This window comes from Streptacidiphilus monticola (assembly GCF_042658505.1).
GTDB classification, from domain to species: domain Bacteria; phylum Actinomycetota; class Actinomycetes; order Streptomycetales; family Streptomycetaceae; genus Streptacidiphilus; species Streptacidiphilus monticola.
This window is the reverse complement of record NZ_JBHSQJ010000046.1, coordinates 1-57,671: the sequence shown is the minus strand read 5'-3', so window position 1 is coordinate 57,671 and position 57,671 is coordinate 1. Positions and strand designations below refer to the sequence as shown.

The window sequence follows — 57,671 nt, the reverse complement described above, 5'->3', positions numbered from 1 at the left end:
CGGCAGTGCCAGCGGGAAGACCCCGCTCATGTAGCCCGCCCGGAGCGCGGCGTCGAGCGGGTTGAACGAGGTCGCCGCGACCTCGACCAGCACCTCGCCCGCCGCCGGCTCGGGGCGCGCGGTCTCCTCATAGCGCAGCACGTCTGAGTCGCCGTACGTGTGGAAACGGATCGCCTTCATGGTGGACATGGGGGAGCCTCCAGCTCGTTCGCCCTTTGCGCTTCGAATTCGAAGCACAGGCCGACGCTACACCTGCTTCGAATTCGTAGCAAGTAGAATGGTCGGCATGCCCGAGGACTCCGTGCACCCGCGCCCCGACCAGCTCGCCGCCTACTTCGCCGTGATGGAGGTGGGCAATCTGCTCCAGCACGCCGTCGAGCAGCAATTGCGCGAGGAGGGCGGGCTGAGCTACATCCAGTTCCAGATCCTGGCCGCGCTGGGGGAGAGCGCCGAGGGCCGGCAGCGGATGACGGACATCGCGGACCGGCTCGTGCACAGCCGAAGCGGGCTGACCTACCAGGTCTCGCGGCTCGCCGAATCAGGCCTCGTGGCCAAGGAGTCCTCGCCGGAGGACGAGCGCAGCGTCGTCGTGGCGCTCACGCCGAAGGGCCGCGAGCTGCTGGGGTGGGTGATGACCGGTCACGTCGAGGTGGTGCGGCGGATCTTCTTCACGCCGCTGAGCGACGAGGACGTCACCGTGCTCGGCGAGGTCCTCGGCCGGGTCCGCGATCACATGCGCGCCGTTCCGCCGAGGTCGGCGGCACCGCGGCGCAAGCGCGGACAGTAAATACAGGACAGCACCGCACGACGGCGCAGCTCAGCGGGATACGTGGACGGACGTGCCATGACTTGATCCTCTCACGGAACCAAGCCTCCAAAGACCCCGGAACGGTTCACTGCGCCGCATCCGCTTCCACGATCTCAGGCACTCGACCGCGACCCTGCTCCTCGACCAGGGCGTCGAACCCGTCGTGATCAAGGAACCCCTCGGCCACGCCCACATCGGGGTCACCGCCACCGTCTACGCCCGCGTCCGACTCCGGATCCAACGCGACGCCATCAACCGCCTCAGCACCGCCCTCGGCGGCACGACCGCCGAACCCGCGACGAACCAGCACGAACGCGACGACCCACATCGAAATGGGATCATCAACCCCTGAAACTGCTGTCACCAACAGCTGTCAAACGAACAAAGTGGCACCGCCGGGTGCAAATCCGGCGGGGCCACACTGATTTTCTACAGCAGGGCCGAAAGAATCCAAACCTCATATTCCTCAGTGGTCACACCGCAGACTACGTGACCCGACGTGGACATCGCCACAAATTCCGGCTCCCCTTGCACGACGCCGAGCTTTTGAGCCATGACCATTTCCGGCATACGTCGGACCAATGCCCATGGAGCGTTTGCCGTCCCCTCGCCAGCAACGCTGACAAGGAATTCCCCTTCGGCATCAAAGAGGCCGGATTCGCTTGCGATTTGCTCCCATCGAGCCTGAACTTCAGAAAGATGCCCAGGAGGGCCTTGGATTGGAATCCGGGCAGCTGGCGTGGCATCCCCGCTAATAATTGGACGCCACGCCGCCATAGGCTCAGGAACAGACCCGGACCAAGCTTCATCGACGACGTCGAGGCCGGACGATTCTAGCAGCGTCCTGCGGGCCTGAAGATCCATCATCCTCACTCGTCCGATTGATAGTAGAAGTGGTGGGAGCCGCCAACGGGGGAATATCTCTCGAATGGCGAAGTCATATCCCAGCCGAAGTTTACCCCATCGCGCGTCGGGTCGGTCTTCGGCTGCCCGGCATGGAAGTGGGAGAACGGCGCATTGGGGTCATTGGTGTGTTCGGCGATGACGCGCGACCCACTTTCGGTTTCGAACTGCTCATAGATTCCATGAGCGCCAGGATTCGAGTCGAACCTATACCCAGGCATTCCGCGCTGAGTCACGTCGTCGCCCACGGTCCAAACCGAGTCCGGCGTCGCGCCCGGTTCAATTCCGGCTCGCGCATAGGCGGCAGCCTTCGCCTCGGCCCTCGTGGCGAATGTCAGATTCTCCGGCCCACAATTCGTGTTGTGGACCAAGATCGGGACGCCGCCTGCCACGACATGGGCGTGGCATGTTGGTAGGGGCTGCGGCAGGTCTGCCGCTGCTCCCCCGCTGAGGACCTGGGGGTGGGTAGCAGTGAGAGGCGTTTGCGCTGGTGAGCTGCTCCGGCGTCGGAAGCTGCCGCAATTCCCCAGCGGATGTGGTGGTAGCCCAGCGCGGCCTGGTCGTCGTGGGTCTGGGCGAGGCCGAGTGAGAGGTAGCCGGGTACCTGTTTCCTGACGAACAGGTCGGGCACCAGGTGGCGAAGGGTCTGGGCGACGTGGGGCTACAGGTAGCGCCTGTCATCTTTCCCCTTTCGTTTGCGGGCGACGCTGAACGGCTGGCACGGCGTGCCGCAGGAGATCACGTGGACTCGCGGGACTGTCCTCAAGACGGTCGCCGTGATGTCGACGAGGGTTGGGGACGGGGAAGCGGTGGGCGAGGACTTTCGCGGCGGCGGGGTCGTTGTCGGACACCCACGCCAGGTGGGCGCCGAGGACGGTGGTGAGGGCGAGGTCGAGTCCGCCGATTCCGCTGCAGAGCGATCCCAGCAGCAGGCGGCGCCGGCGCCTCACCGCGGAGTCCAGCGGGCGGCATCGGCCCAAGGGTCGGGGGGCGTCCCGTCCGGCACCACAGTGCGCGAACTCCGGCCGTCCGGGCGCAGGTTGGCTGTGCGGGAGAGGGTGAAGACGAGGACGTCCTCATGGACGATCAGGTGCATGGGGACGCCGCGGGCGCGGGCCTCGCGGATGTTTCGCAGCTGGTAGAAGGAGCCGCGGGCGACCAGGTGCCCGTCGCGCACGCCCGCGAGGAGGGCGACGCAGCGCTCCACGGGGACGAGGCCCGCGGCTTGTCCGGCGGCGAGGACGGCGGTGGGCAGGTCGACGAGTTCGCCGCGTTCGCGCCAGGGGCGGGCGGTGACTGCCACCGTGGCGCCGTCGGCGAGCAGGGGGCGGCAGCTAGCCAGGATGGTGGTGAACGAGGCCAGGAGGGTGTCCGTGGGGGCGTGGGCGAGGTTGGCGGGTGAGGTGCCGTAGGTGTGGTGGAACTTGCGGATGCCGGGTTCGCCGGTGTCGCGGGTGGAGCGGATGTGCCCGTGCAGGGACGAACCGTACGGCGGCGAGGTGAGCAGCAGCTGGGCCAGGCCGTGCTGTTCGGGGTCGATGAGGCTGGCGGTGTGGCGGGCGTCGCCCTGGTAGACGGTACCGGCTCCGGTGGCGCCCTGATCGTGGGCGAGGCGGAGGTTGCCGCGGGCAATCGGCGGCCAGCGGTGTTCGAGTTCGATGCCGATGGCGTGGCGGCCGAGGTGTACCGCCTCGACCAGGGTGGTGCCGATTCCGCACATCGGGTCCAGGACGGTATCGCCGGGACGGGTGTAGGCGCGGATGGCGTGGCGGCCGATCGCCGGGAGCATCTTGCCGGGATGTTCGACGGACTCGGGCAAGTAGCGGTCCTTGCGCTGGGTGCGGGCGTCCTGCTGGGCGGTGACCCACACGCTGGTGGGCAGCTGGGCCAGCGTCAGCGGCGCACGCTCGCGAGTGCTGGGTTCCGGGTGTGACAAGCCGGTGCTCCTCTTCTCCTCGGGGGCAGTGGTGGGCGACGGGGGTCAGGGGCGGTGGAGGACCAGGACGTCGAAGTGCACGACCCGGCGCGCAGCGCTGGTGGGACGACGGTCCTCGCAGGCACATTCGGGGCCGTGGTAGTCCCGCCGTTCGTGAGGGACAAGTTCGGTACCCTCGGCGTGGGCTTCGACGGCGGCGATGTGCTGGAGGTAGATGAAGCCGGCGGCTTGGGCGTAGGCGACGTGCATGCCGAGGGTGTCCTGCGCGGGGGTCTGCCGGGAGCAGATGACCGCGGTCCCGCCTGGCAGCAGCGCCCGGTGGGCCGAGGCCAGCAGGCCAGCAAGCTCGGTCGTCGTCGCGGGGGTGTGCGGGGCGAGCAGCGCGAGAGCGGCGCGTTCGCCGATCCGGTCGGCCTGGGCCAGGAGCTGCTCGGGGCCGGAGGCGGTGCGCAGGATGGCCAGGGCCTCGGCACCCGGGGCCTGTTCAGCGAGCTGCTGCTGAACACGGCGGCCGTGGGCGGGATGGCCGGAGACGGCCAGGGTCTTGCGTCCCGCGTGGCAGGCTGCGATGACCGCGAGGGCGTTGCCGATGTCTGGGATGAAGACGATGTCGCCGGGCTTGGAGAATGCCTCCACCAGCTGCCGCGCGAGGTCGGCGGGAAGGCGCCGCGCGCAGGCGGTCTCCGTGGGACGGTCGCATCGCGGGCAGCAGCCGGTGAGGGGGTCGGTCAGCCATACGGACAGCGGAACCGGTCCCAGCAGCGCGGTGGTGTCGGAGCGGCGATGCCGACCGCGTCGCTGCCGGGGCACAAGCGGCGAGCTGGAGTCGGAGGTCGGGGTGGGGTCTGGCTGGTGCACGAACGGTGGGCCCTACGGCCGCTGCAGAGACGCTGACGCCACCTAAAGCCTTTTGTGGTCGGCTTTTTGACGTGCCGCCAGATAAGTCATATTGCCTGCTGGCGACTACGGGAGGGAGTCGGCCTGGGGGTCGACGACCGTCAGGCGGACACGTTCCACGCTCACGGCTTCTGTCATCGAGACCGCCCACCACCCATCACAGGCTTCCTCCGAGCAGCCACGTTCCCGCATGACATGACTCCCGAGCATCGGACCAAGACGCTGCGCCGTGCGGGTCGTCCGTTCGACTGTGCTGGCGGACTCCGCTCCTGGCAACGGCGACTGAACTTCTGCGTCCGGGAGCACCGGATCCTGTGCGGGCCAGGATCAAGCCCCTAGAGTCACAGCATGGTTCTCGAGGACGAGCGTTCAGACTGGTCCGACCTTGCCGCGATGCTGAAGGAGCAAACGAGTGCGTGCAAGGCGGCGCGCGACGCCATCGCCGCGGGCGCGGAGGTCGAGATCTTTGACCGGGGGGGTGCCCCAGTGGATGGTCGCCGGTATCGCTGCGGCGAGGCTGAGGTGGTCGTTGAAGCGCGGCCTGACGACGCTCGGCCTCGACGAGAGCCTGGAGATCCTCCGTCGCCATCGCGATGAGCAGTTGCGCACCGGCATCGTCACCCCCGCCGACCGGTCCTGGTTTTTCACCCTGTACTTCGACGCCACCGGCGCTGAGCTCTTGGCGTGCAGCGCCGTCAAAAACCAACGACCCTCGCGGGCCGACGGTCAGAAGCTCCAGCTGTAGAGAGCTCCACCCGAGTTCACCGCGGATGCCGCGAGCCGGGCAATCCCACGCAAGACCGCGAGCAGGTCGTCGTCGGTCATGTCGTGACCGTCCTCAGACCTGAGCCTCGCGGTCCAGCGACCCGCAAGTTCCTCCAGCTCTTGCGGACCGGCGCTGGCGAGCGCCCGGATCAGCCGCTGCGGCAGAGCGAACACCTCGACGCCATCGTTCAGCGGTGCAGTGACCGACCGTGGCCACGCCCAGTCCCGGAGCTTCTCGACCGGCGGGACGTCGGCCGAGGGTTCCTGGAAGTACATGTCCCAGTCGGCGATGGCACTGTCCGGCTCAATGAAGCGGCAGGCTATGGACTCAAATGCCTCACCGGGTCCTCGTGGGCGCGTTGCTGCGGCAGCGTCGTCGTCGGGGGCGAGGAAGAACACGATGTCGTGGGCCACGTGAGCATGATGGCAGCGGCGGACTCGCCGGCGGGTGCAGCTGTGACCGGCCCGTCACCCCGTCTGGCCACAGGCGGACTCCCACGAAGTGCCCCAGCAAGAACGAACGGTGCGATCAGCGACCGGGGCTGCAGGGGGCCGCCATTCATGACAGAATCGAATTTATGTTCGGTGAAGTGTTCGTAGCCCCGCCCGACTGGCCGGACCAGGTCGAACCACCTGGCGCCCCGGGATGGGAGGAGAGCGCCACGGCTTTCCCTGTCAAGTCTTTCTGTTCAAAGTGCGTGGCGGGATTGGTGGGTCCTCGGGGTGCCTCGCGATCCCCTCGACGTCTCCCGGCATGGAGCCGTCGAGTCGGCAAGCGGAAGGAATTTCGGTGCGTGGTGCCGGGCGCCCACGCCACACTGAGGCGATGGACCCCGTAGAGGTAGCAAGGGAACTGGTGCAGGAGCGCTTTCCCCAGGCCCGGGCCGCGTTCTTGGCCGGCAGCGTACTGAGCGACCGCCGCACGCCCACCTCTGACCTGGACATCGTGGTCCTGCTGGCTGGGCCGCCGGCCCCATGCCGTGAAAGCCTCACGTACCGGGGCTGGCCGGTGGAGCTGTTCGCGCAGACCGAGCCCGACTGGCGGGGCTTCGTCGAGCGGGAGACGGCTGCCCGCCGCTCCCCGCTGCTGGCCATGTGCGCCGAGGGGATGCTGCTGGCCGATGTGGACGGACTCGGAGCGGTGCTGCAACGCGAGGCACGGGCGCGGCTGACCGCCGGCCCGCCCCCGGCCTCCCCGGCCGAACTGGACGACCGGCGCTACGCGCTCACCGACACCCTGGAGGACCTGCGGGGCTGCCCTGACCCGGAAGAGCGCGTGTACCTGGTGGCCGACCTGCTGCAACGGGCCTCGGAACTGGCCCTTCTGGCCGGCGGGCACTGGCTGGGCGGCGGCAAGTGGCTGTCGCGGCGACTCGCGGCTGCCGACCCGGGTTTGCACGGCAGATTGACCGCAGGCGCGGTCGCGACGGTCTCCGGCGAGGTGGATGGGCAGGGGCGTCTTGCCGCCGCAGTCGAAGAGGTCCTGGGCCGGGCCGGCGGGCCGCTGTGGGCCGGCTACACCCGCGGATGACTGCAGGTCCTGACTGGCTGATGGCGGAGAAAATCCGGTTGCTGAACCTCGTCTGCTCGGTCATGATCCCCGCTGTGATCACGACACTCTGCAGCCGCCGACCGCACATCCCCACGCCTGCAGAGGAAAACGATCTTGAAGTACACCATGCGCGAGTACACGCCATCTGACGAGACCTCCTGGCTGCGCTGCCGGGTCCTCGCCTTCCTGGACACCTCCTTCTACGACGCCGTGGTCGCGGCCAAGCCCGCGATCGCGGCGCCCGGCCTGGAGCTCGTAGTGGTCGACGAGACCGGCTCGGTGGTCGCCCTCATGGACACCGGCATCGAGGGCGGGCTGGCGACGATCGACACCATCGCGGTCCACCCCGACCACCGGCGCCGGGGCCTGGGGCGGCAGCTCCTGGACCGCACCCGCGCCTGGGCCCGCGCTGCCGGGGCGACCACACTGGACGCCTGGACCCGCGACGACGCGGACACGCTGGCCTGGTACCGCTCGATGGGCTTCGCCGAGAGCGACCACTACCTGCACGTCTACGCCTTCCACTACAGCGACCCGGCCGAGCCGGGCCGCGCGATCGCCGAGCCCCGTCCGGGCCTGCGCCCGGTCCTGGTCTTCGGACACGCCCCGCTCGCCGACGAGGCACGCATGCGGGCCGAGTTCGCCCGGGTCCACGTCGACCGGCGCTTTGCCATGCCAATCTGACAGTTCGGCTGACCGCGGTTCCGCGGCCAGCCCACGCTGGCTACGAAACCCGCCAGTCAGTCATGAAGGCGGGTCTTGCGACCGGCGGTGAGCAGGTGGCCGCTCACGCCGATCAACGATGGGTCCGACTCGGTCAACCGCAAAGCCCGGAGAAGCAGTTCGCATTGAGCGGGCTCCTCCAGCCACGCGCTCATGTCCGTCATCAGCCACGCTGCCCCTTCCAGTCCGTACTGCCCGAGCAGAGCGAAACCTGCAGCGCTCGCTTCACGCGCGATCTCCGGTGGCTGGTGGAAGTACGCGGTGGTGAAGAGCGAGTTCCCGCCCTCCGTGCGCAGGCGGCCGTCCTGGGTCGCAGCCTCGATCTGCGGCCTCCGCAGGGGGTCGAAGTAGCGTCCTTGGTTGAGCGTGTCATGGAGTCCCGCGAAGCGATTGATGGTGGCGGCGACCAGCAGGCCGTCTGGGCGGAGGACGCGGTATGCCTCCGACAGGGCCAGCGCACGGCCGTCGGCGTCGGCAAGGTGGTAGAGCGGCCCGAGCAGCAGCGCGACGTCGAAGGACTCGTTCTCGAACTCCAACGCGCGGGCATCGCCCAGTCGTACGTTCACGTCAGCCAGTCGCCCCGCTTGCTTGACGTGCAGCGGCACCGGGTCAACAAGATCAACCAGATACCCCTCCGCGGCCAGCCACTCGGCGTGGATGCCGCTACCTCCACCAACATCCACGATGCTCGCAGGGGCCGGCGGGAGCAGCCTGCGCAACACGTCCTGGGTGCGCAGCAACTCCAGCCGTCCGGTACCCACCCTCAAGCGCCGGTCTTCCTGGCCTTGCTCGTAGAAGCTGAGGATCTCCTCGGTCAGGGCAGGGGCACCTCGAATTCCTGGACCCGGGTTCGTCATGCCTGCACCCTGGCGGAGGCATCTGCGGCCAAGCAACTGATTTGCCAGGCAGAACCTGGCCAACGGAGCGAGAGGCGCGTCGTGCGATTACGAGCACGACGATTCAAACGGACAGGTCAAGGGGCAAGCGGCGGTGTCGATTTCACTGTGACAGGTCGGTCGAGCCCGGACGCGGCGAAGGCCGCGTCGAGGAACGGGTTCTGTCGGGGGATCCCGCGGGTGACGCGGTCCCAGCTGTTCTGGTAGATGATCACCGTGCGTCCGTGGTCGGAGCGGAACGCGTAGCAGTCGACGCCGAAGTGAGTGCCGCCGTGCCCGTAGACGACGGTGCCGTTGCGAAGCGTGTACCGGGCCAGGCCCATCCCGTAGCCAAGGTCTGCGTCGGCGCTCTGCGTGCGGCGCATGGCGGCGAGCAAGTGGGCGGGCAGGAGGCGCCCGCTCAGCAGCGCGTCGAGGAAGCGGGCGACCTCCGGCGGCGTGGAGATGATGGCGCCTGCGGCCCAGCATTCCGAGGGGGTGAACTCGGTCGCGTCGACGTAGCCGGACGTCAGGTCCTGCCGCAGGTAGCCCCGGCTGTGACGACCTTCGATGTGCAGTTCCCGGCCCGGGAGATAGGTGGAGGACAGCCCCAGGGATCTGAAGATCCGCTCGTGGAAGATCTCACCCAGCGGCTGCTGCGTGACTCGCTCCACGATCAGGCCGAGAAGGACGTAGTCGGTGTTCGAGTACCGCCAGCCCTTCCCCGGCGCCCATCGGTCGGGTTGCGACAGCGCTCTGCTGATGAGCTCCTGCGGGGCGAAGTAGCGCTGCAGACGGGCGACTTCGGGAGGATCGCCGAGGACGTCCCGAACGTAGTCCGGCAGTCCGGAGCGCATCCGCAGCAGGAGCTCCACAGTGATCGCGCCGCTTTCGGGAACGAGGCCGGGGAGCAAGGCGGCGAGGCCGTCATAAAGGTGGAGCTGCTGCTCGGCGACCAACTGGAGTACCACGGTGGCCAGGTAGGTCTTGGTCACGCTGGCGATGCGGAACCGGTCCTCAGCCGTGATCACCCTTGGGCGTTCGAGGTCGGCGGTCCCGACACTGCCGGTGAACACGACGTCGCCCGCGTCTGCGACGAGGGCGAAGACCCCGGGGCCGCGGTCATGCGCCAACTCGTCCAGCGCTGTTTGCAGCAGGTCGCTGCCGTGCAAGAGGGCCTCCGAGAAGAAGTGGGTGGGGGTGTCGGCCCGATCGGGCAGGACAAGGCGAGCGCTGTCCGGCTCAGCCGAAGAGGGTGCGGGGAACCGCGGAATCTGTCGCTCATCCCGGGCCTGGGAGCATGGCAAGCTCAGCGCGGGGGCGAGTCGGTGTGATCATAGCGGCGTGACGGCTCGGTGCCCACGAAAGGCGGGGACCCCGCGCGGGGCGATGCCGGGTGTGTGGGGTGCGAGGCTATCGACTTGGTCGGCTGAGAGGGATGACGTTGTCTGGGCCAGGGCCCCGGCCTTGTGCCGTTCGAAGTTCTTCGGCGAGAACGGCGTTGGCCAGGGTGAGCTGGGTGGTGATGCGGCGGAGTTCTTCGAGCTCCCTGCGCTGGTTGCTGATCGTCTTCTTGAGCCTGATCACGGTTTCGCGGAGCCGTTTCTCGCTCTCGGGTGTTTGGTGCTTCTCCTGGCGGACGCGCTCGTAGAACTCGTTCTTCAGGTCGGGGTGTCGCCTGAGGATGGCCATGCGGTGGACCTCTGCCTCGGCGGCGAGGGCGACCACGGTGAGGGCGCCGTCGGAGCGTGCGGGTGTGCCGGCAAGGAGGCGGTCGATGGCCTCACGGATCCGGGTGCGTTCGTCGTGCTGCTGGGGGTTCACGCAGGGACCTCGGCGGTGAAGGCGGTGGCATCGTGGGCGTCGGCCGTCGCGCGGAGCCGGTTGGCAGTGCGGTGGAGCCGCGCGCGAGTGCCCTCGGGGGCTTGCCCGGCAAGCTGGTCGATCTCGTCAGCGCGCTCGCGCAGCCGGTGAGCGTGGATGTCGGCCCGGACGGCGTTTCCGCAGCCTGGTCGGCAGTCGTCGAGGGTGGGGACGCGATCGTCGGGGGTGCGGACGCACAGGGCGGTGTCGCGTTTGAACGCGCAGATCAGGTAGGCGTCGGGGTTGTCGTGCAGGACGATGCCGTCGCGGGCGAGGAAGTGGGTGGCTTGCTTGGCGAAGTTGGTCGTGACCTGCCGCCCCTGGAAGCGTGCTGCGTGGGTGATGGCGGTCAGTGCGCGCCGTGCGGCGGCGCCCGAGATCCTTTCGCCGGCCTGGATCCGGTCCCGCAGGTCGGCCGCAGTGTCAGCGGCCGCGAGTGCGGTTTCGACGTCCAGGATGCTGTGAATGCCGCGGTGGCTACGGGCGCCGTAGCCGTTGGAGGTGCGGGTGTCGAGCATCGTGCGGACGTGCCCGTACTGGATGGCGAGGGCGACCAGGCCGCCAGGGCGGCGGGCGATGTGCCAGGCGAGGGTACGGCGGAACCGTGCCGTGCCTATGGCGCCGTGGGGATCTTCCGGGACGACCTGCTCGTGCAGGCCGTGTCTGATGGCCTCGCATGTGGCCCAGAACGCGAAGGCGTCGATCCGGTTGCGCAGTGCATCCAACTTCAGCGAGCCTGCGCCGGTGCGACCGGTGTAGTTCTGGTGCCTGGCGCTGAACAGCAGTTCCCCGTCGGGGACCATGCGCTCCAGGACGCGGATGGCATGGACTACGGGAGTGATGGCGACCCAGGGGATCTCGCGTTCGGTCCCGGCGGAGAGGTGGTTGCCGTCCTCGTCGGTCACAGGTTTGTAGTGTCGGCTGCGGATCAAGTGCCGTCCCACGACGCTGTTCTCGTCAGGTTCAGGGTCGGGGCAGCAGCCGGACCGCATGCCCAGCACTTCCTGCGGACGCATGCCCGTCAGATACAGGCAGATGATCGCAGCGGCGGTGCCCAGATGCCGCATCAGTGAGGCGGCCTCGTTGAAGTCCACATGCTCGCGCCAGGGCTTCCCGTTCACCCGCCCCTTGAGGGGGACGTTCATCGGGCAGGGCCCCGGATGCCGCACTGCAAGCCGTGTAAGCCCCAACTCCCGGGTGAGGTCATCCACTTGGCCCAGGCTGGCGCCCGTGGTACCGGCGACAAAGGCCCGACCCAGGAACCACCTGCCGCGGATGAACGTGGCTGGCAACGGTGCCTGGTCGTCGAGAAGGGGAAGCACGTAGGCCTCCAACGCGGCGCGTCCCGCTGGGGTCACCCGGTTGGTCTGCGCGGCGGTCAGCAGGCGTCCGTGCTCCTGCCAGGCCGCGATGATGTCGTCGGCGAAGTCCTCCACGACTCGGATTGCCCAGATCAGCAGCGGTCCCATCACCTCGGGAGACAACGGTTCCGTCCAGTTCTCGCCGCCTTGCCGTTCGCGCAGAACGGGGAGGAAGTCGTCCGCGCCCTCGGTGTCCCACGGCGGCCGGGCAATCCCGCAAGGCCGCGCACTAAGCTGGTCGAACGCCCACAACCGGGTCAAATGGCCGAGGACTTTCTGAGCGTGCAGGCGGGTCACGCCGCTCTCCCTCCAGCGACCGCGAACGTACTCGCGCCAGGCCTGCCTGGTGCACTGTGCGAGGTCGCCGACGCCCTGCCGCCCCAGCCACCGGGCCAACCTCTGCCATTCGCGCACCGCGGCTGCAAGCTCACCCGCGGAGAGGCGACCACGTGCAGCCACGCCGCGCTGTTGCAGATGGGTGGGCCGCAGTTCTCCGTTGATCATCGTCCAGGCGATCAGCCGGAGCTGGTCGCCATACGGCTTCGGGCACTTCGACCAGTTGATCGAGCTGTGCGTGCTGCTCGGATTGTCGATCAGGGGAGCCAAACTCCAGGTGAGGTCTCGGTAGGCGGAGTTGGCCTGGCGGTTGTGCGGGTGGATCCAGCGCGCGGTGACGACGGGGTCGTCCGGGCGGGGCATCGGCAGCACGTAGGGGTCGTCGGCAGGGGCGGTGGCTGTGGTCACGGGTTCAGATCACCTTTCAGCAGCAGGCGCACCAGGGTGTGATCGGTGTCGGTCGTCCGGTCCAGGGCCGCCGCCCAGGCTCCCCCGCCGACCTTGCCGCGCAGGTCGTCGAGCCGCAGGTGGTGCTCCAGCCAGCGGGCCTGCCAGACCGGTTCGGGGAGCACTGACCGCAGGGCTTCCAACTGTTGGTGCAGCAAGGCGAGACGGGGGTGGTGGCCGGGATGGACGCGGGCGTTCGCGCAGGCGAGGCAGAGCAGGAAACTCGCCCCGCAGCCACCGTCGGGCGTCGGTCGGGGACTCGCGGACTCGCCTGCGCAGTCGGCGGTCACGGTCTCCGCGTGGCCGGGTTCGTATCGCTCGGCGAGCCGCCCGCCGAAGGCGGTGTCGAGCGCCAGCGCGAGAGCCTCCTGTGCCCCTTCAGCGATGACCTCTTGCGACTCGTGCTGCACCCGCTGGTCGGGCAGCACGTAGACCCGCTCATGGGTGCTGCGGGAGTGCTGCAGCGGCTGCCGCTGCTCGACGACCGTGGTCCGCCGGACCCGCTGGAACGGCGAGCCCGGCAGGCTGTGCGCCAGCACCCACGCCGTGACGTCGTTGTAGCCAATGCCCAAGGAGAGCGGGCCGACTGGCCGGGGCTGGTCCAGATTGCTGTGCCTCCGCCGCACCGCGCCCAGGCGGGAGACCATCAACAGGTTTGTTCCAGGGGCGAGTTGACCGGCCAGCACACGGGCGTGCCGTGTGGCCTCCAGCGCTTGGGTGATCAACCGGCCCGGAGAATCCGCGCCGGAGTCAGTGATGTACTCGGTGGAGAACCAGCGATTGGCACCACGGCGGCGCTTCTCCACCTCCACCTGGTAGGTCAGCGTCCCCGTCTCGCCGATGGACGGCGTCGCGCGGGGGGCTGGCAGGCGGTTGAACACCGACAGGTTCCAACCGAACTCTGCAGTCAGCAGCACCGCCAGGCTCACCAGCTCGATCCGGGACAAGAACAGCCGCCCCCAGGTGGAGGGCCAGCTGTTCCCGCCGAGCAGCTTGCGGTTGACCGCATGGCTGCCCCTGCGGGGGACATCGCCGGTGCGGGCGAGGTGGTCCAGCACCGCTCCCAGTCGCCCCTCCCGGCAGTTCACGTCGAGCTCGCCGGTCCGCCACCGCTCCAGCAGCTGAGTGTTCTCGTCGATCCGCAGCAGCGCCGCCCGGAACTGCCGTCGCGCGACGCTCCGCACCGCCTCGAACTCGGCCGGCTCGTAGGACTGGACGTTGCTCTGCGTCGCGGGGATGCGCCGCGCGAGTTCCTCGGCCGCCGCCCCGGTCTGCATGCGCGGGTCCAGTCGCAGCAGCATCCGGACGACGGTCAGCGTATTGCGTCCCGGGGAGGTGCCGATGTTCTTCTGCCTCCAGCGCTTGAGCACGGCCGGGGTCAGATCCTCCAGGTCATGCGGCGGCTGTTCCAGGGCTGCCAGGAATCGGGCGAAGGCCAGGAGCTGGTTCCATGTGCGCTGGGCGGAGGCGTGACTGGTCCACACCTGCGAGCGTTGGGCGAAAAGCGCGGCGAGAGAGCGCTGGAACGGTTCGGCAATGGGGAGTTGGGCGAAGTCGAACGGCCTGTGGTGTCCGGCCCGGTTGGAAACGGCGACGACCAAGCCGCCCGAGCCCAGGGGTTCCGGGCCGTGGAAATCGGCCGGCGGCAGCGACGCCTTGCGCCCGCGCCCGCTCACCTGGCCGTCTCCAGGCGGGCGTCCATGTCCACGATGCCCGAGGTCTCCCTCGCGATCCGTGCGAAGACCGCGTCCAGGTCCGCGGTCGGCCCTGGCGGCTGCTCGTCCGCGGCCGCCAGGATCGACGACAGCCGCAGGTGCGTCACCGGAGCCAGATAGATCCGCTTCGTCAGCTCCACGTCCGCGTGCCCGAGCAGAGTCTGCACCAAGAACCACGGATCCCCGAACAACAGCGCGAAGTCCCGGCGCTCCCGCGGCGTCAGTCCGTACCGCTTCTCCATCAACTCGTTCAGCACGACCAGCATGTAGAGCGCGAACGAGTGCCGCGCGGCATGCGGCGTCGCATACGGCGCGTAGGCCAGTGCCGGCTCCTGCCTGTCGGCCTCGCGCGGCCGCAGCAGCCGCTCGCATCGCACGTTGGCGCCCCGGAACACACCCTCCCAGGAATGCGGGGCCAGCGGCAGCCCTCGCTCGCTCAACCACAGCCACGCCGGCTCCGGTCCCTCCGGGCCCTCGGTGAACAACCACTGACGCTCCTGCCAGGTGAGGGCCGAGAGAGCCTGGCCGCCCTCCACGCCATTGCGGTCCACCCACCGCACCCTCGACCGCAGACCGCCCGTCACCTGCGTGATCACACGCATCTGTGGCAGTGCGTCGTACCGACCGGCCTGCTGCGCGCGCCGTACCGCCCAGGCACGCTCCGACTGCACGTAGGTCTCCACGTCCCCCAGCGCCGCGACCGAGGCATAGAAGGTGCGGTCCCTTTTCGCCCTGGTCAGCGCACCCGGTACCTGCCCATGGCAGTACATCCCTTGCCGCAACCGCTGCTGCGGCACCTCGAACGTCAACAAGGAGCCAGCCTCCTGCCGGCGCAGCCCGGAGCTCAACAGCAGCCCCACGAACGCGGTGTTGCGTGTCTCCGTCCGGGCCGACCACTCCGCCGCGGCAACCCGCGAGCGAGTCTGGCCGCGCAGACCGATGTCCATCCACAACCGCCAGGTCCGAGGCGTCAGCCAGCAGACCCGGTCCCTTCCCCCGTCCGGTGCCCGGTCGCCGGCCCGCCCCACGTCGACTGGCAGGGGGCTGACCTTCGCCCATCGGTACAGTCGCGTGAACGCTGCCGCTTCTCGATTCCACTTCGACCCGCCGACCCGGCCCGGATTCTGCGGCGCGAGACAGCGCCAGACCCGGTAGTCTCGCAGATCCCGGCGGCTCGCCTCGCGCCACCGGACGCCCCGCGACCACAGGAAGTCGAGCAGCAGGCGGATGTCGGTCGCGTAGTTCCGCTTCGTCTCCCGCTCCAAGCCGGAAAACTCCGGCGAGCGCACGAAGTCCAGCAGATCCTCATCCACCCGAAAGTCGGGCGACAGGAACACCGGGTCTCCCGGCAGCAAGCCCATCTGCGCCACCCGGCTCGGCAGGTCCTGCACGTCCGGCTCCCCGTCCTCCGGCAGCTCGCGCCAGCCCCACGGATCCGGAACCCACTCCACCCGCCAGCCGCCCACAGCAGTCCCCTTCGGCCCCTTGAACACGCCCAATCATCAGGGAAGCGAAGTGGATCTACGAGCAGGTGCCCCTGAGCTGGCGCGCGTACCAGCTGTTCCAGCGGCACCCGGTTCTGCTCGCCCGCACGGCCCGCTACCTCTTCTCCTCCAGGACCGGCGAAGCTCGAGACGGGCTGGGTGCGGCGCTCGACGCCGCGCGCGTGCGGCAGCTCGTGGGCGAGCTTCGGCTCGTGGAGGATGCCCTGGCCGGGGTTCGGTGGACCGCGCCTGTGGCTTCCCCATAGTCGGCCCGCTTCCGCACGGGCGCTACGGTCGCCACCTTGGCCCACCGCCGCGGAGCCGACTCCCAGCCACGCAAGAAACTTTTTCAAGATCTTTTGAGGCTTCTTCCTCGGCTGTCCCCTGCGCCGTCGTAACGCAGGAAAGCGCAGGTCAGCTTGCTATTGGGGAAGCGGCGACCGGTGCCGGGGCGCCGGTTTCCCCATGGCTTCCCCACGTCTTCCCGTGCCCGTCCCCACGGCTTCCCCGGCAGCCCCCCAGGGCTTCCCCACGGGCCTTGAGGCGATGGCGGCGGGCGGTGATCTCCACCGTCCGTCGATCGCAGGGAGACAGCCATGTCTGTGCACAGGTGGGAATACGTCGCGCCGGCTGCGGGCCGCGGGTTGGGGTCGGAGCCGTTGGAGACGGTGGAGCGGGAGTTCCGCCGGATCGGGCGCGAGCGGGTCGTGGAGGTGGAGGTCGGTGACCTGGGCCGGCACCTGCCGCAGCACCTGCTGGACGTGATCGAGCTGCGGGCCCTGGTGCTGCACCCGTCGACCAGCCCGCGGGACCGCGGCCTGATCTGGGAGCGGCTGACCGGGCTGGCGCTCGAGGACGGCGCGGTTGCGGAGACGTGGCGGCTGGTGGTGTGCGGGATGGTGATGCCGGGGCTGCGGCGGGCTGCCGGGCGGCTGTGCCCGCTACTGCGGGAGCACAACCTGGACCTGCAGCAGGCGATGCTCACCGGCCTGTGGGAGGCCTTGACCGGGCTGCGGCACAAGCCGGTTGCTCGGCCGGTGGCGATCCCGTCCCGGCTGGTGTGGGCGGCGGACCGAGCTGCCCGCGCGTACCGCGATGAGGTCCTGGCGCACGAGGCTCGGCGCGGCGCTGCGCTGGAGCGGGCGGCGTCGGTGCGGCAGCCGATCCACCCGGATGCGCTGCTGGCGCTGGCGGTGCGCCGCGGCGTGCTGGATGCGGCGCAGGCGGAGCTGATCGGGCGGACCCGGCTGGAGGGGGTGCCGACTCGAACGGTGGCCGAACAGTGGGGGGTGTCGCAGCAGGCGGTGGACCAGCGCCGTAAGCGTGCGGAGCGGCGTCTGACCAGGGCGATCGCCTCCGGTGAGCTGGTCTTCACCGAGGTCGAGCATCTGATCGAGCGTTGAGCGCGAGGGGGCTGACGGCGCTTTAGGCAGCGTGCAGGAGGCCCCGGGGACATCCCCCCGGGGCTGGTGAGGGCCGGGTTCGGGGTCCGCCGGGAGGCGCTGACAACTCCTTTGATCCGGCAGGACCGTCCGCTCCTTCGAAGGGAGGTGCGGGCCCACGGTCCCGATCCCCGGTTCCCTCACCGGCCCTGGGCAGGGTTTCCCGGAGTCTCCTGCCGCACTGCATCCGATGCCTCGTCACCTGGGAGTACGTCATGAAGCCTGCTGGGCAGGGCCGGTCACGCCGGCCCCCGCGAGCCGCCGTGCGGGCCGGCGCCGGCGCCGCTGTGTGCTGGTGGGGGTCCTGCGCCACGGCGTGGGGAGCTCCGGTGGTGCTGGCGGTCAACAGTGTCGACCAGACGATCGCGAACATCACCCACTGGGTGGTCGGCATGCTGGCCGGGCTGGCCACCCTGTTCCTGACGCTCGGCGGTTTGCGGTACCTGATGGCCGGCGGGGAACCGGGCGAGGTGGAGAAAGCCAAGGGCGCGCTGCGCAGCGCCGCGATCGGCTACATGCTCGCCGTGCTCGCGCCGATCATCGTCGGTGTCCTCAAGGGACTGGTCGGCGCGTGACACACCGTCAACGCCCGCTGGTCCGGCTCTGCCTGGTGGCGGCCGGGTTGCTCACGGTGCTGTTGGGTGCCGTGCACGCGGCTGCGGCGGCTCCGGTGCCGCATCCCTCCCCAGGCCCGTCTCCGGTGGGCGGCGCGGTCCGGCCGCAGCCCTCCCCCGGGCCCGCGCCCACCCCGCCCCCCGTGCACCCGGCGCCGGTCCCCGTGCCGAAGCCGAAGCCGGCTCCGCCGCCGAACGGCGGGCTGGTGCCTCCGGCGGACCCGTCCCCGACCGGCGGGCCGAGCATCTTCGACATCCCCGGCCAGGTCCGCGCGGCCATCGCGGGCTTCCTCGCCGACCTGATCCGCCCCCTGGTGACGCCGGTCATCAACGGCCTGGTCCGGCTGCTGCTGTCCACCCCGGACGTCACCCGGCTGCCGAGGATCGTCCAGTTGTGGGACGGGCTTCGGATCCTGGCCTGCTCGCTGTACACGCTGTTCGTGCTGGCCGCCGGGATCCTGGCGATGGGCCACGGCACCGTCCAGCAGCGTTGGCCGGCCCGGGAGTTGATCCCCCGGCTCGCGCTCGGTTTCCTCGCATCGAACCTGTCGCTGATGGTGTGCCATCAGACGCTGGTGCTGGCCAACGCGGTCAGCCGGGCGGTGTTCGGCGACGGCGTCAGCGCGGACGACATGGCGGCCACGCTGGTCGGCATCGTGCTCTCGGGCAACCCCGACACCGCCCCGCTGTACGCGACTGTGTTCGCTCTCGCCCTGGTGGTCATGGGCATCGCGCTGCTGGCGACGCTGATGGTGCGGATCGCGGCGGTGATGGTCTTGGTGGTCTGCGCGCCGCTGCTGCTGGCCTGCCACGGGCACCCGGCAACGGAGAACCCGGCAAGGCTGTGGTGGCGGGCCTTTACCGGCGTGATGGCCCTTCAGGTCCTGCAGTCGGTGGTGTTCCTCACCTGCGTGAAAGTGCTGCTGGACGCGGGCAACTACGGCTTCCTCGGCCTGCCGTCCAGCACCGCGCTGGTCAACCTGATCGTCCTCGGGGGCTGCCTGTTCCTGCTGATCCGCCTCCCGGGCTGGATCCGGCACCTGGTCACCAACCCCGTGCAACGGGCCACCGGCGGCAGCCGCCGGCTCGCCCAGACGATGTTGCTCGGCGCATTCGGCCTGCGACTTGGCCCCTACGCGGCCGGCGCGCACCTGGCCCGGCGGCTGCGCCGCCTCCGCCCCGCCGCCGCCCACCTGATGGCCCCTGTCGGAAACCGGGGTCCGGGCGGTGCGCCCCCGCCCGCTCCGGCACCCGCGCCCCCTCCGGGCGGCCCGGCGCCGAACCGGCCCGGCGGCGGCCGACCGCAACTGGCCCCGGCGCAGGCGGCCGGCAAAGCCGGAGGCCCGGCGGCCGCCCAAACTCCACCGTCGGCACCAGGAGCACCTCCGGGCGCCCCTGGACCGCAGCCTCGCCCCGGGCCGGGCCACGGGCCCGGCCCGGGAGTTCCCCGATACGAGTGGGGCCGGCCCCGGGTCCGCGGGTCGGCCGCCCACCTCCCCCCAGCGGCACCGGGGGCTCCCGCGCCGGCCGGGGCACCGCCCCAGCGGGCCATGGCACTTCACGGCACGCCGCCCGCACCGCCCTCGGGCCGCCCGGGACCGACCCCGGGCGCACTGCCGCCCACCCCACCCGGCACCGAGCCAGTACGCCCGCCGGCTCCGCCCCAGCCCGGCACCCCACCGGGGCGCCCGGCGCGCCCCGCGCTGCCGCCGGCGCCGCGCCGCCCGGCCCTGCTGCGGCCACCCCTCGACCCACCTGCACCCCCGCCCAAGTCCTCATCTCGCAAGCGCCGAGGAGATACGCCATGAGCAGCACGGAACGGGAGCACGCTTCATGGGATGCGTTGGTGAAGATCCCCGCCGACGTGGAGAAGCCTGACACCCTGCTCGGGCAGCTGACCGCCCGTCAGACTGCCTGGTTGGCCGGGACGGTGGGTGTGCTCTGGCTGGGCTGGCATGCCTTGCGATCCCTGGTGCCGGCGTTGGTCTACCTGGTCGGTTCGGCGCTGGTGCTGGCCGTGGTGGCGGCGGTCGTGCTCACGCGCCGCGACGGCGTCCCGCTGGAACGGTGGCTGGCCGACGCCGTCCGGCACCGCCACGCGCCGAAACGGCTCCTGGCCACCCCGCCCGGCGGGCGCCCTGCCGTTCTGCCTTCGGGGGTAGGCGGGCTGGAACTGCCAGCCGACGGCATCGCAGAGGACGGGACGCTACTGCTGGACGACGGCGGCTGCGCGGCGGTGTGCGAGGCGACCACGGTCAACCTCTCCTTGCGCACCCCGGTCGAGCAGCAGGCGCTGGTGGCCGGGTTCGGCAGTTGGCTCAACGCCCTGACCGGCCCGGTGCAGATCCTGGTGCGCAGCCACCGACTCGACCTGACTCCGCTGATCGGCCAGTTGGAACAGCAGGCGGCAGAGCTGCCTCATCCGCTGCTGGAGGACGCGGCCTGGGCGCACGCCGAGTACCTGGCCCGGCTCGCCGGGCAGTGGGAGCTGCGCTCACGCCAGATCCTGGTGATCCACCGCGAACCCGCCAGCGACCAAGCCGACGTGCTGCGGGTGCAGCGACGTGCCCAGGAGAGCACGAGGCTGCTCGCGGCGGCGGACGTCCGCACGCGCCTCCTGGACCGGCCCGGGCTGTGGCGGGTCCTCGCCCAGGCCTGCGACCCGAACCAGCCCCCCTCAGCCAGCCTGGCCGTCCCCGGTCAGCCGGTCACCGCGCTCCAGGCTGCGGGTGAGCCCCGATGATCCGCGACCTCCGCGACGTTCTCGTCCGTCCGTCGATGCAACACCGCGCTGGCGGATTGGGGTTGGGGCCGGACAGCGTGCAGATCGAACCGCGCTGCCTGGCCGTGGGCGACCTGGTCGCCGCCACCCTCCTCGTGACCGGGTATCCGGCCGAGGTCGGCCCCGGGTGGCTCGACCCGCTGCTGACCTACCCCGGCCGCCTCGACGTCTCGATCCACGTGGAGCCGGTACCGCCCGCGGTCGCAGCGGACAGACTGCGCAAGCAGCGGGCCCGCCTCGAGTCCGCCCGCCGCACCGCGTTCCAGCACGGGAAACTGGACGACCCCGAGACCGAAGCCGCCGCCCTCGACGCCGCGGAACTGGCCTGGCGAGTCGCCCGCGGCGAGGGAAAGCTGTTCCGCGTCGGCCTCTACCTCACCGTCTACGCCCACTCGCGCGAGGAACTGGCCGACGAGGTCTCCTCGGTGCGGGCCGTGGCCGAGTCGCTACTGCTGCGCGTCCAGCCCGCGACCTGGCGGGCCCTGGCCGGATGGACCAGCTGCCTGCCGCTCGGCGTCGACCAGCTGGCGCACCGCCGCACCTTCGACACCAGCGCCCTTGCCGCCGCGTTCCCCTTCTCCTCCCCCGACCTCCCGATCCCGCCCGGCCGACCGGCCGAACCGGGCGGAGTTCTCTACGGGCATACGCCGGGCGGTTCCGGGCTGCTGTTCTGGGACCGCTGGGCCCTGGACAACCACAACTCAGTCACCCTCGCCCGCTCCGGTGCGGGCAAGTCCTACCTGACCAAACTCGACGTCCTGCGCTCCCTGTTCACCGGAGTCGAGGTCCACGTCCTGGATCCGGAGAACGAGTACACCGCGCTCGCCGAAGCCGTCGGAGGCACCGTCATCCCCCTCGGCCAACCCGGCGTGCGCCTCAACCCCCTCGACCACCGGGACGACAGCCCCGACCCCGCCACCGCCACCGCCCTGTTCGCCCACACCTTCCTCGCCGTCCTCCTCGGCGGACCCCTCACCGCGGACGAGACCGCCACCGCCGACCGCGCCCTCACCACCCTCCTGCAGCCGCGGGCGGGGGCGGCACCGCTGCTGGGGGACCTGTGCGACGCCCTGGCCACGCAAGGCGGCACCGGGCAGCAGATGGCCGAACGCCTCGCCCCCTACACCACCGGCAGCCACCGCCAGCTGTTCGACGGCCCCACCACCGCCCCCACCGGCAGCCACCTGACCGTCTACGCCCTGCGAGACCTCCCCGACGAACTCGCCCCAGCCGCCATGCTCCTGGCCCTGGACCGGGTCTGGCGTACCATCAGCAACCCAGGCAACCGGCGACGCCGACTCGTGGTCGTCGACGAGGCGTGGCTGCTGATGCGGCAGGACGCCGGCGCCCGCTTCCTGCACCGCATGGCCAAGGCCGCCCGCAAGCACCACGCCGGACTTGCCGTCATCACCCAGGACACCGCCGACCTCCTCGCCACCGACCTCGGGAAAGCCGTCGTCGCCAACGCCGCCACCCACCTCCTCCTGCGCCAGTCCCCCCAGGCCATCGACACCGTCACCGACACCTTCCACCTCTCCGCCGGCGAGGCCGCCTACCTCCTCGCCGCCCAGCCCGGACAGGCCCTGCTCTGCGCCGGCCCCGGCCGCCGCGCAGCCTTCACCACCACGGCCAGCCCGGAAGAGGACCAGCTGTGCCGCACCGGCATCAACCAGCGAGCCCCGGAGACCAGTTGAACAGCATCGCGACCGGCACGGGCAGCAACACCGGCACTGGCGGCCTCCTCGGCCGCTACCTCACCCGGCCCGGTAACCCCCTCACCCAACTCGCCGGCCTTCTTCACGGATTGATGGGCGGTGGCGGATGGTGGGCAGCGGCCATCGCCGTCGCCCTGGCGACCGCGACGGTCCTCGCACGCCAGGCCTTCCACCGGCGGGCCCAGGCGAAGCTGACCGCCGGCGGCCACACCCTCGTCGTGTGGTCCCCGCCCACCGTCGACGCTGCCTCGGCCGCCGCGCTGTGGGCTCATCTGGTCGGCCTTTTGCGCCCACGGTGGCGGTGGGGCCTCTGCAAGCAGCCGCACCTCGCCTTCGAGTACGCCTTCACCACTGCTGGACTCCAGGTGCGGATGTGGGCACCGGCGTCGATTCCGGCCGCGGTGCTGCGCCGGGCCGTCGAAGCCGCCTGGCCCGGCGCCCATACCACCCCCGCCCCCGCAACCCGCGTGGACTTGGGCAAGCGGCCGGGCACGGCGACGGGCGGTGAACTGCGCCTGGCCCGCCCGGAGATCCTTCCGCTACGCACCGCGCACGAGACCGACCCGCTACGGCCGCTTCTCGCCGCCGGCCTCGCACTCGGCCCCGGTGAGAATATCCTCGTGCAGGTCCTGGCCCGCCCGGCCACCGGCCGCCGCATCCAACGGGCCCGCCGACAACTCCAGGCCCTGCGCATCGGCAGTGGAGGCAGCTCGCGCCGGCTCTCGGCGTTGCTGGACCTGTTCACCCATCAGCCCCTGCGCAGCACCCCAGGTACCAGGGATCCCGAACGCGGCGACCAGCTGCGCGCCGCCCTCACCAAGGCCTCTGGCCCCCAGTTCGAGACCCGGATCCGCTACCTCGTCACCAGCCCCGACCCCCACGCTGCCGAGCGGCTGCACGGGCGCGCGCACGCCGTCTCCTCCGCGTTCGCCGTCCACTCCGGCCGCAACTGGTACGGCCGCCACCGCCTCCGACGACCCGACCGAGCTCTGACCGAGCGTCACTTCCCGCTGCGCGGGGACCTGCTTTCGATCCCCGAACTGGCCGCCCTGGCGCATCTGCCACTCGACGAGCACGCCCCCGGCGTCCAACGCGCAGGTGCCCGCTCCGTTGCGCCCCCGAACACCATTCCCCTCCCCGGGCCGTGGACCAGACCGCTCGGGCGCGCCGACGCCGGCCTCAACCGCCCGGTCGCCCTCGCCGTCCCGGACGGACGCCATCACCTGCACGTCATGGGCGCGACCGGCTCCGGGAAGTCCACCCTGCTGGCGCAGATGGTCCTGGCTGACGCCGCTGCCGGTCGCGGTGCCCTCGTCTTGGACCCCAAGGGTGACCTCGTTCTCGACATCCTCTCCCGGCTCCCCGAGACGGCGATCGGCCGCACCGTCGTCCTCGACCCCGGCGACCACGCCCCGCCGCCGCGCCTGAACGTCCTGGAAGGCGACCGCGCCCAGGCCGACGTCGTCGTGGACAACCTCGTCGGCATCTTCCGCCGCATCTTTTCCGCCTTCTGGGGACCGCGCACCGACGACGTCATGCGCGCCGCCTGCCTGACCCTGATGACCAGCCGCTCCACCGCCGGACAGGTCACCCTCGCCGACATCCCCCGCTTGCTCACCGAACCCGCCTACCGCGCCCGCACCGTCAACGGCCTCGCCGGCACCGACCGCACCCTACGGGGCTTTTGGAACTGGTACGAGCAGCTCTCCGAGCCCTCCCGGGCCGCCGCCACAGGCCCGCTGATGAACAAGCTCCGCGCGTTCCTGCTGCGCACCTTCGTCACCGACGCCATCGCCTCCGGCCCCTCCACCTTCGACCTCGCCTCGGTGCTCGACGGCGGCATCGCCCTGGTCCGCCTCCCCAAGGGCGTGCTCGGCGAGGAAACCTCCCGCCTCCTGGGCTCGTTCGTCGTCGCGAAGACCTGGCAGGCCGCCGCCGCCCGCGCCGCCGCTGGCGAGCACGCCCGCAAGGATGCCGCCCTCTACCTCGACGAGGCCCACAACTACCTGACCCTCCCCTACCCGCTGGAGGACATGCTCGCCGAGGCCCGCGGCTACCGCCTCTCCCTGGTCCTGGCCCACCAGAACCTCGCCCAACTCCCAGGCGACCTGCGCGAGGGCATCTCCGCCAACGCCCGCAACAAGATCTACTTCAACGCCTCACCCGAAGACGCCCGCCAACTCGAACGCCACACCCAGCCCAAGCTCGGCGCGCACGACCTCTCCCACCTCGGCGCCTACCAAGCCGCCGCCCGCCTCGTCGTCCGCTCCGCCGACACCCCCGCGTTCACCCTCGCCACCACCCCGCTGCCGCCCCGCATCCCCGGCCGCGCTACCGCCGTCCGCACCGCCTCCCGCGACGTCTACGGCCCCACCAACCGTCGCCAGAAGCACAGTTGAGATCGGAGAGACCCCGTATGGCCCACCGCTACCGTGCAGTGCCAGCTGTCACCATCCGCCACGCACCCCAACCTGCTGCCACAACCGGGAGGCGCCGGCGCACCCCGCTCACCGCCCTCGCCGCCCGGCTCACCCCGCGCGACCTGTGGCTGCTCGACATGCTCGCCGAGCACACCGTCCTGACCACCCACCACATCACCGCCCTCGCGTTCACCGGCCGCCGCTCCGCCAACCGCCGCCTACACGCCCTCCACCAGCTCGGACTCCTCGACTCCTTCCGGATCCGCCAGCCCATCGGCTCCGGCCCCGAGCACTACGTCCTGGGCCACCTCGGCGCCCAGGTCCTCGCCGCCCGCCACGCCACCACCCCACAGGCCCTCGGCTGGCACACCGACCAGGCCGGACGCGTCGCCTACCACCCCGAACTCGCCCACGACACCGGCGCCACCGGCTTCCTCGCCGACTACGCCGCCGACGGACAGCTGGACGCCTGGTGGGGCCCTGCCCGCTGTGCCCGCGCCTGGGGCGACCTCGCCCGCCCCGACGCCTACGCCCGCCACGTCCCGACCAGCGACAAGGGTGAGGCGGTGGGGTTCTTCCTCGAGTACGACACCGGCACCGAACCGCTCACCCGGCTCGCCGCCAAGCTCGACGACTACGCCGAACTCGCACGCGCCACCGCCACCCGCCCCCTGGTCCTGTTCACCCTCCACAGCCACCGCCGCGAAGCCCACCTCCACCAACGCCTGGCCGGCCACCCCGCCCTCACCGATATCACGGTCGCCACCAGCAGCCGCGACACCCACGACTCGGCCCCGGACGCCGCCTGGCTCCCCGTCGCCCTCCCCTCCCACCGCGCCCCGCTTACTGAACTGGCCAGGCTATGGCCCGACAGCCCCGTCACCGACCCCGGGCAGGCGGTGTCCGACACCCACCTCCTGCCCGCGCCAACACCTCTGCCCCCGAAGGACGTTGACGCCCAGCCGCTCCTGCGCAACACCTGACCACCCGGGGCTCGCATGACCACGTCCTCCGCCCCGGTCCGCGCCACCACCACCGCTGCCGCGGGCTGCGGCGCCGCCCTGCTCCTGGTCACCGCCGCCCTGGTGGCCGCGATCAGCGCCGCCGTCACCCTGGCCACCGGCGGCATCGGCATGCTCTTCATGGGTGGCCCCGGGCCCAGCGGCAGTACCCTCGCGGGCATCCCACCGCGCATGCTCACGCTGTATCAGCAGGCCGCCGCCACCTGCCCAGGACTGCCCTGGACCGTCCTCGCCGCCATCGGCAAGATCGAGTCCGACCACGGCCGCGCCCCCAACCAGACCTCCAGCGCGGGCGCCGTAGGCCCTATGCAGTTCCTCCCCGCCACCTTCGCCGCCTACGACCACCCCATCCCGCCCGGCGGCGCGAACCCGCCCACACCCTGGGACCTGGTCGACGCCGTCCACGCCGCTGCACGGCTGTTGTGCGCCAACGGAGCCCGCAACGGCAGGAACATCCCCGGCGCCGTCTATTCGTACAACCACGACCACGCCTACGTCAGCCAAGTCCTCACCCAAGCAAGGCAGTACGCCACCACGGCATCCGAGGCGGAATCGCCGCCAGGAGCGGCCGAGCGCGCCCTCGCCTACGCTCGCACCCAGCTCGGCGTCCCCTACCAGTGGGGAGCCGAATCCCCCGGCCGCGCCTTCGACTGCTCCGGCCTCACCCAAGCCGCCTACGCCGCAGCCGGCATCCACCTCCCCCGCACCGCCCAGGAACAGTACGATCGGGGACCACTCCTCCCAGCCGGAAGGCCGATCCAACCCGGCGACCTCGTCTTCTTCGGAACCAGCACGAGGCACATCACCCACGTCGGCATCGCAGTCTCCCCCACCGACATGATCGACGCACCCCATACCGGAGCCGTGATCCGCCAGGAACGCATCAACCCGAGCGCGTTCGCGGGAGCCACGCGTCCTGGCGATTCGGTGCCGGTCCCCGCGAACTCGCTCCTCAGGCCGCTACCCGGCTCAGAACGGCAGGCGGCCGCAGCACCACGCGTACTGGTCCTGGACGACTTCGCCCTCAAGAAGGTTCACGGAGAGGAAGCCCCTCTCGGCGACGGGTGAAAACTGACCGCTGAACGGCGGGCGGGTTCAAAGTGGGTCACGGTTCAGCCGCCGCCGACACGGTGAAGCGGCCACGGCCAAGTCCGCCGCCGGACACGACGCCCTGCCCGCGCAGGCCCTCCCGGGCGACTTGACAGAAGCGGGCAGGCAGAGCGAGCAATGGACGCGGCCCGAACCGGCGGTGCGCACCGCCCGGGCTCCCCGGCCGGGGACCTTCCACCACGCCACACCCCTCGGGAGGCCCCATGTCCACCGACGACCACTCCGCACCCGGCAGCCCCACCATCGCGGCACTCGCCCGCGCCCTGGCCGACCAGCCCGGATCCACCGTCGCCGCCCTCGCCCTGGCCGCCGGAATCGGCCGCTCCACGGCCGGCAAGCTCCTGGCCCAGATGGAACGCGCCGGAGCCGCCCGACGCGACCCCGGCGGACACGACGGAACCCGCCGACTGGCCGACCACTGGCATCCCGCCGCCACCGATCCCGCCCCAACGACAGACCAGGTGCCGCAGGGCCCCGTTGAGACCCGCACGTCTCCCGAGCCCTCCGGCCCCAGTGAGTCGGCCGCCCTGCCCGCCGAGGCCTCAAGCAACGAAGCACCCATCTCCGGCCCGGAGGGCTCCGGCGACCAGTCCCGTCCGACCGCTCCTGCGAAGCCCGCCACCTTCACTGGCCCCTGCCCCACCTGCGGTCACGTACGGCGCCCCTCCACCCGAAACACCAGCGTGAATGGGCGACTTGGCCAAGGCCAGCTGTACGACCTGGTCCTGCAGCACCTGCACGACAACCCGGGCAAGGAGTGCACGGCCACCGGGATCGCCAAGGTGATCGGCAAGTCTTCCGGCGCGATCGCCAACGCCCTCGCTGCCATGGCCGGACGCGGCGACGCCGCAATGACCTGCGCGGCCCCGCGCCGCTACCAGGCCGTCCAGGCCAACGGCCCTACCGTACAGACCGACTGAACTGCTGGTGGGCCGCCCTGCGGGCGGCCCACCGCCGCCCAGTCGGCTTCCGACCGGCGCAACTCCCGCCGCATAGACGGCAGGGCACGCCTAGCGGCGGACAGCGGGTCGCCGGACGGCGCGGTCCACCCGGCCGACTTCAGTGGCTCAAGCGGTCGGCTCCGCGCGGCCAGCCGCCTGCTGCGCGCTCGGCCGGTGCTGCCGCAAGCGGCTCTCCCCGCTGACGCTCGCCTACATCCACTCCGTGCTCAAGTCCGCCCTGGAGCACGCCGTCCGGGAGGAGGAGATCCCGCGCAACGTCGCGCGCAACGTCCGCACCGGCACGCCCCGCCCCCGCCGCTTCAACCCCCTCACCGCAGAAGAGGCCCGGCAGTTCCTCGCCGCCGCCCAGGGCCACCGGCTTGCCGCACTGTTCGAACTCGCCCTGCGCACCGGGCTGCGGAGGGGCGAACTCCTCGGTCTGCACGGCAAGACCTCGATGTCGACGGCGGCACCGCCAGCATCCGCCGCACTCTCCAGCGCACCGCCAGCCAGGGGCTTGCCTGCCTGCCTACCAAGACCATCAGCTCCGAGAGGCGCATCGCCCTGCCGGCCTCCTGCGTTGCCTCGCTTCGCGCTCACCGCGAGCGGCAGGTCGAGAGCGAGACCGGGCCGGCTCGGACTGGCAGGCCAGCGGGTACGTCTTCGCCCGGCCAGACGGGCACCCGATCGAACCCGCCACCCTCAGCCGACACTTCAACCCCCTACTCCGCGACACTCACCTGCGGCCGATCCGGTTCCACGACCTGAGGCACTCGACCGCAACGCTACTCCTGGAGCAGGGCGTCGAGCTCGTCGCCATCAAGGAGCTCCTGGGCCATGCACACATCGGCTTGATCGCGACGGTCTACGCGCACGTCCGACTCCGCCTCCAGCGCCAGGCCATCGACCTCCTCGGCCACGCCCTCGGCAACCTCGACCAGCCACTTCCCGAGCCCGATGACGGCGATGAGCCGGCGCCTCGTGCAGCACCCGTCCGCTGACGTTGCCGTCAACTACTGCCGTCAAACACCACGAAGGCTACCGGTGATCCATTCCGGTGGGGCCTCGCCATTCATCCGTATAGCGTTCCAATACCAGCCATGTAATGAATAACGAAGGAACTCATCGAGACTCTGCACGCCGAATCGCTTCACTGGCAATCTCGACACAATGCGCGTCCAAGTTAGCCGGAATCGAACCTCGCAAATTCTCTGCAATGAATTCACCAAGTTGCTCACATCTCTCCATAGAGAGGCCTGGAGAAAGCCATCGCATCCACTGGACAATGACGCTAATGCGGAATACCATAATCGCCTCAGTGCGATCCGGCTTCACTTCTGCTGGAGCAGACCAGACTACCTTGATCGCGGCAGCGAGGCGAGAAGTCGGCAAATCATGAGCAGACAAGATCAGCCCCAACTCATCGGCCTTTCCGAGCCTTGAGCCAGAAGATCCAATAACACCCGGCAATGGATTGCCCTCGATAGCCGTCAAGTCCGTAGCGTCTTCTCCCAGATCGAGCATGACATCAATACGCGATGCTTTACCGGGATCATCAACGGAGATGAGCACTCGATGGGGACCAGGGGTTCCAATTCGCTGAACATAGGCAGCAGTCCCGAGGATGTCACCTGCGCCAATGGCCCCATCTTCAAGGGATAGAACACCGTCGAAAACTGTAGCCCCCTCACCTGGACCCACCTTGCTCCAGAGTCGGACACGGACCGGGCCGACCTGAGCACGCGCCGCAATCTGCACGTGGCTTCCCGATGCTGCCACTGGAGTTCCCAGCAGCTCAAGCACCTCATCCGGCGGCAGCGTCGATCCGATTCGAATGACGCGATGATTCAAGAAGGTGGTCGCGCTACCATCAGCATTTTCAACCAATCATTGGATTGCAGCTATACAGAGCCTGCCCGGCCCGCATCCTACGCGGGCCGGGCAGGCCTCATCAACTACCCCTCAATATGATCCGGTAGGAGTTCAGCCAACATATCAACGGCGCTTGGTATCCTGGCATGCCGGGGAATGTCGGGTCGTGATATCCGTGACCTCGTAGCAGTTGCTGCGCCTTCTGCATCCCAGTAGCTTGCAAACCACTACAGCTCTCGCAATGCGGGTATAGGTTGCGTGGCATCTCGACCGGCCCAATTCCCGTAGCTGGCTCGTGATCGCCGGTCATCGTCGGGCTTGTCCCACCGCACGAATGGCAAACCTACCCCTGCGTTGCGGCGCTTTCTTCTCCTGACACAACGGGGCCCGACGCCGGCGCCGAAATTCGACATCCGCCGAACCCTCCAACACGCCCGCCGGCGGCGGCACCGTCCTCTACCCACCAAGACCCTCGCCTCCGAACGACGCATCGCCCTCCCCGACGCCTGCATCACCGCCCTGACCCAGCACCACCGCGCCCAGCAGGCAGAGCGCCGCGCTGCGCTGCGGGGGACGACTGGCACGACTCAGGACTGATCTTCACCACCCCCGACGGCAGTCTCTTGCTGCCAACCTCGGTCACCGCACACTTCCGGGTGCTGCTCGGCCACGCGGGCGTACGCCGCACCCGATTTCACGACCTCCGACACACCTGCGCCACCCTGCTCCTGGAACAGGGCGTCGAACTCGTCGTGATCAAAGACCTCCTCGGACACGCGCACATCTCCATCACCGCCGAGATCTACACACACGTCCGCCTCCGCCTCCAACACGACGCCATCGAATCCGTCGGCAACGCCCTCGCCGATCCCACCGACCACGGCCCCGAAGACGACGAACCCCCAACTTGTGGGATCACCGTCCGCTGACGGTGCCGTCAGCGTTGCCGCCAGACCGCCCCACGCACCACAGTGGCCCCACCGGAAAAAATCCGGTGGGGCCACTGGCATGAGGCAGAGCGACGTGTCTGCGCGATCCGGATGCTCCGCCTAAACTTCAATTGCTAACGACAGGGAAATTGCACCAAAGAGGCACTTGATGCTACATCCCAATAAACCGAGGATGATACTCAGGCCGACCGCAGGTGAGAATCCGGCGAAGCTCATTAAGCAGCTCGGCCATATCGACATCCTCTGCCGTTACACGAAACTCGTACTCAGAGTCCCGCAAACGAAGGTCCCGAACCGCCCCCTCGGTGAAGGAAACTCGGATCACATTCCCATGAGCCTCAATTTCCCGCACGCAGCCAAACCGAGTGAAGCCGCCCTCATTCGACACGCAGTAGCTCTCGCCCTCCGGCCAGTTGCTGCCTTCATCAAATTCGTTCCTCCGAAGGTCGCACTGAAAGTGGAAGGCTTGACCGCCACCATCGGCGGACTCTGCGAACCCCACGAGGAGAAGGGGAGGATGCTCTTCAATACCGGCCGCCTGGGCGACAAACGAGATCACAACAATCTCCTAACTACCCGGCCCTCGCCACCAAAACTGCCGGACTCCACTCTCGTCCACCCAGGTATAAACCCAGTTCGCCCGTCACCCAGTAAGGCCAGGGAGATCCCGCCGCGCGAGTTGCACGAGCCTCAGTGTGGGTGGCCATGCCACCCTTCCACTTCCCCTGGGCTGCCTCTTCGGGCGTCCTATCCCCTGCCCAATATGTGGCCGGACCCTCTTCTCCAGGAGCGGCTCCACGAGCGACTCCATTGGCATCGTAAACCGTCACCTTTGCAATATGGTTCGGAACACAATTCGTATTGTGGACCAAGATCGGCACAGATCCGGCCATCACATAGTACGTGTGAAGCGCGACTCCTTCCGACCTGTGGTTTCCCTGGTCAGGGCTCGATTTGACAGGGGTTCAGCGTCCATGCTTGTCCGCTGACGTCCGCCGGCGTTGCTGTCACAACTGCTGTCAGAGGTCTAAACCGATCGGTCTAGACCAGAATTTCGGGAATTCAGTCCCCGGGCTTCCGCGAGGCGCGAGATCGCACTACGGCAGCAGAGTCAGCGCCGCGACGTGCTTCGGGCGGATCGCACGGAAGTGGCGATGATCGAGGGTGGCGACGCGGTCCACGCCGTAGCGTTCAGCGACCGCGATCACGGAGGCATCCACCGAGCCGAGCGGGAAGTCCGCGTATGTTCGGACGAGGTCGGCCATCCGCGTCATGTCGTCGGCGGTGAGGTGGACCAGCTCGAAGGCCCCGGCGGCGACGGTGTCGAGGAAGGCTGCCTCACGTTCGGGCCATCGTTCCAGGAGCCAGCACACCTCGGTGACCACGGGGCTGGGCAGCAGGCACCGGCCCTTCAGCGTGTGCATGAACGCGGCGCACTCGGCATGCCGGTGGTCGTCCTCGTCCAGGGCTGCGAACAGGGGGCCGGTGTCGAGGACGGTCGTGATCATGCCCAGCGCTCGCGGCGCTGGCGCATACGCTCGCGGATGTAGTCGTCGTGGTTCTCGGCCATGTCGCCGCGACCGGAGGAGACGCTGCCGATGAGGGCGAGGAAGCTCTCGGGCAGTCCGCCTTCCTCCGCCTCCTCGCTATCCTGGACTTCCTCGGCGACCTGGGCGAGTTCCTCGTCCTGGCTGATGATCAGCCGAAGCCGCCGCACCTGGGCCGGGGTGAGCCGGTCCACCAGGTGGTGCATGTCCTGGTAGTCGAACGCCTCGCTCATGCTGCTTAGTCTGGCACGCGAGGCCTCGTGCTGTCTGCGGTATTCCTGCTCGTTCACCCCCTGGTGCCGCGAGATGCCCACCGCGGGGGTTGGGGGGACCTTGGGCCGGGGACCCGTCCGGTGTGGGGCCGGTCGTGGTCCGGGGGCCATACGCTGGCCCGCGAAACGGGGCAGGTCCTTGGGCCTGCCCGCTTTTCTGCCCCGTGGCCCCCGGGGTGCGGCCGGCGCGGGTCCCGCGCCGGGCGGGTGGCTCAAGGTGCCCTCGGCCCCCGCCCCCGGCCCGCTCCGCAGCGAGCCCTGCCTCGTCAGTCCGGCACGAGTCCGGGGATGGGCTGGTGGTTCTCGGCCGGGGTCTGGTTGGCGATGGTGTGGGCGTGCGCCGCCAGGCCGCCCGGTGCGCGGGGGCCCGGCTGGCCGCAGCGGCCAACAACTGTTAGCGGCGGCAGGCCGGGCGTACGCGCACACNNNGGCGGGCGGCGGCGCGCGGCCCGCGCACGCGGGCCGCTCTTGACCACAGTAGAGAAACTCTGAGCACGACCACCGAGCCCGAAGCAGGGCGGACGAAGCCGGATGATCGCTGCGGAACCGGCACGGGTGCGGGAGCCGAGCGTGCCGTGGGACAGCCGTTTCGGCCGCGGACCTCGTCGCCCCGGAAGCGGACCCTGGCTGCCTCAGGGCGGATTCGAGCGTCGCCGCGCGCCCTGTGTCCGCCGTTCGGGTGACCGGCCTCCGAGACATGTCGGAATCGGGCCGCGAGATCGCGTTTTAGGAGGTGAGGGCCCTTCTCCGCCGCCTCCCGATGCCGCCGACCCGCCCGCCGAAGGATTCGAATTTCTGTCCACGCGTTTGGATCCGCCCCAAGATCCCGTTTCTTCAGGTGCGCGCCCTCCTCCCCTGCCCTGTCGTGCTTCCGCCCTGCCCACGAGCGCACCTACCCGCCCCTGCTCTCCCGCTGTAGCGCGTACCGACCACCGCGTCCCACCACCGGCCTGCGACTCCACCAGCGTGGACAAAGCCGCAGGCCACGAGCTTGTACGACTTTCCCGAAGCGTCTTGCCTTCCATGTGGAGGCAGAGCGAACCTCGACGACCACCGGCCGAGCTCCCTCGTCTGTCTCGGCCTCCCCGTGCCCTCAACTCCCTTGCGAAGGAGTCCTGTCATGGCGTCCGTGTTCATCCGCGTCGCGACCTACCTCATGGTCACCGCGCCCGTGGTGAAGCTGCGCAACCCCGAGACCGGCGAGATCGCCAAGCACCGCGAGACCGGCCAGACCCTGTTCACCGTCTCCGTCGTCGAGACCGTCGACGGCCGCGCCCAGGTCCTCAAGGTCACCCTCCCCGAAGCTGGCCTTCCGAAGAACCTCACGGTCGGCCAGGCCGTGCGCCCGCTCAACCTGACCGCCACCCCGTGGGCCCGCCTCTCAACACCGACCAGCTCTCCGAGGGCGTCCTCTACCGCGCCGACGCCCTGGAGGCCCTCAAGTGACGGGCCCGCACAACCCGCCCAACGACGGCACCGAAGCCGGTGCCTCCGCCGCTTTCGGCAGCGTCGATCCACAGTCGTCGCAGGCCCTGCATCGGGCACTCGCGGCCCGCACCTACCCGCTCCCCGACCCGGGCGAGGACTCCAGGTTCTGCTACCGGGAACACCCCCTGCACGCGGTCATCCACACCGCCCTGACCACCGGCCTGCGACGCGGCGAGCTCCTCGCCCTCACCTGGAACGACATCAACCTCGACACCGGAACCGCCGTCATCCGCCGCACACTGCAACGCGCCACCGGCAGCGGCCTGGTGCTGCTCCCGACGAAGAGCGAGCACTCCGACCGACGCATCCCCCTGCCCGCTGCCACGGTCCAGGTCCTGCGCGAGCACCGGGAGAGGCAGGAGGCTGACTTCCAGGCTGCCGGACGGATCTGGGCGCCGGAGGGCTACGTGTTCACCGCCCCCGGCAGCACGCTGCCGATCGAACCCAGCACCCTCAACCGGCGCTTCGCCACCCTCCTCCGCCAGGCCGGGCTGCGCCGCATCCGCTTTCACGACCTGAGGCACTCGACCGCGACCCTGCTGCTCGACCAGGGCGTCGAACTCGTCGTGATCAAGGAGCTCCTCGGCCACGCCCACATCGGCGTCACCGCCACCGTCTACGCCCACGTCCGACTCCGCATCCAACGCGACGCCATCAACCGCCTCAGCACCGCCCTCGCCGGCACGACGGCCGAGACCGCGACCAATCAGCACGAACGCGAAGACCCACCCGGAAATGGGATCATGAACCCCTGAAACTGCTGTCACCAACAGCTGTCAAACGATCAAGTGGCCCCATCGGATCCAATTCCGACGGGGCCTCTCGGTCCATTCGTGGCTCAATTACACGTCGAGGCGAATCTCGTTCCGCTTCAGATCCAGCAAATCCGGATCCTGCTCGGCGAGCTTAGACTCAAAAGCCGCCCACCCGAACTCTGCCACAAAGGCAGCCTCAGACTTTCCTATTGGAACCATCCAGACCATCACAGCCCGGTTTCCCGACTCTAGATCAGCTGCCGCGAATGCATCATCGTAATAGACCGGGATGGCCGCATAAAATGCCTCAAGGGAACTTCCGGGCACTATCACACCCCGGGGACCGATGACATCTCCCCGCAGAACGGCCTCACTGCGTTCAAGCAAGCCCATGGCGAGCTGGTGAATGAGGGCAGGAAAAACCCCGGAGGCACTTTCAGAGCGGACCGACAGGAGCAACTCCTGGTGGATTCCGCGGCCCGAAGTGCGGGATGCCAGGGCGTGCTTACTGAGCCCAATCGTGGCATAGGTCACGACGCCTGGAAGTACGCCGCCCTGGAAACGTCCGATCTGAAATGGCATGGGGTTGGACTCCGGGTCGACTGACCAGCCCTCAACCAGTCGCCCGAGTCGGCTCTCCATGTGCTCAATGAGGTTCACGTGCTAACCAAATCTCGAATCGTCGTTACCGCCCCCGCGATTGCAGGGTATGCACTCAAGGCCGGTGCCCTCTTGATAATTGTCGAGCACTTCCGCGCGAGAGACGCCGGGATCAAACTGCCGATTGGTCCATGAGGGGTTATGGCTGACATCCCAGTCACGCGTTACGTCTGGCGTTCGTGGCGCAACCATTACCTCCCCTGCACAGTTTGGCCCCTGCGTCGGGCACAAGCGTCCGCCATTGGGCCCAACCTCTGCATTATCCCAGGCGTTATCCTCCGTGGCAACACGGAAGCCGCCGCGGCTTGTAGTCTGCCCGGTCTCATTCGTGCCGCGCAGCATTCCATCGCTATCCAACTGCCCAGCCTGAAGGCGATTGGGATCTGGTGCATATTGTCCCGCTCCCGGCTGCCCTGCCGGAATGCGGCATCGCTCGTTCGTGTTGTGGACCAAGATCGGGACGCCGCCCGCCACAACATAGTACGTGTGCTACGCGGCCCCTCTCTTCCTGCTGCTTCGCAGGTCAGCGGCGGTTTGACGTTCCGTCGGAGTGCGCGGTGGTGCGCTGGCGTGCGTGGGTGTTGCCGTCACCACTGCCGTCAGAGGTATAGACCACTGGCCGAGCCTCGCCCCGTCAGAGGAACTGTCCTGGCTCGGCCGTAGCGTAGTCGGTGACGATTCGGCGGTAGCAGTGGTGGCCGGTCTCAGCGGCGTGCTTGGCGATCAGCGCGGTGACATCGTCGGCGCGGGTGCGCTCACCGCTGGTCCACCAGCAGGCTTCCTCGTCGGTGACGCAGGCCGCTTCCTGGACGGGCGTGGCGGTGGTGTCGGTGCGGACGTGGTACTCGCGGAAGCGCATCCGCAGGCGGGGGCTCACGCGGCCTGTCCGTGCTCGGCCTGGCGGTGGCGGTTGCGCATGACGCGCACGTCGGTGAGGCGGGACATGTCGCCGCTGAGCAGGGCGGCGCGTGCTTGCTCACGGAGTCTGCTGCACTCCTGGCACGCCGGGGCGGGGTGCTCCCAGAGGTCCGATAGTTCGTGTTCCTGGTCCATCTCCCATTCCCTCCTTCGCCCAGCTCTGCTGATCAAGCGTCGCGTTGGCGTGAACCTTTCGGAGTAGCCAGCGTGTCTGCCTGGGTGTCTGCCAAGCTGGCGGGGTGCGGGAGACGGTCGGGGAGTTGGTGCGGCGGCTTCGGCTGGCGCGTGGCTGGAGTCAGCAGCGGCTGGCCGACCTGCTGGCGGTGGCTGCCCCTGGGCGGGTGCCGCCGACGCGGAACGACGTGTCGCGGTGGGAGATCGGCACGCGGTCGCCTCGGGAGTGGCTGCCCTATCTTGCGCAGGTGTTGGAGGTGCCGCGTGAGCTGCTGGAGGCTGCGAAGGCTGTCCAGCTCCCGGCTCCGGAGCCGCGGGTGCTCACGGTGGCCGACTTCTTGCCGGACAGCGATCCGCTCGCTCCGCTGGCGACGCGTGCCGGCCGCCAGATCGGGGCCGGGCAGGTGGTGGACTTGGCCAACCGGGTGCACGGGCTGCGGCTAGCCGATGACGTGGTCTACGGCAAGGATCTGATCGGCTCGGCCCTGCGGGAGCTGCGGGCAGCGGTGAAGCTCTACCGCGAGGGCACTCACACCGAGGACGTGGGGCGGGAACTGCTGCGGGTGATCGGGGAGTTGGCGCAGATCTGCGGGTGGATCGCCTCGGACGCCGGGCAGCACGGGGAGGCGGAGCGGATCTACCGGCTCGGGATGAGCGCGGCGCATGCGGCCGGGGACGGTGTGCTGGCGGGGAACGTGGCGGGCTCGCTGGCCTACCAGTGGAGCAACACCGGCCATACGGCCGAGGCGGTGGAGCTGGCCCAGGCGGCGCTGGAGGATGCCGGACCGGATGCTCCGGCGAAGGCGCGTGCGCTCTACCTGGACCGCGTCGCGTGGGCGCACACTCGCGCTGGGAATGACCGAACGGCGATGACGGCGCTCGGTCAGGCCGGGGAAGCCCTGGCCCAGGACTCCCCCGGCGCGGAGTCTCCGACGTACCTGTACTGGGTGGACGCCGGGGAGTTGCAGGTGATGGAGGCCCGCGTCTACACCGAGCTGCGCCGGCCGCTACGCGCGGTCCCGCTGCTGTCGGACGTGCTGTCACCCTACGACGCCAGCCATGCCCGCGAGTTGGCGCTGTACCTGTCGTGGCTGGCCGTGGCCTATGCGGACGCGAACGAGCCCGAGGCCGCCGCGCAGACCACGGCCCGGATGCTCACACTCGCCGACGGCGGCAGCGAGCGGACCTCCGAGCGCGCCCGCGTCGTCCTGCACCGCCTGGAAGCCTTCCGGGACGTGCCCGAGGTCGCCGAGCTCCTGGCCTCGTGACGGCGCGCCGCCACCTTCGGGGGACCATTCCGGTCGGGCTCCCCGATAGCTGCCGAGAACTGGGGCGGGCGGGTTCGGTCAAGCCCGCGCGAACGGTCCGGCACCGGCGAGCGGAGCGGTAAGGCGCGGGCTTGAAGGGTTCCGTCCGGCCCGGATCATCGGGCGGCGGGGAGCCCGGCCGTACGGCGCTCGGCCATCGTCCCTGACGCCCCGCCCTTGGTGCTGCTGCGGGCGTCTCCAGCGGTGTCGGACTGTGCTTCGTCGTGGCAGCGTCCTGGCGTGGCTGCCCCGCTGGGGCGCCGCTGTGCTCGTCGGCTGTGCTCCGATGGTGCGTCAGCAGGGTTGGCGCGGGGCCTGTCTCTCGCTTCTGCTTTCTGCGCGGCCTGGGCCGGGGTCGGTTAGCGGGCGGCAGCGTAGCGGCCGGGTCCGGCCCGGCCGCGCGCGACCCGCGTCAGCGGGTCGCCTTGATCTCGTAGAGAAAGTTTGGACGCACACCACCACAACCCCCGCCGGACGAGATCTTGAACCGCTCCGGTCGCACCCACAGCGCCGGGATACAGCCCCAGGCTGCGCGCGGCTCTGCTGCGCCGGGAACGGGCCGTCAGCTGGTCTTGCGGCGGCTGGTCTTCGGCGTGCTGCCGCTGGCTTCCAGGTGCTCGACGCGTTCGCGCAGTTCGGCGATCTGCTCCAGCGCGCCGTTGAGTGCGTCTTCCAGGGCGTTGACCCTGGCTGGGTAGTCGGTCTGCTCGGCGGCCTCTGCCTGGATGCGGGCGTGCTGGGCGAGGCGGGCGGCCATCTCAGGATCGTCCGCGCTCGTCACGGTGTAGACCGCGGTCTCTCCGATCTCGCTGACCCAGTGCTCGGCGGCCAGTTCCCGCAGCGCGGTGTAGACGAGGCTAGCCCCGGTCTTCAGCTGCGCGGCGAGGTTGCCGCCGGAGGGGAGCTGGCTGCCGGGCGGGTAGATGCCGACGAGGATGTGCTCCTTGAGGTCCGCGACCGTGCGGCGGACCACATCCTCCTGGCTCTGGCCGGCCTGCTGCGGGGAGGCGTGGGAGACGAACGCTCCCTTACCGGGCCGGGAGACGGCCCAGCCGCCATCGCGGAGCAGGGACATGGCCTTCTGCACGGTCAGGCTGGACGCCCCGTACTGCTTCATGAGCTGGCTCTGCGAGGGCAGGGCCGCTCCCGGCGGCAGCGCGTTGTCGCGGATCTGCTGCTTGAGGTCTTCGGCGATGCGCTCGTAGTTGAGCAGGGTGCCGTCGGGCTGCGACACGGCTCCACCTCCGTTCTCTGGGGCTGTCCCGCCCCGTCCTCCGGGGCTGCTCCGGTCAGGGTATCGGTGGCGTGGATGGGGTGGAAACCGATGAGATAGGGATGAGGTTGGATGCGGATGGATGGGGTGTGCTACTGTTCCGGAACCTGATCACCCCGACGGGGCGGCCAGGACCCTCCATCCCCTCTTTCTCATCTGGAGTCGTCATGCGTTCCCTCCCGATCGACACCACCGCCATGCACGCGATGCTCGGCACCCTGCGCCCGAAGGTGAAGGACTTCGCCACCGGCGAGATCGCCACCGACAAGGAGACCGGCACCCCGCTGGTCGTCGCCGACGTCATGGTCGTCATGGACGGCCGCGCCGAGATGCTGCAGGTCACCGTCCCGGAGACGGGCGTCTCCAAGGGCATCAAGCCCGGCGCGGCCATAGCCTTCACCGGGCTGACCGCCTCCCCGTGGGAGAACAACTTCAACGGGCAGCAGCGGCACGGCATCGCGTTCCGCGCCGCCGCCCTGACCGCGAAGGCCGCCTGATGACCGGCCTCAACTCCCTCCCGACCGGGGCAGCCGCGCTCTGGTGGCTGCTCATCCCCCTGGCGGTCGTGCTCGTTGGGCGGCTGCTGTTCCTGGTGGTGCGCTGGCTGCGGGCCGACGCGGAGACCCGGATCAGCCTGCGGCAGGCCCGCCGCATCCGCCGCACCTGGCGCAGGCTCGCCCCGATGGCCGACCTCGCGGTCAAGGACACGACCCCGACGACCCTGGAGCAGTTGCGGTCCGACGGCACACCGGTCCCGGCGAAGGTCCGCATCCCGCGCATCACCACCCGCGCCGATCGGTTCGGGGTCACTGTCACCGCGAATACGCTGCCCCGCGTGGGCTTGGAGGCGTGGCAGGATGCGCGCGATGACCTGTGCAACGGATGGGGCATGCTCCGGGTCAAGGTGACTCAGCCCAAGCCCGGCACGATCACCGCTCGCGGGTTCCGCCGCGAACCCCTCGACTCCCTGCTCCCCTCACCGCTGCTGCGGGAGGGCGGCAGCCCGGCGGTTTCGCCGGGTGGACTGTCCTGTCGTGATGACGTGCTGATCGGCTGGGACGAGGACGGCGCTCCTGTGCACGTCAACCTCGCCGCCGGGGCGCACGGGCTGATCGCCGGGTCACGCGCTCCGGTAAGTCGATCACCGTGAAAACCCTGCTCGCCTCCGCGTCGCTGATGCGGGACGTGCGCCTGGTGGTGATCGACCCCAACCTCGCCGCCGCCGCTCCCTGGTGGCGCACCGCCCACCGCGTCTGCTCGGCCACGCATCCGGACGAGGCGTCGGAGGTGCTGGCCGAGGTGCGCGAGGAGATGCGCCGCCGGGAGGCCCTGTTCTGGTCGGCGCGCACGGACCGGATCACCGCGTTCAGCGAGGACGTGCCGCTGTGGCTGGTGGTGATCGACGAGGTCGCCAATTACACCCGGCACTCCGACCGCAAGGCCCGTGAGCGGTTCGAGGCCGAGCTGCTGGCCATCGCCAGCCAGGGCGCGAAGTTCGGCATCCGGCTGTGGCTGCTCACGCAGAAGCCGTCGGCCGAGGTGCTGTCCACCGCGATGCGCACCAACCTGTCTGCCCGGATCTGCCACCGCGTGGACACCGTCGAGGACTTCCTGCACCTGTTCCCCGACGGCCGGGAGCTGGAGGTCAGCGCCGCCGACCGGGAACTCCCCGCCGGTGTCGCGGTCACCGCGATCGGCGCCATGCGCACCCCGGTCCGGATGCGGTCCCTGTATCTGCCCACCGAAGCCTGCTGGCGCATCAGCGAAACCCTCGTCCGCGCCGGTCAGCAGGTGCGGGAGCTGCCCGCGGGCCTGGGCGAGGCCGCCTGATGCGCGCCCACGCGCTGATGACGCGGCGAAGAAGACCCGCCGGGCCTCTCGCCCGCCCGACGCAGCTCATCCCCGGCAGGGGCAGCCGCCGCTCGTCCTGCCCCTGCCGGGCCCCACCCTCCCCCGCCGACGGCACCCCTCGTGTGCCGTCCGCCGAAAGGCCATGCCCGCATGCCCGCAACACCCCAGAACCAGCCCAACTCCCTTCCGGATCTCTTCGCCGCTCCGCTCCGCCCTGGCGATCTGGAAGCCGTCGCTTCGCTCGGGCAGCTCCCCGGCCTGGTCCGCCAGCTGTCAACGCTCGGCGGCTGCTCCCGCCCAGTACGCCTCGACGGCCAGTCCACCGAGGTCGATGAGGCCACCGGCTTGATCCTGCGCCACCTCGACTCCGCGCAGATGCCCGCCGGCACCCTGCTGGTCCGCTGCGGCAACCGCCGCGCCACCCGCTGCCGCTCCTGCGCCGAGGTCTACCGGCACGACACCTACCAGCTCATCGCCGCTGGACTGCGCGGCGGCAAGACCGTCGCCGAGAGTGTCGCCACGCACCCGCGCGTCTTCGCAACCCTCACCGCGCCCTCCTTCGGCCCCGTCCACAACCGCCCTGGCATCGGAGGACAGGACGGAGGTCGGTGCCGCTGCGGGCGCGCCCACGCCGAGGACGATCCGCTGCTCGGCTCCCCGCTGGACCCCGCCCGCTACGACTACCGGGGTGCAGTCCTGTGGAACGCCCACGCCCCCGCCCTATGGGCACGCTTCATGCTCCACCTCCGACGTGCCGTCGCCCGCGCCGCCGGACTCCCCCAACGGACGCTTTCGACCGCCGTGAAGGTGTCCTACGCCAAGGTCGCCGAGTACCAGCGGCGCGGCCTGGTCCACTTCCACGCCGTCATCCGCCTCGACGGCCCCGACGGCCACACCACCACCCCGCCCGCCTGGGCTTCGACCGACGTCCTCACCGACGCCATCCGCACCGCCGACCGGCAGGCCCGCGTCACCGGCCCCGAACTCGACAGCCACCGTGGCGAGTTCGCCTTCGGCACTCAGACCGACGTGCGCCCGATCCGCAGCAGCGACTTCACCGGGGAAGGTCCGGTGACCGAGCGGGCCGTGGCCGGCTACGTCGCCAAGTACGCCACCAAAGGAGCCGAGAGCGCCACCGGCACCCTCGACCGGCGACTCCGGCTGATCGGCGAACTCCAGGCATTCGACATACCCCCTCACGCCGAACGCATGATCCGCACCTGCTGGACCCTCGGAGCCCGCCCGGAACTCGCCGACCTCAAGCTCCGCGCCTGGGCGCACATGCTCGGCTTCAAGGGCCACTTCTCCACCAAGACCCGCCGCTACTCCACCACGCTCGCCGAACTGCGCCAGGCCCGCGCCGACTGTCAACGCGCCCGCAGCGTTCCCCCGGCGAACAGCCTCGCCGACACCTCGACACTCGTGCTCGCGCACTGGGTCTTCTCCGGCATCGGCCTCACCCCCGAACTCGCCCGCCTCGCCGCCGCCCTCAACCCGCCCGGCCCTCGACCGGACGCCGCCGAAGAAGGGGCGGGGGCAGCCCGTGGCTGACGAACTCCTCACCGTGCCCGAGGTCATGGCCCGGCTCAAGATCAGCCGCACGGCCGTCTACGACCTCATCCGCACCCGGCAGCTCGCCTCCATCACCCTCGGCCGCGCCCGCCGCATCCCCGCCCACGCGCTCGCCGACCTCATCACCACCCGACTCGAACAGGAAGCCGCCTGATGACCACGCCCAACCCCTCGCGTCGCGTCCGTGCCAACGGTGACGGAACCGTCTACCAACGCAAGGACGGCCGCTGGGAAGCCGCCGGCTACGTTCTGGCCCCCGGCGGCACCCGCAAGCGCGTCCGCGTCTACGGCACCACCCGTGCGGAGGCGCTGGCCAAGCTGACCGAGAAGATCGCCGCCAGCAACCGCGGCGTCCCCGTCGTCACCGCGCAGGGCAGTCTGGCCGCGTTCCTGACGTACTGGCTGGAGAACGTCGCCGTCCACCAGCTCCGCGAGATCACCCACACCCGCTACACCGCCGTCGTGCACCAGTACCTGATACCGGGCCTGGGCCGGAAGAAGCTCGCCAAGCTCACCGCCAAGGACGTCCGCACCTGGCTCAACGACCTGCGGACCGTCTGCCAGTGCTGTGCACGCGGCATTGACGCCGGGCGCGATCCGAAGGCGCAGGCCAGCCGCCGCCCCCGCTGCTGCGCGCTCGGCCGCTGCTGCCACGCTCGCGTACATCCACTCCGTGCTCAAGTCCGCCTTGGAGCACGCCGTCCGCGAGGAAGAGATCCCACGCAACGTCGCCCGCAACGTCCGCACCGGCACACCCCGACCCCGCCGCTTCAACCCCCTCACCGCAGACGAGGCCCGGCAGTTCCTCGCCGCCGCCCAGAGTCACCGGCTCGCCGCGCTGTTCGAACTCGCCCTGCGCACCGGCCTGCGCAAGGGCGAACTCCTCGGCCTGCGCTGGGAAGACCTCGACCTCGACGGCGGCACGGCAAGCATCCGCCGGACCCTCCAGCGCACCCGCAGCAGCGGCCTGGCCGGTCTGCCGACCAAGACCATCAGCTCCGAGCGCCGTATCGCCCTGCCGGCATCCCGCGTCACCTCGCTGCGCGCCCACCACGAGCGGCAAGCCGGGGAACGGGACCAGGCCGGCGCGGAGTGGCAGCGCAGCGGCTACGTCTTCACCCGCCCGGACGGGCACCCGATCGAGCCCGCCACTCTCACTCGCCACTTCAACGCCCTGCTGCGCGACGCGCAGCTGCGGCCGATCCGATTCCACGATCTTCGGCATTCAACCGCGACGCTCCTCCTGGAGCATGGCGTCGAGCTCGTCGTCATCAAGGAGCTGTTGGGTCATGTCCACATCGGGGTGACCGCCACGGTGTACGCACACGTCCGCCTCCGCCTCCAGCGCCAGGCCATCGACCTCCTCGGCCACGCTCTCGGCAACCTCGGCCAGCCCTCTCCCGAGCCCGACGACGGCAACGATCCATCGGTTGGTGCAACACCCGTCCGCTGACGTTGCCGTCAACTACTGCCGTCAAGCACTCGCTCAGCACGCCACAGCGGCCCCGCCGGAAGAATTCCGGCGGGGCCGCTGCCCATTCCAGATCTATCCGATCAGGGAATAACGGCTTCTGCTTGGGGGTCGTAGCAAACGAGGCCGTGCTTGCGCGCCAGAGCAGCGAGAGCTGTTGCCATCACTTGCTGCCTGGACCACGAAATACTCGCAACCACGAAAGCATCACTGAAATAGAGTGGGCTCATCCAGGGAGAACTGTCCGCATTCTCCTCAGTGAGATCCGGGAATACCTTGACGAGATCTGCCAGGAACTCGGAAACGGCCACACTAGGGCTAGCGACAGACGGCTCCTGATTGAGAATTGCCCTGTACGTTTCAAGGGCGCTGGAACCGTCGACCGGATCCTCTGAATACCAGAACGCGAGATCAAAGCTCACCAGAAAACTCCCATCGAACATCAAGCACCCAAGGGTAGGCCAGCATAGAGCACGAGCAGGCCAGGCCTCCAGCCTGGCCTGCTCGCGCCCTCCGTCACCCAGCTGGGGGCCGGTCCTGCGGCACCCAGGCGTCAAAGACACCATGAAGTTCGTACTGGCCATTCAGAGTAACGGCGGTATTGCCTGGCGTATTGAGCCAGCCGTCAAAGAGCTCCTGATCAGGAGTGCGGCCAGCAGACGCACCCTTTGTTTCGATTCCGTACCAATTGCCGTCTATGTTTGCCAGGCCATCAAACTTCCGAAGCTTAAATCCAGGAACCCGCACACTCGTCTCCTGGCGCACCACCGTGACACCTTCAGTCTGAAGGTGATCCCATACGGTCTCCTCATTATTGGCGCCGGGCTGGACACCAGTTGTACCGGCATAATGGCCGTTCGCATCGCGAATGGACCCGTCGGGGTGAAGGAACGTGCCATTACCGAGGTCGACCTTGCAACTTTCGCCGTCGGTGTTATGCACCAAGATCGGCGTGCCGCCCGCCACAACATAGTACGTGTGGAGCTCTTGGACCGTGAGGTTCCATCGGTCCGCCGTGCCGGGCGTTGCTTTGATCTTGACGACGGCTGGGTGTCGTCGGTTGGTGCTCGCCAGGTGATGGCCTGGCTTCAGGTGGTCTGCGCGCTGCCAGACGTGGAGCGTGTCGTCCCAGAAGGGGTGGTTTGCGGTTGTATGGATGGTCGACGAGTGGCCGTTGCCATCGGAGATGGTGACGTCCAGCAGGTCAGTGTCGTGATTGATCCATACGTGCTGGACGGTGCGGCTGCCTTTGACCTTTCCGGTGTTTGGGTCGGCAGCTTCGACCTTGTCTCCGGGGCGGATCTTTCCGATGGCTTTGGTGGTGCCGTTGCCCATGAGCACGGGCGTGTCAGGTGAGAAGCTGCACCGTCCGCCGCTCAGCAGTTTTCCAACTGCGGCCAGCGCCTTTTGTGCCAGTGGTGTTTTGGAAAGAAGCTTCGCTCCGGTTTTCAGGAGTTTCCCGACCCCCGCCAGGGCAAGGGATCCCGCGACATTCAGGGCTAGCGACTCTGCGCCTTGCTCCGGGTTTTCAACGATCGAGGCTACGAGGCATGCCCCTTGAACGATTCCGGATGGAATTGCACAATATATATCCATTGCCTGTTGCAGTCGCCCTGCCAGGAGCGTTGCGCCGTCGGTGACTGCCCGCAGATAGTCTTCTCTCTCGTGTGCTGACGGGTTGAGAATTTGGGATGACTGGTACAGCGCATAGCAGGCGGAGGGAGTCATGTCGCACTCGTTCTCCACAGTCCATACTGTGAAGTTCTGCCCGCAGGTCAGGTCACACGAGGGGTCGATGGCACACATGTGCGGGTCGCAGCCCGGTGCCTTCTTGTTGGAGTCGTCCTTGTGGGCCACCGGACCGGTGGTGTGCTCGCCCTGTGCTTCGCCGGTTTGGTGGGGTGCGCAGTAGCCGTCATCCATGGCGTAGCAGAGGCCATTTGGATCGCTGCCGGAACTGGGGTTGTCGGCGGCGTAGGTGTAGCCGCCCATTTGGTTGGGGTCGCCGGCTTCGAAGAGGGGGTCGGGGGTGAGGAAGCGGCCGAGGCTGGGGTCGTAGGTGCGGGCTCCGAGAAGGTTGAGGCCGCTGGTGGTGTCGGTGGGCTTGTTGAGGAAGCCGTGGTTGTCAGGCCAGGTGGTTGGGGTGCTGCCGCGGGGGTTGCCGTAGGGGTCGAAGGCGCGGCGGTTGATGGTGGGGGTGCTGGTGGTGGAGCTGATCGTGGTGACGGCGGTGTTCTGGGCGTTGGGGAGTTGGTAGACGACGGTGCCGCCGGGGGTTGCCCCTCCGGAGGAGCGGGCGATGATGGTGCCGTCGGGACCGGTGTAGAAGCGTTGGCCGGTGACGCCGGTGCCGATCTTGGTGAGTTGCTCGGTGCCGCCGAAGAGGTAGAGGACGGTGGTTCCGCCGGTGGTTTCTTCGAGGAGGTTGCCGTCGGCGTCGTAGAGGTAGCTGCTGGTGTGGGTTGTGGTGCCGTCGGGGGTGGTGAGGGTGGCGGTGCGGCCTTCGGCGTCGTAGGTGACGGTCTGGGTTTGGCCGGGCAGGACCGCGTTGCCGGTGGCGGTGGGGGTGAAGGTCTGGCCGCCGGCGCCGCAGGTCCAGATGATCTGCTTGCCGGCGCCGGGGACGTTGTTGGCTGAGGGGTCGGCCAGGCATTTGCCGGTGCTGGTGTTGACGAGGGTGTGGTTGGCGGCGGTGCGCCATACCTGGCTCGTAGCTCCGCTGCAGGTGTTGATGACGACGTTGGTGCCGCTCAGGTCCATGCAGAGGTTGTTGATGCGGACGGTGCCGTCGGTGCCGATGGTGAAGTTCTGGCCGCCGGCGCCGCAGTTCCACAGGATGAGCTGGGTGCCTGCGGTGGTGGAGTTGCTGGGGTCGGCCAGGCAGAGGCTGCCACCGGTGCTGGTGGTGACGCCGGAGGTGATGGGGCCGGTGGTGGTGGCGGCGCGGCTGGTGGTGTTGCCGGCGTTGACGCCGCTGGTGTTGACGCTCTTGTCGAGGTAGCCGTATGTCTCGGTCGCGGTGCCCTGGCTGGGGTTGCTGCTGGTGGCGGTGGTGGCCTGGTTCGGCAGGGTGGCGGCCTTGGTGGCGTCGGTACCCGGGTAGGTGATGGTCTGGGTGGTGGTGTTGGCGGGGTTGCCGGCGGGGTCGTGCTGGATGGCGGTGGTGCGGTCGCCGAGGAGGTTGTAGGTGTAGTCCTGCCAGTAGGGGGCGGGGCCGCCGACGGTGTTGGTCCGGGGGGCGGTGGCGGTGGCGGTGGCGGTGGGGGTGGTGCTGAGGCAGGTGCCGGTGCCGCCGACTCCGATGGTGCTCAGGCCCTTGGTGTCGCTCCATGCGGTGATGAGGCGTTGGAGGGAGTCGTAGGTGTAGCACTGGGTGTCGGTGCCGGTGATGGCTCCGCCGGAGGACTGGGCGTCGGAGACGGCGGTGATCTCGCCGGCCTGGTTGTAGCGGTAGTTGATGTTGTCGAGCTGGCTGGTGGAGCTTGCTTGCCAGTTGTCTTGGGTGTTGGTCAGGCGGCCGGTGGCGGGGTCGTAGGCGTTGCTGGTGACTAGTTGCAGGCCGTAGACGCCGTAGGTGCTGCGCATTTCCTGTCCGAATGCGCTGTAGATGGTGTTGTCGTCGTAGGCGCCGCTGATCTGGCTGCCGTCGGTGTTCGTCAGGGTGCTGCCGTAGGACATGAGCAGGCCCTGGAGGTCGTACTGGTAGCCGATCTGCTCGGGGAGCAGGCCGCCGTCGGCTCCGTAGTCGGTGCCGAGGAGAAGGCCGGTGTTGGGGTAGTAGCTGGCGTCGGTTTCGTAGGTGACGGTGCCGGGGGCCGGGGTGGTGCCGGGGGGCGCGGGGAAGCCGTCGGTGGCGGGGATGGTGGTGCGGGTCCCCATCGGCTGGTAGTCAGTGTTGTAGGCGGTGATCTGCTGGGTGTAGCTGCTGGTGGTGGTGCCGTTGTGGACGTAGCGGGTGGACGAGCTGGGGTAGCCAAGGGTGTTGGCGTTCGGGTTGGCGGAGTCCGCGGTGCTGGGGGTTTGGTCGTAGGCCCAGGAGGCGAGGAGGTTGCTGGTGGACTTGGTGGAGCTCTGGGTCAGGTCGTATTCGGCGGTGCGGCGGTTGTCCCAGTCGTAGGTGTAGCCGAGCTTGTGGCCGCGGGCGTCGGTGGTCTGCAGCAGGTTGCCGACGAGGTCGTAACTGTCGAAGGTGGTGGTGCCGGCGTCCGGGTCGGTCTGCTTCTGGAGGTGGCCGAGAAGGTCGTACTGGTAGGTCCACTGGTTGCCGGCGGTGTCGGTGACGGTGGAGACCTGTCCGGCGGGGGTGTAGGTGTACGTGGTGGTGGAGTCGGCCTCGCTGGCCTGTCCGGTGGTGCTGGATTGCCACAGCTGGGTGCCGCTGCCGGTGGCGATGGTCAGGTTCGCGTCGTTCTGGAGCTTGAGGACCGAGCCGGTCGTGGTGGTAAGGCCGGTGGACCACAGCTGGGTGCCGCTGCTGCTGAAGACGGCGAGGTTGCCGTCGGTGCCGAAGACGGCGTACGCGCCGGCGGATGTGGTGTTGGTGTGCCACAGCTGCTTGCCGCTGGCCAGGCTGGTCAGGGCGAGGTCGCCGCTGGCAAGCATGCTCAGCCGGACGGAGCCGGACATCAGAGAGGTCCCGGAGGGGATGACGGTGCCGGCGCTCAGGGTGACCTGGGGGTTGGTGTTGAGAACAGTGGAGCTGGTGGTCTGGCCGAGCGCGTTGATGATCTTCTTGGTGCTGGGGCCACCCGCGGGGGCGGTGCTGTCGATCTCGTCGGCGCCCGGGTAGGCGGTGCTGGAGCTCCACTGGGGTGCGCCCATGGAGTAGAGGGTGTTGGCCAGCGCGCGGCCGTGGCCGTCGTACGTGGTGACGGTCTCTGAGGGGATCTGGCTCTCGGTCATCACCTGCGCGACGGTGGCGGTCGGCAGGGAGTTGGCGTCGTAGTAGGTCCCGTAGGTGCGCTCCGCCCAGCCGTGGCTGTCGTAGAAGGTGTCGCTGATCAGGCGTCCGGCGGAGTTGTCTGCGGTGAGGGTCTGGGTCTGCCGCTCTTGGAGCATGCCGTCGTAGAAGGTGACGCTCGGTGCGTAGGAGCCGTCTTCGCGCAGGGTCTGGGTGGTGACGGAGCTCGGTGCGCCGGTGACGGTGGTGGCCACGTTGGGGCCGACGGTGACGGTGGCGCCTGGGTCGATGGAGTAGCTGAAGGTCCGGTCGGCGCTCTGGGTGCTCTTGTCGCGTCCGGGGAGCCAGACGGCGGTGCGGCGGCCCATCGCGTCGTAGGTGATGTCGGTGATGCGGTGGTTCGCGTCCTTGCTCTCGATCGTCAGGCCGCGCAGCGGGTCGAGGTAGGAGGTGGTGCTCCAGCCCTGGGAGTTGGTGGAGGTGACCTTGGTGGCGTTGGTGTTGCCGCCTGCGGTGGACCAGGCGGGGGTGTAGGAGGTGGTGGTGGGCAGGCCGGTGGTCTTGGCACCGGTGGGGTCCGGGTTCAGCGTCTGGGTAACTCGTCCGGCGCCGTCGTAGGTCATGGTGGCGGTGGTTTGCCAGGCGGTGGCGGTGCCGTTGTTCTGGGCGGTGGCGATCTGGACGCCCGTGACTTGGCCGGTGGCGCTGAGCTGACCGAAGGCGCCAAGTGTTGCGAGGGTGCCGTCTCCTGTGTAGTAGAGCTTTTTCGCCGACAGCAGGGTGGGTGTGCTGCCGCCGCACGGGCCGGTGACAGTGGTGATCTGGTCCGCGTAGGTGAGCATCATGGCGTTGGCGGACGGCGCGCTGGCGTAGCTGGTGGTGGCGCACTGCTCCTGGGCCGTGGGGGTGCCCACGTCCGCGAGGGTGTCGAGGGTGGAGATGCGGCCGAGGGTGTCGTAGCTGGTGGTGCTCTGGTTCTCGCGCCAGCCCTTGTTGTGCGCGAGGAGGGAGTAGGTGCGGGTGGTGGTGGCGGTGGTGCGGCGGGCGGTCAGCGGCGGCAGGGTGGACGGGGTGGGGGCGCTGCCGGTGTAGTCGGTGCTGTTCCAGTCGGTCCAGGGGGTCTGGGTGGCGCTCGCGGTCTGGGTGGTGGTGACGCTGGGGGTAGTGGTTTTGGCGTCGATGGTGCCGTTGGCCGCGGTGTAGGTGTCGGTTTCCAGCGCGAGGCCGGCGAGCCAGTTGCTGTCGACAACGGCGTCGCCCGTGCTGTCGGAGACGGTGATCTGGCGGGTGGTGCCGTTGGCCCGGTAGTCGCCGTCCATGCCCTGCAGGTAGGTCGTGGTCGTCTGGGTGACCGGGTCAGGTGTGGTGCCGGTGGTGATGGTTACGGTGCGGTAGCCGCGGAACTGATCCCAGGTGCGGTACAGGTCGTCGGTCTGCGGGGAGTCGTCACGGTGCCAGGCGGGTCCGCTGTACGTGTAGCGGGTTTCCTGGTCGGGGGAGCCGGAGAAGCCGAGGTAACCGGTACGGCCGGAGGTGTCCGCCTTGATGCCGGTCAGGTCGGAGCGCGTGACCGTCTCGACGCGGGTCTTGTTGAACCAGTCCGCGGTGGGGAACCGTGCGCCGGGTGATGTCCAATAGACCTGGTAGCAGGACATGGTGTCGCTGTCCGCGGACGCAGGCAGCGTGCCGTTGGTGATTGAGCAGTCCGCGTCGTAGTAGGTGACGGAGATGAATTCGCCGGTCTCGGTGACGATGCCGGCGATCCGGGGCCGGTACAGGGGCGCGTTGGGGCTCCCGTCGACGCGGTTGTTGATCTCGGTGCCGATGAAGGTGACGGGGTTGAGCGTGATCGGGGTGCTGCCGCCGTCGTAGGAGTCGGTCTGGGCTGTGTGCTTGATGGTCTGCAGCCACATCACGGCCTGGAGGGCGCCCGCGTCCTTGGGGTCCACGGTGGTGCCGACCACGGGGTCGATCGTGCCGCCGGCGTCGGAGTAGATCTGCCCCAGGGTGTAGGTGTCGACCGCGACGAGGTCCTTGTCCGTCCCGGCGGGCTGCTCGATGACGTGGACCTTGGTGGTCACGGAGTCCAGACGGGTGGTGGTCCAGAACGTAGGCGATGAGGTAATGCATACGCCTGCGGGGACGGTGGTGGCCCCGGCGGGCAGGGTGGTCGAGTCGCCCTGGTTGCAGTTGAGGTCGTAGGGGACGTCCGGCCAGTGCGTGGCGTTGGACGTGGAGATGGCCTGGGTGCAGTCGAAGTCGGAGGTGGTCTGGCAGCGCTGCTTCGAAGTGAAGACCACCGCCGCGGCAGGCGTCCGGCCGGCCTGCTCGTCCGCGAGCTGGTAGCCGTAGGAGATCTGGGTGAGGGTGCCGCCGCGGGTGTACTTGGTCAGCGTTCCCGAGCCGTTGGTTGCGGCTGCCTGGCCACCGCCCAGGTCGTACCAGTTGGACTCAGTGGTGTAGTCGTAGCGCTCGACGAACCCGGTGGGCGAGACGATGAAGTCGAGGTTCCAGCGCCAACCCTCCGGCTGAGCGCACTTGGACGCGGTGCCGTTGGCGGAGGAGTAGCAGGGGTCGCCGGAGACGGGGTGCAGGACCGGGACGCCCCAGGCGGAGTTCGTGGCCGTGTCACTGGGAGTTCCGGACTGCGGGCTGGAGTTGATGGCGGTGGTGGCGGGCGCGTGGTTGGAGCCGAAGTAGGCGGCCGAGCCGTCGGTCGTCAAGACGCGGTAGTAGAGGCCTTGGTAGAGGCCGTTCTGGGCGCCGGACAGTTCCTGGACGATGGTGCCGTCGTCGTTCTGCAGCTTCCACTGGGCGACGATCCCGGGGACGCTTTGGTCGGCGGTGACCGGGATGAGGACGCCGGCGTGGGAGCCGAAGGACAAGGTGGCGTTGTCGCCGCCCCAGCACTCGTCCCCGGATCCCTTCAGGAGACGCTGGCCGCTGCCGTCGAGGAGGCTGTTGCAGGAGCGGTAGCTGCGCTCCACGAACCCGGGCTGGTAGTTCCAGCCGTCACCGATCCAGGAGGCCTGCGAGTTGCGGGCCGAGGTTTCCCCATCCACCGACTGCGAGTCGTAGGAGAAGGTCACGTCGGGGACGCTGCCGCCGACGGCTGTGGGCATGTTGATCGGATACGAGTAGGTGAACGCGCCGCTCGCCGAGGCCTGCCACGTTGCGGCCGGGTTCAAGGACGTGGCTGTGTAGTTGCCCTGGGAGCCGGTGGAGCCGGAGCTGATCCCCACCACGGTCATCGACCCGGTGGTGTCCATCGGTGCAAGTGCGGCCGAACGTTCCAGTGAGCGCGACGGGGCAGCGTCGGAGCGCACGCCGAGGGTGGCGACCAACTGGTGTGCCCCGGCCCGGTTGGTGAAGCTCAGCGGCGTCCGCATCCGGCAGGCGTTCACCTGAGGGGTTGTCAGGGCGCAGGCGGGAAGGGCGAACATCACCAGTCGCGAGCCGTATCCGCCGCCATAGGCACGTACCAGGCTCGCGTAGTCGACAACGACCTGCACCTGACCGTCGGTGCCGCCGTCCACCTGGCCCACGCTCAGGAGCATGGCGTTGGCGCCGGCGGCGACCGCCTGCTGATGTGAGGCCAGCTGCACCCGCACCCGGGAGGGCGTACGAGCTGTCAACGCCTTTGCGCCGCGGGACGCATGGACGGGGGCGACCCAGACCGGAAGCGAGCCGGCGCGCACCGGTCCCGTCACCGGCACCACCTGCGATGCCGATGACGAACTCGGCGACATCGATGACGCCGATGTGGAATGGACGACCGCGGTGCCCACCGGTCGACGGTTGGACGTTGAGGGCGACGCGGCGACCGCGCTGGATGGCGCCGACGCCGAAGGGGATGAACCGGGGGCGGCCACGGCGCGTGTCAGTGACACGGTGGCCGCTCCCGCAGCCGGCCACACCGCCGGGGACGGCGCATAGGGCGTGAGCTGTTTGCCGCTTCGGCCCAGCGACACGCGGGACGCACTGAGGTCATGCACAGCGACGCCCGGCGTCCGCGCCAACGGGAACGGCGACCACAACTTCCCGGTGTACTTGAAGTGTGGGATCTCCTGGGCCACGGCCACGGGCGCGATCAGCGCGCCCACCGTGACCGCAGCGACTGCCACGGTCACAGGCCGCTGCCAGATCCGGTGTCGGACGGCAGCAAACCAGCGCGCGCTCATGCGCCAAACCCCCTGGAATCAGACACAAGTGAGAAGCCGTCACCTGTACGTACGCGGCCAGGCGATGACCGTCGGATCTTATGGAGATCCTGTGATCGGGGCTATAGCCTGTCCGCTCCCTCCCCCCGGGGCGGGGCGTCCGTACACGGAGGTGATTCGTCCGATTCCGGGGGGAGCGAATCCGGACAGGTGCGCACATGTTGCGACCGCTGGAATCGACCGCTCGCGCACCTCAAACCCGCGAATGTGACGAAGGCAACATCCGTGATCCGAAACCTGTGACGAAGGCTGCACGTGACCACAACACCTGATCGGCGCGTTCGCTCGCGCCGCTTCCACCTGCGACGATGGCTCACCGTCCCGCTACTCACCTCGCTGCTGGCCGCATCCGGCGGGTGGCCTGCGCTCGCGGACACCGGGCCGGCCGACCCCGGCTCCATACCGCCCCCATCCAGTCCTGGCGCCATCCAGGCGGCACAGATCCAGGCAGAGTCCACGGGGCGGCCAGTGGACGTGCCGTCACTGGCCACCAGCACCGACACCGTCGTGGCCAATCCGGACGGATCACTGACCCGGACCACTCACGCACTCCCCGTCCGAACCCGCCAAAACGGTCAGTGGGTTGCCCTCGACGCCACCCTGACCCGGTCCAGCGACGGAACCGTCAGCCCCACCGCAGTCCCCAACACGGTGAAGCTCTCCGGCGGGGGCGGCGGGCCCTTCGCCGTCCTCGGGGACGGCTCCGGCCACCAGCTCAGCCTGAGCATGCCGTTCACCCTTCCTGCTCCCACCCTCGACGGCGACACCGCCGTCTACAGTGCGGTTCTGCCCGGGGTCGACCTCCAGGTCCAGGTCGACCAGCAGGGGGTCGTGCGCGAAGTCCTCGTGGTCCACGACGCCACAGCGGCCGCCAACCCCGCGTTGAAGGCCATCCACCTCGCCGTCGACGCCCCGAACCTGACCGTCTCCTCCACCACTGGAGGAGGGATGCTGGTCGCCACCCCCGACGGGACCCCGGTCTTCAGCAGCGCCGCTCCTCTCATGTGGGACTCCAGCGCGCCGACCACCACCACGGTCAAAACGGCTGCGCTGAGCCTCGACGCCGTCACCAGCGGGGGCACCGGCGACAGCATCAGCAGTGGCGGATCCTCAGCCGAGGGCCCCGGCCAGGGCGCCACAGTTGCGCCCGTGACCCTATCCGCCTCCGGCACCGGCCTCACGCTCACACCCGACCAGAGCCTGCTCACCGCCTCCGACACGGCCTTCCCGGTTTACATCGACCCGGCGACGGTCACCGATATGACTAAGAACTACACCCAGGTGTGGCAGGGCTGTCCCACCGCCAGTAGCGGCTGGAACACCGAGGAAGGAAACGGCACCGAGGCCGGCGAAGGCATCGGTTACATCCAACCCGGCTGGGGCAGCAACTGTGGTGCGGGAGCCGAAGAATCCTTCTACACCATGGACTTGAGCAAAATCCCGCACGGCTCCACCGTCACCGACGCCACGCTCACGCTCACCCAGACATACGGCGCCGACCACGGGTGCACGCAGTGGCCGGTCACTCTCACCGTGACCAACCCCATCTACCCGCCGCCGCCCGCCAGCAGCAACCCCACCACCTGGAACAACCGCCCCCAGGCCGCACCGGGCATCGCGGCGTTCAGCCAGAAGAAGTGGATGTACAGCGTCGACGCCACCACCTCGTGCGGGACGTCTGCCAGCAGCCAAATCACCTTCCAACTCGCCACGCAAGTGAACGCCGTGCAAGGCGGAACGTTGACCTTCGGGCTCACCGGCGACGAGAGCACCTCGTCCACCAACTACGGCCACATGCGCTTCGCAAACAACCCCTCGATTGCGACCAAGTACGACCTGCCCCCCGTCATCGACCCGAGCAGCGTCAACACCGATCCTCCCGCAGTCACCGTCAACTCCCAGGGCGCCGTGATCGCCGCATCCCCGGCGTGCAACACCGGCACCCCCGGCTGGATCGGCATGACCAGCGCCAACTACGGGGGCAGCACCATCTCCATGCTGTCCACAGCGACCTCACCCATCACCGACACAAAGATCGCCATCTGGTACAGCCTGCTCGACAAGATGGTCGACGACGGGACCGGGAATCCCAAGCAGGTCACCTACGGCCACGTCGACTACGCGCTCGCGCCGCGACAAGGCAGCATGGCGCTGACCACCACGGTGCAGGACGGTCACCAGTACAGCTGGAACACGCAAGCCTCCGACACGATCCTGTCCTCGAACACCGTCGCCAACTGCCGCTTCAACGTCGACACCACCCCTCCCGGCCCCGCCACCGTCAACAGCACCGACTTCCCGCCGTCGGGCAGCGGCATCACGCCGCTGACGTACGCCGGCCACGCAGGCACCTTCACCCTTACCGCGACCGACCCGGCACCCGACCCGTCGACGTGTACCCTGGCCGCGTGCCTGCCCGGCAGTGGCATCGCCGGCTTCCGCTGGTCCCTGGACCAGCCCATCCCAACCGTCGGAGCCCACTACATCGCCGCGACCAGCGGTCAGGCCACACTCACCGTGACACCCTCCATGTGGGGCGGTCACATCCTCTACGTCCAGGCCCTTGACCAGGCCGGCAACGCCCAGACGCTGCCGTCCAGCTACAGCTTCTATGCCCCGTGGGACCCCAACACCAAGGTCACCGCGGGCGACCTCACCAACGACGGCATCCCGGACATGCTCGCCACCGACACCACCGGCGACCTGATCCTGCTGGCCGGCAGCAGCGACCCCACCACCCAGCGCGCGGTCATCGCCTCCACGCCCAGTTCCAGCCCGGACCACACCAGCTGGAACAAGTACCTCGTCGCCCACCGCGGATCCCTCCAAAATGGCGGTGTCGACGACCTCTTCGCCTACAACCCGGGCCTGGACACGATGTACCGCTACACAAACGACGGCGAAAACGGCGGAACCTACGGCCACTTCACCCTCACGAGCGGTGCCTCCGCCATCGCGCGCCCCGCCTGCACGTCCGGGCGCTGCGCCAACTACAACAGCGACTGGTCCGGCGTCAAAGCCATGACCGCACCCGGCGACATCACCGGCGACACCACCTTCACCCGCGCCAACCTCATCACCAAGGAACTGGACGGCAGCGGGAGCCAGGAACTGTGGCTCTACCAGAACACCACCAAGGACCCTTTGACCAACCCCATCCTCCTCGGCACCGGCGACTGGTCCCACTTCGACCTCATCTCCCCCGGCGTCGTCGGCGGTGACCTCACCACCAATACCCCCGGCACACCCACCCTTTGGGCTCGGGACAACCAGTCCGGCCTCGTCTACACCTTCCCCCTCAAGGACGCCAACGGCAACGTCTCCCAGCTGACCGCTCCGACCGCCGCACCCCTGACCCTCGGCGTCACCACCACGAGCGGCGCGCGCCTGTGCGCAGCCGACCCGGCGGCAAGCACCACCAGCGGTGTCGCTGCCATCACCTGGACCTGCAATTCAGGCCCCGAGCAGGCCATGATCTTCCTCACCGACCACACCGTCCGCCTCTACAACGGACTGTGCCTGGACGCCGGCGCCACCACCAACGGCGCTGCCGTCGACTTCGCAACCTGCACCGGCGCCACCGACCAGCAGTGGACCCAGGGGCCCAGCGGCTCGCTGAAGAACACCGCCGCCGCGCTGTGCCTGGCCGACCCCAGTGGCAGCCAGACCCCCGGCGCAAAACTCATCCTGTGGACATGCGACAACGGCGCCGAACAGAACTGGGGAGCACTCACCGGCGGCAGCCTCCCCACCCCAGTCGCCACCGCGCCCACGCGGCTGCAGCCCGTCTTGACCACGGCTGCATACCCCACCGTGGCCTCCCCCGGCGACTACACCCAGCTCGGACAGCCCAACCTGTACGCCACCACCCCGAGCGGAGACATCGTCGCCTTCCCCGGCGCCACCCCCAACGGCACAACCGCCACCTTCGGCACCGCCTACACCCAAGGCAACTACAGCACCGCCACCCACCGCTGGCAGCTGAACGACGGAAACAACTCCACCTCTGCCACAGACTCGAACGGAAACGCGCCCGCCAGCCTCAACACCGGAGCCACCTGGACCACCGACGCCACCCGCGGCACCGTGCTCAGCCTCAACGGCACCACTAGTGCCCTCGCAACCGGCTCCGCGGTCGTCGACACCTCTCAGAGCTACAGCATCTCCGCCTGGGTGAAGCTCGCCTCCCTGCCCACCCACAACGCGACCGTCATCGCCCAATCCGGCACCAACGCCAGCCCCTTCTACCTCCAGTACAACTACGCCCACACCGGCAAGCCCGGCTGGGCATTCCAGTTCACCAGCGGGGACACCACCAATCCCAGCTTCGACGTCGCCTACGCCGCCGGAGCAAGCACCAGCTGGACCCACCTGGTCGCCGTCTACAACGCCACGACCAACACCGCCACCTTGTACATCAACGGCCACCAAGCGGCCAGCACCAACCCCACCAACGCCTGGAGTTCAACCGGACCAGCCACCATCGGCAATGCCCGCTATAACGCCGCGGCCTCCGACTTCCTCCCCGGACAGCTCAGCGACATCCACACCTACAACGTCGCCCTGAGCCCCACGGCCGCCACCACCCTCAACGACAACCCGCCCCCCATCAACCAGCTCAACTGACCAACCGGCCTGATTCGCCAGGATCCGGACAACGAACAACACTGCCGCTACGCGACCTGGGCTTCCGGGAGTGTCCGGATCTTTGTGGGTGGCCTGATGTCGGG

General features: G+C 69.2%; 45 protein-coding genes and 4 pseudogenes (1 of these 49 running past the window's edge). 25 read left to right on the top strand and 24 right to left on the bottom strand.

What is annotated here, in order from left to right; genetic code table 11:
* A protein-coding gene (locus ACFP3V_RS11960) for an NADP-dependent oxidoreductase (protein ID WP_380582837.1) crosses the window boundary here: on the bottom strand, positions 1-189 show its 5' portion. It extends 747 nt beyond the left edge of the window; 189 of the gene's 936 nt are visible here — the first part of the coding sequence; its start codon is at positions 187-189; its stop codon lies beyond the left edge, outside the window.
* A gap of 97 nt (positions 190-286) precedes the next feature.
* On the opposite strand from ACFP3V_RS11960, the gene ACFP3V_RS11955 reads away from it, so the two are divergent.
* The gene (locus ACFP3V_RS11955; RefSeq protein WP_380582835.1) at positions 287-787 is read left to right on the top strand and encodes a MarR family winged helix-turn-helix transcriptional regulator; all 501 of its coding nucleotides are present in this window, start codon (positions 287-289) and stop codon (positions 785-787) included.
* 61 nt (positions 788-848) lie between these two features.
* Positions 849-1,160: pseudogene (locus ACFP3V_RS11950) on the top strand (tyrosine-type recombinase/integrase); the annotation flags it as partial.
* Positions 1,161-1,237: 77 nt separating this feature from the next.
* Here the strand turns inward: ACFP3V_RS11950 and ACFP3V_RS11945 are convergent.
* From ACFP3V_RS11945 to ACFP3V_RS11925, 5 genes are all read right to left on the bottom strand, one after another.
* The gene (locus tag ACFP3V_RS11945) at positions 1,238-1,675 is read right to left on the bottom strand and encodes a hypothetical protein (RefSeq protein ID WP_380582833.1); all 438 of its coding nucleotides are present in this window, start codon (positions 1,673-1,675) and stop codon (positions 1,238-1,240) included.
* A 2-nt stretch (positions 1,676-1,677) separates the two neighbouring features.
* Positions 1,678-2,103 (bottom strand): HNH/endonuclease VII fold putative polymorphic toxin, encoded by a 426-nt coding sequence (locus ACFP3V_RS11940; protein ID WP_380582831.1) that lies wholly within the window; start codon positions 2,101-2,103, stop codon positions 1,678-1,680.
* 269 nt (positions 2,104-2,372) lie between these two features.
* Positions 2,373-2,492 carry a DNA cytosine methyltransferase gene (locus tag ACFP3V_RS11935; protein ID WP_380582881.1) on the bottom strand — a complete coding sequence of 40 codons (120 nt, stop codon included), beginning with the start codon at positions 2,490-2,492 and terminating at the stop codon, positions 2,373-2,375.
* Positions 2,493-2,657: 165 nt separating this feature from the next.
* Complete coding sequence (locus ACFP3V_RS11930; protein ID WP_380582829.1) at positions 2,658-3,647, bottom strand: TRM11 family SAM-dependent methyltransferase; 990 nt, start codon at positions 3,645-3,647, stop codon at positions 2,658-2,660.
* A 45-nt stretch (positions 3,648-3,692) separates the two neighbouring features.
* Positions 3,693-4,505: a class I SAM-dependent methyltransferase gene (locus ACFP3V_RS11925; protein WP_380582827.1), complete on the bottom strand. Its 813-nt coding sequence runs from the start codon at positions 4,503-4,505 to the stop codon at positions 3,693-3,695.
* A gap of 529 nt (positions 4,506-5,034) precedes the next feature.
* On the opposite strand from ACFP3V_RS11925, the gene ACFP3V_RS11920 reads away from it, so the two are divergent.
* On the top strand, positions 5,035-5,289 hold the full coding sequence (locus ACFP3V_RS11920; protein WP_380582825.1) for a hypothetical protein: 255 nt from the start codon (positions 5,035-5,037) through the stop codon (positions 5,287-5,289).
* Here ACFP3V_RS11920 and ACFP3V_RS11915 read toward each other — a convergent pair.
* Positions 5,271-5,723 (bottom strand): hypothetical protein, encoded by a 453-nt coding sequence (locus ACFP3V_RS11915; RefSeq protein WP_380582823.1) that lies wholly within the window; start codon positions 5,721-5,723, stop codon positions 5,271-5,273. The two genes, ACFP3V_RS11920 and ACFP3V_RS11915, sit on opposite strands and share 19 nt — an antisense overlap.
* Positions 5,724-6,135: 412 nt before the next feature.
* On the opposite strand from ACFP3V_RS11915, the gene ACFP3V_RS11910 reads away from it, so the two are divergent.
* Together ACFP3V_RS11910 and ACFP3V_RS11905 are read left to right on the top strand one after the other, a co-directional pair.
* Positions 6,136-6,840 carry a nucleotidyltransferase domain-containing protein gene (locus ACFP3V_RS11910; RefSeq protein WP_380582821.1) on the top strand — a complete coding sequence of 235 codons (705 nt, stop codon included), beginning with the start codon at positions 6,136-6,138 and terminating at the stop codon, positions 6,838-6,840.
* Between the two features lie 135 nt (positions 6,841-6,975).
* On the top strand, positions 6,976-7,545 hold the full coding sequence (locus ACFP3V_RS11905; RefSeq protein ID WP_380582819.1) for a GNAT family N-acetyltransferase: 570 nt from the start codon (positions 6,976-6,978) through the stop codon (positions 7,543-7,545).
* A 56-nt stretch (positions 7,546-7,601) separates the two neighbouring features.
* Here ACFP3V_RS11905 and ACFP3V_RS11900 read toward each other — a convergent pair whose 3' ends face one another.
* From ACFP3V_RS11900 to ACFP3V_RS11875, 6 genes are all read right to left on the bottom strand, one after another.
* Positions 7,602-8,441, bottom strand: coding sequence for a class I SAM-dependent methyltransferase (locus ACFP3V_RS11900; protein ID WP_380582817.1), 840 nt, complete (start codon positions 8,439-8,441; stop codon positions 7,602-7,604).
* 116 nt (positions 8,442-8,557) lie between these two features.
* Positions 8,558-9,631, bottom strand: coding sequence for a serine hydrolase domain-containing protein (locus ACFP3V_RS11895; RefSeq protein WP_380582815.1), 1,074 nt, complete (start codon positions 9,629-9,631; stop codon positions 8,558-8,560).
* A 241-nt stretch (positions 9,632-9,872) separates the two neighbouring features.
* Complete coding sequence (locus ACFP3V_RS11890) at positions 9,873-10,283, bottom strand: hypothetical protein (RefSeq protein WP_380582813.1); 411 nt, start codon at positions 10,281-10,283, stop codon at positions 9,873-9,875.
* Positions 10,280-12,427, bottom strand: coding sequence for an integrase (locus ACFP3V_RS11885; RefSeq protein WP_380582811.1), 2,148 nt, complete (start codon positions 12,425-12,427; stop codon positions 10,280-10,282). Before ACFP3V_RS11885 ends, ACFP3V_RS11890 begins: the two co-directional genes overlap by 4 nt.
* Positions 12,424-14,142 carry a hypothetical protein gene (locus tag ACFP3V_RS11880; protein WP_380582809.1) on the bottom strand — a complete coding sequence of 573 codons (1,719 nt, stop codon included), beginning with the start codon at positions 14,140-14,142 and terminating at the stop codon, positions 12,424-12,426. The genes ACFP3V_RS11885 and ACFP3V_RS11880 overlap by 4 nt, the downstream gene beginning before the upstream one ends.
* Positions 14,139-15,674 (bottom strand): integrase, encoded by a 1,536-nt coding sequence (locus tag ACFP3V_RS11875; RefSeq protein WP_380582807.1) that lies wholly within the window; start codon positions 15,672-15,674, stop codon positions 14,139-14,141. Before ACFP3V_RS11875 ends, ACFP3V_RS11880 begins: the two co-directional genes overlap by 4 nt.
* A gap of 587 nt (positions 15,675-16,261) precedes the next feature.
* Between ACFP3V_RS11875 and ACFP3V_RS11870 the strand changes: the two genes are divergently transcribed.
* From ACFP3V_RS11870 to ACFP3V_RS11825, 10 genes and pseudogenes are all read left to right on the top strand, one after another.
* A complete protein-coding gene (locus tag ACFP3V_RS11870) occupies positions 16,262-17,068 on the top strand; it encodes a hypothetical protein (RefSeq protein ID WP_380582805.1) in 807 nt (268 codons plus the stop codon).
* Between the two features lie 368 nt (positions 17,069-17,436).
* Positions 17,437-17,682, top strand: a complete 246-nt coding sequence (locus ACFP3V_RS11865) for a pilin (protein ID WP_380582803.1) — start codon at positions 17,437-17,439, stop codon at positions 17,680-17,682.
* A complete protein-coding gene (locus tag ACFP3V_RS11860) occupies positions 17,679-19,529 on the top strand; it encodes a TrbL/VirB6 family protein (RefSeq protein WP_380582802.1) in 1,851 nt (616 codons plus the stop codon). Before ACFP3V_RS11865 ends, ACFP3V_RS11860 begins: the two co-directional genes overlap by 4 nt.
* Entirely contained in the window at positions 19,526-20,464 is a 939-nt protein-coding gene (locus ACFP3V_RS11855) for a PrgI family protein (protein ID WP_380582800.1), read from the top strand. Before ACFP3V_RS11860 ends, ACFP3V_RS11855 begins: the two co-directional genes overlap by 4 nt.
* 77 nt (positions 20,465-20,541) lie before the next feature.
* Positions 20,542-22,197, top strand: coding sequence for a VirB4 family type IV secretion system protein (locus ACFP3V_RS11850; protein ID WP_380582798.1), 1,656 nt, complete (start codon positions 20,542-20,544; stop codon positions 22,195-22,197).
* Positions 22,194-24,617 carry a type IV secretory system conjugative DNA transfer family protein gene (locus tag ACFP3V_RS11845; RefSeq protein ID WP_380582796.1) on the top strand — a complete coding sequence of 808 codons (2,424 nt, stop codon included), beginning with the start codon at positions 22,194-22,196 and terminating at the stop codon, positions 24,615-24,617. Before ACFP3V_RS11850 ends, ACFP3V_RS11845 begins: the two co-directional genes overlap by 4 nt.
* A gap of 38 nt (positions 24,618-24,655) precedes the next feature.
* Positions 24,656-25,621, top strand: a complete 966-nt coding sequence (locus ACFP3V_RS11840) for a replication-relaxation family protein (RefSeq protein ID WP_380582794.1) — start codon at positions 24,656-24,658, stop codon at positions 25,619-25,621.
* A 15-nt stretch (positions 25,622-25,636) separates the two neighbouring features.
* A complete protein-coding gene (locus ACFP3V_RS11835) occupies positions 25,637-26,728 on the top strand; it encodes an NlpC/P60 family protein (RefSeq protein WP_380582792.1) in 1,092 nt (363 codons plus the stop codon).
* 245 nt (positions 26,729-26,973) lie between these two features.
* The gene (locus tag ACFP3V_RS11830) at positions 26,974-27,690 is read left to right on the top strand and encodes a helix-turn-helix domain-containing protein (protein WP_380582790.1); all 717 of its coding nucleotides are present in this window, start codon (positions 26,974-26,976) and stop codon (positions 27,688-27,690) included.
* Positions 27,691-27,868: 178 nt separating this feature from the next.
* Positions 27,869-28,712 (top strand): annotated as a pseudogene (locus ACFP3V_RS11825) (tyrosine-type recombinase/integrase); the annotation flags it as partial.
* Positions 28,713-28,833: 121 nt separating this feature from the next.
* Here the strand turns inward: ACFP3V_RS11825 and ACFP3V_RS11820 are convergent.
* Complete coding sequence (locus tag ACFP3V_RS11820; protein ID WP_380582788.1) at positions 28,834-29,598, bottom strand: hypothetical protein; 765 nt, start codon at positions 29,596-29,598, stop codon at positions 28,834-28,836.
* 608 nt (positions 29,599-30,206) lie between these two features.
* On the opposite strand from ACFP3V_RS11820, the gene ACFP3V_RS11815 reads away from it, so the two are divergent.
* On the top strand, positions 30,207-30,512 hold the full coding sequence (locus ACFP3V_RS11815) for a tyrosine-type recombinase/integrase (RefSeq protein WP_380582786.1): 306 nt from the start codon (positions 30,207-30,209) through the stop codon (positions 30,510-30,512).
* A gap of 172 nt (positions 30,513-30,684) precedes the next feature.
* Here the strand turns inward: ACFP3V_RS11815 and ACFP3V_RS11810 are convergent, their stop codons facing one another.
* The 4 genes from ACFP3V_RS11810 to ACFP3V_RS11795 form a co-directional block, all read right to left on the bottom strand.
* A complete protein-coding gene (locus ACFP3V_RS11810; RefSeq protein WP_380582784.1) occupies positions 30,685-31,092 on the bottom strand; it encodes a hypothetical protein in 408 nt (135 codons plus the stop codon).
* 13 nt (positions 31,093-31,105) lie between these two features.
* A complete protein-coding gene (locus tag ACFP3V_RS11805) occupies positions 31,106-31,426 on the bottom strand; it encodes a hypothetical protein (protein WP_380582782.1) in 321 nt (106 codons plus the stop codon).
* Positions 31,427-31,630: 204 nt separating this feature from the next.
* Positions 31,631-32,041, bottom strand: a complete 411-nt coding sequence (locus ACFP3V_RS11800; protein WP_380582780.1) for a type II toxin-antitoxin system VapC family toxin — start codon at positions 32,039-32,041, stop codon at positions 31,631-31,633.
* Complete coding sequence (locus ACFP3V_RS11795) at positions 32,038-32,313, bottom strand: hypothetical protein (RefSeq protein WP_380582778.1); 276 nt, start codon at positions 32,311-32,313, stop codon at positions 32,038-32,040. The genes ACFP3V_RS11800 and ACFP3V_RS11795 overlap by 4 nt, the downstream gene beginning before the upstream one ends.
* A 1,646-nt stretch (positions 32,314-33,959) precedes the next feature.
* On the opposite strand from ACFP3V_RS11795, the pseudogene ACFP3V_RS11790 reads away from it, so the two are divergent.
* Positions 33,960-34,595 (top strand): annotated as a pseudogene (locus ACFP3V_RS11790) (site-specific integrase); the annotation flags it as partial.
* A gap of 87 nt (positions 34,596-34,682) precedes the next feature.
* On the opposite strand, the gene ACFP3V_RS11785 reads toward ACFP3V_RS11790, so the two are convergent.
* The 3 genes from ACFP3V_RS11785 to ACFP3V_RS11775 all read right to left on the bottom strand — a co-directional run bounded on the left by ACFP3V_RS11785 (position 34,683) and on the right by ACFP3V_RS11775 (position 36,308).
* Positions 34,683-35,255: a suppressor of fused domain protein gene (locus tag ACFP3V_RS11785; RefSeq protein WP_380582774.1), complete on the bottom strand. Its 573-nt coding sequence runs from the start codon at positions 35,253-35,255 to the stop codon at positions 34,683-34,685.
* Between the two features lie 634 nt (positions 35,256-35,889).
* Complete coding sequence (locus tag ACFP3V_RS11780; protein WP_380582772.1) at positions 35,890-36,132, bottom strand: DUF7848 domain-containing protein; 243 nt, start codon at positions 36,130-36,132, stop codon at positions 35,890-35,892.
* A complete protein-coding gene (locus ACFP3V_RS11775) occupies positions 36,129-36,308 on the bottom strand; it encodes a hypothetical protein (protein WP_380582770.1) in 180 nt (59 codons plus the stop codon). Before ACFP3V_RS11775 ends, ACFP3V_RS11780 begins: the two co-directional genes overlap by 4 nt.
* A gap of 104 nt (positions 36,309-36,412) precedes the next feature.
* Here ACFP3V_RS11775 and ACFP3V_RS11770 point away from each other — a divergent pair, with 104 nt between their 5' ends.
* Positions 36,413-37,615 carry a helix-turn-helix transcriptional regulator gene (locus ACFP3V_RS11770; protein ID WP_380582768.1) on the top strand — a complete coding sequence of 401 codons (1,203 nt, stop codon included), beginning with the start codon at positions 36,413-36,415 and terminating at the stop codon, positions 37,613-37,615.
* A 601-nt stretch (positions 37,616-38,216) separates the two neighbouring features.
* On the opposite strand, the gene ACFP3V_RS11765 is transcribed toward ACFP3V_RS11770, so the two are convergent.
* On the bottom strand, positions 38,217-38,888 hold the full coding sequence (locus ACFP3V_RS11765) for a GntR family transcriptional regulator (RefSeq protein ID WP_380582766.1): 672 nt from the start codon (positions 38,886-38,888) through the stop codon (positions 38,217-38,219).
* 206 nt (positions 38,889-39,094) lie between these two features.
* Here ACFP3V_RS11765 and ACFP3V_RS11760 point away from each other — a divergent pair, with 206 nt between their 5' ends.
* The 6 genes and pseudogenes from ACFP3V_RS11760 (at position 39,095) to ACFP3V_RS11735 (ending at position 43,803) form a co-directional block, all read left to right on the top strand.
* Positions 39,095-39,424 carry an SCO3933 family regulatory protein gene (locus ACFP3V_RS11760; protein ID WP_380582764.1) on the top strand — a complete coding sequence of 110 codons (330 nt, stop codon included), beginning with the start codon at positions 39,095-39,097 and terminating at the stop codon, positions 39,422-39,424.
* Complete coding sequence (locus ACFP3V_RS11755; protein ID WP_380582762.1) at positions 39,424-40,077, top strand: hypothetical protein; 654 nt, start codon at positions 39,424-39,426, stop codon at positions 40,075-40,077. The genes ACFP3V_RS11760 and ACFP3V_RS11755 overlap by 1 nt, the downstream gene beginning before the upstream one ends.
* Complete coding sequence (locus ACFP3V_RS11750) at positions 40,074-40,757, top strand: FtsK/SpoIIIE domain-containing protein (RefSeq protein ID WP_380582760.1); 684 nt, start codon at positions 40,074-40,076, stop codon at positions 40,755-40,757. The genes ACFP3V_RS11755 and ACFP3V_RS11750 overlap by 4 nt, the downstream gene beginning before the upstream one ends.
* Before the next feature lie 171 nt (positions 40,758-40,928).
* Positions 40,929-42,329 carry a replication initiator gene (locus tag ACFP3V_RS11745; RefSeq protein WP_380582758.1) on the top strand — a complete coding sequence of 467 codons (1,401 nt, stop codon included), beginning with the start codon at positions 40,929-40,931 and terminating at the stop codon, positions 42,327-42,329.
* Between the two features lie 25 nt (positions 42,330-42,354).
* On the top strand, positions 42,355-42,504 hold the full coding sequence (locus tag ACFP3V_RS11740) for a helix-turn-helix domain-containing protein (protein WP_380582879.1): 150 nt from the start codon (positions 42,355-42,357) through the stop codon (positions 42,502-42,504).
* Positions 42,504-43,803 (top strand): annotated as a pseudogene (locus ACFP3V_RS11735) (tyrosine-type recombinase/integrase). Before ACFP3V_RS11740 ends, ACFP3V_RS11735 begins: the two are co-directional and overlap by 1 nt.
* Before the next feature lie 101 nt (positions 43,804-43,904).
* Here ACFP3V_RS11735 and ACFP3V_RS11730 read toward each other — a convergent pair.
* Together ACFP3V_RS11730 and ACFP3V_RS11725 are read right to left on the bottom strand one after the other, a co-directional pair.
* Entirely contained in the window at positions 43,905-44,243 is a 339-nt protein-coding gene (locus ACFP3V_RS11730) for a hypothetical protein (RefSeq protein ID WP_380582756.1), read from the bottom strand.
* A 94-nt stretch (positions 44,244-44,337) separates the two neighbouring features.
* Entirely contained in the window at positions 44,338-52,332 is a 7,995-nt protein-coding gene (locus tag ACFP3V_RS11725; RefSeq protein WP_380582754.1) for a polymorphic toxin-type HINT domain-containing protein, read from the bottom strand.
* A 1,077-nt stretch (positions 52,333-53,409) separates the two neighbouring features.
* Here ACFP3V_RS11725 and ACFP3V_RS11720 point away from each other — a divergent pair.
* Positions 53,410-57,567 carry a LamG-like jellyroll fold domain-containing protein gene (locus ACFP3V_RS11720; protein ID WP_380582752.1) on the top strand — a complete coding sequence of 1,386 codons (4,158 nt, stop codon included), beginning with the start codon at positions 53,410-53,412 and terminating at the stop codon, positions 57,565-57,567.
* Positions 57,568-57,671: the final 104 nt, after the last annotated feature.

Bases quoted from the DNA above. Each gene is read 5' to 3' on its own strand.
- ACFP3V_RS11900 (WP_380582817.1), bottom strand. From the start codon at position 8,441: ATGACGAACCCGGGTCCAGGAATTCGAGGTGCCCCTGCCCTGACCGAG.
- ACFP3V_RS11870 (WP_380582805.1), top strand. From the start codon at position 16,262: ATGTCTGTGCACAGGTGGGAATACGTCGCGCCGGCTGCGGGCCGCGGG.
- ACFP3V_RS11795 (WP_380582778.1), bottom strand. From the start codon at position 32,313: ATGAGCGAGGCGTTCGACTACCAGGACATGCACCACCTGGTGGACCGG.
- ACFP3V_RS11910 (WP_380582821.1), top strand. From the start codon at position 6,136: ATGGACCCCGTAGAGGTAGCAAGGGAACTGGTGCAGGAGCGCTTTCCC.
- ACFP3V_RS11745 (WP_380582758.1), top strand. From the start codon at position 40,929: ATGCCCGCAACACCCCAGAACCAGCCCAACTCCCTTCCGGATCTCTTC.
- ACFP3V_RS11955 (WP_380582835.1), top strand. From the start codon at position 287: ATGCCCGAGGACTCCGTGCACCCGCGCCCCGACCAGCTCGCCGCCTAC.
- ACFP3V_RS11760 (WP_380582764.1), top strand. From the start codon at position 39,095: ATGCGTTCCCTCCCGATCGACACCACCGCCATGCACGCGATGCTCGGC.
- ACFP3V_RS11805 (WP_380582782.1), bottom strand. From the start codon at position 31,426: ATGGCCGGATCTGTGCCGATCTTGGTCCACAATACGAATTGTGTTCCG.
- ACFP3V_RS11835 (WP_380582792.1), top strand. From the start codon at position 25,637: ATGACCACGTCCTCCGCCCCGGTCCGCGCCACCACCACCGCTGCCGCG.
- ACFP3V_RS11920 (WP_380582825.1), top strand. From the start codon at position 5,035: ATGGTCGCCGGTATCGCTGCGGCGAGGCTGAGGTGGTCGTTGAAGCGC.
- ACFP3V_RS11800 (WP_380582780.1), bottom strand. From the start codon at position 32,041: ATGATCACGACCGTCCTCGACACCGGCCCCCTGTTCGCAGCCCTGGAC.
- ACFP3V_RS11775 (WP_380582770.1), bottom strand. From the start codon at position 36,308: ATGGACCAGGAACACGAACTATCGGACCTCTGGGAGCACCCCGCCCCG.
- ACFP3V_RS11830 (WP_380582790.1), top strand. From the start codon at position 26,974: ATGTCCACCGACGACCACTCCGCACCCGGCAGCCCCACCATCGCGGCA.
- ACFP3V_RS11855 (WP_380582800.1), top strand. From the start codon at position 19,526: ATGAGCAGCACGGAACGGGAGCACGCTTCATGGGATGCGTTGGTGAAG.
- ACFP3V_RS11755 (WP_380582762.1), top strand. From the start codon at position 39,424: ATGACCGGCCTCAACTCCCTCCCGACCGGGGCAGCCGCGCTCTGGTGG.
- ACFP3V_RS11945 (WP_380582833.1), bottom strand. From the start codon at position 1,675: ATGATGGATCTTCAGGCCCGCAGGACGCTGCTAGAATCGTCCGGCCTC.
- ACFP3V_RS11740 (WP_380582879.1), top strand. From the start codon at position 42,355: ATGGCCCGGCTCAAGATCAGCCGCACGGCCGTCTACGACCTCATCCGC.